General features: G+C 70.8%; 56 protein-coding genes and 2 pseudogenes. 36 read left to right on the top strand and 22 right to left on the bottom strand.

Features of this window, described 5'->3' with window-relative positions:
• Positions 1–240, bottom strand: a 240-nt coding sequence (locus ADK54_RS46390; RefSeq protein ID WP_267887055.1) for a helix-turn-helix domain-containing protein, incomplete at its 3' end; no start/stop codon positions are given.
• A 179-nt stretch (positions 241–419) separates the two neighbouring features.
• The gene (locus ADK54_RS31545) at positions 420–1,664 is read right to left on the bottom strand and encodes a pentapeptide repeat-containing protein (protein ID WP_053729177.1); all 1,245 of its coding nucleotides are present in this window, start codon (positions 1,662–1,664) and stop codon (positions 420–422) included.
• A gap of 1,317 nt (positions 1,665–2,981) precedes the next feature.
• Between ADK54_RS31545 and ADK54_RS48935 the strand changes: the two are divergent.
• From ADK54_RS48935 to ADK54_RS31505, 9 genes and pseudogenes are all read left to right on the top strand, one after another.
• Positions 2,982–4,801 (top strand): annotated as a pseudogene (locus tag ADK54_RS48935) (IS481 family transposase).
• 47 nt (positions 4,802–4,848) lie between these two features.
• A complete protein-coding gene (locus tag ADK54_RS31535) occupies positions 4,849–5,058 on the top strand; it encodes a hypothetical protein (RefSeq protein WP_053729176.1) in 210 nt (69 codons plus the stop codon).
• A gap of 150 nt (positions 5,059–5,208) precedes the next feature.
• On the top strand, positions 5,209–5,733 hold the full coding sequence (locus ADK54_RS31530; protein ID WP_053729175.1) for a hypothetical protein: 525 nt from the start codon (positions 5,209–5,211) through the stop codon (positions 5,731–5,733).
• A gap of 32 nt (positions 5,734–5,765) precedes the next feature.
• Positions 5,766–5,954 carry a hypothetical protein gene (locus tag ADK54_RS46385; RefSeq protein ID WP_159047957.1) on the top strand — a complete coding sequence of 63 codons (189 nt, stop codon included), beginning with the start codon at positions 5,766–5,768 and terminating at the stop codon, positions 5,952–5,954.
• Between the two features lie 180 nt (positions 5,955–6,134).
• Positions 6,135–7,592: a ParB N-terminal domain-containing protein gene (locus ADK54_RS31525; protein ID WP_053729174.1), complete on the top strand. Its 1,458-nt coding sequence runs from the start codon at positions 6,135–6,137 to the stop codon at positions 7,590–7,592.
• 196 nt (positions 7,593–7,788) lie between these two features.
• A complete protein-coding gene (locus tag ADK54_RS31520; protein ID WP_053729173.1) occupies positions 7,789–8,088 on the top strand; it encodes a hypothetical protein in 300 nt (99 codons plus the stop codon).
• A 144-nt stretch (positions 8,089–8,232) separates the two neighbouring features.
• Positions 8,233–8,604 (top strand): hypothetical protein, encoded by a 372-nt coding sequence (locus ADK54_RS31515; protein WP_053729172.1) that lies wholly within the window; start codon positions 8,233–8,235, stop codon positions 8,602–8,604.
• Between the two features lie 215 nt (positions 8,605–8,819).
• Positions 8,820–9,368, top strand: a complete 549-nt coding sequence (locus ADK54_RS31510) for a single-stranded DNA-binding protein (protein WP_053729171.1) — start codon at positions 8,820–8,822, stop codon at positions 9,366–9,368.
• A 326-nt stretch (positions 9,369–9,694) separates the two neighbouring features.
• Positions 9,695–10,168, top strand: coding sequence for a hypothetical protein (locus ADK54_RS31505; protein ID WP_053729170.1), 474 nt, complete (start codon positions 9,695–9,697; stop codon positions 10,166–10,168).
• 8 nt (positions 10,169–10,176) lie between these two features.
• Here ADK54_RS31505 and ADK54_RS31500 read toward each other — a convergent pair whose 3' ends face one another.
• Positions 10,177–12,366, bottom strand: coding sequence for a ricin-type beta-trefoil lectin domain protein (locus tag ADK54_RS31500; protein WP_078966781.1), 2,190 nt, complete (start codon positions 12,364–12,366; stop codon positions 10,177–10,179).
• 308 nt (positions 12,367–12,674) lie between these two features.
• The gene (locus ADK54_RS47830) at positions 12,675–13,100 is read right to left on the bottom strand and encodes a hypothetical protein (RefSeq protein ID WP_234392280.1); all 426 of its coding nucleotides are present in this window, start codon (positions 13,098–13,100) and stop codon (positions 12,675–12,677) included.
• Positions 13,101–13,105: 5 nt separating this feature from the next.
• Between ADK54_RS47830 and ADK54_RS31490 the strand changes: the two genes are divergently transcribed.
• The 3 genes from ADK54_RS31490 to ADK54_RS31480 all read left to right on the top strand — a co-directional run bounded on the left by ADK54_RS31490 (position 13,106) and on the right by ADK54_RS31480 (position 15,865).
• Positions 13,106–13,465 carry a hypothetical protein gene (locus ADK54_RS31490; RefSeq protein ID WP_053729167.1) on the top strand — a complete coding sequence of 120 codons (360 nt, stop codon included), beginning with the start codon at positions 13,106–13,108 and terminating at the stop codon, positions 13,463–13,465.
• Positions 13,466–13,563: 98 nt separating this feature from the next.
• Positions 13,564–14,481, top strand: a complete 918-nt coding sequence (locus ADK54_RS31485) for a helix-turn-helix transcriptional regulator (RefSeq protein ID WP_053729184.1) — start codon at positions 13,564–13,566, stop codon at positions 14,479–14,481.
• Positions 14,482–14,965: 484 nt separating this feature from the next.
• The gene (locus ADK54_RS31480; RefSeq protein WP_053729166.1) at positions 14,966–15,865 is read left to right on the top strand and encodes a replication-relaxation family protein; all 900 of its coding nucleotides are present in this window, start codon (positions 14,966–14,968) and stop codon (positions 15,863–15,865) included.
• A gap of 483 nt (positions 15,866–16,348) precedes the next feature.
• Here the strand turns inward: ADK54_RS31480 and ADK54_RS31475 are convergent, their stop codons facing one another.
• The 4 genes from ADK54_RS31475 to ADK54_RS31460 all read right to left on the bottom strand — a co-directional run bounded on the left by ADK54_RS31475 (position 16,349) and on the right by ADK54_RS31460 (position 19,349).
• A complete protein-coding gene (locus ADK54_RS31475) occupies positions 16,349–16,669 on the bottom strand; it encodes a hypothetical protein (protein ID WP_159047956.1) in 321 nt (106 codons plus the stop codon).
• Between the two features lie 650 nt (positions 16,670–17,319).
• Entirely contained in the window at positions 17,320–18,327 is a 1,008-nt protein-coding gene (locus ADK54_RS31470; RefSeq protein ID WP_053729164.1) for an NAD(P)H-dependent glycerol-3-phosphate dehydrogenase, read from the bottom strand.
• Positions 18,328–18,366: 39 nt separating this feature from the next.
• Positions 18,367–18,855: a hypothetical protein gene (locus ADK54_RS31465; RefSeq protein WP_053729163.1), complete on the bottom strand. Its 489-nt coding sequence runs from the start codon at positions 18,853–18,855 to the stop codon at positions 18,367–18,369.
• Entirely contained in the window at positions 18,852–19,349 is a 498-nt protein-coding gene (locus ADK54_RS31460) for a hypothetical protein (RefSeq protein ID WP_053729162.1), read from the bottom strand. Before ADK54_RS31460 ends, ADK54_RS31465 begins: the two co-directional genes overlap by 4 nt.
• Before the next feature lie 137 nt (positions 19,350–19,486).
• Here ADK54_RS31460 and ADK54_RS31455 point away from each other — a divergent pair, with 137 nt between their 5' ends.
• Positions 19,487–20,656 (top strand): helix-turn-helix domain-containing protein, encoded by a 1,170-nt coding sequence (locus ADK54_RS31455; RefSeq protein WP_234392279.1) that lies wholly within the window; start codon positions 19,487–19,489, stop codon positions 20,654–20,656.
• A 3-nt stretch (positions 20,657–20,659) separates the two neighbouring features.
• On the top strand, positions 20,660–21,109 hold the full coding sequence (locus tag ADK54_RS31450; protein ID WP_053729161.1) for a GNAT family N-acetyltransferase: 450 nt from the start codon (positions 20,660–20,662) through the stop codon (positions 21,107–21,109).
• 94 nt (positions 21,110–21,203) lie between these two features.
• On the opposite strand, the gene ADK54_RS31445 is transcribed toward ADK54_RS31450, so the two are convergent.
• From ADK54_RS31445 to ADK54_RS31410, 8 genes are all read right to left on the bottom strand, one after another.
• Positions 21,204–22,373 (bottom strand): GNAT family N-acetyltransferase, encoded by a 1,170-nt coding sequence (locus tag ADK54_RS31445; RefSeq protein WP_053729160.1) that lies wholly within the window; start codon positions 22,371–22,373, stop codon positions 21,204–21,206.
• 9 nt (positions 22,374–22,382) lie between these two features.
• Complete coding sequence (locus ADK54_RS31440; protein ID WP_053729159.1) at positions 22,383–22,913, bottom strand: MaoC family dehydratase; 531 nt, start codon at positions 22,911–22,913, stop codon at positions 22,383–22,385.
• Positions 22,910–23,755, bottom strand: a complete 846-nt coding sequence (locus ADK54_RS31435; RefSeq protein WP_053729182.1) for an HpcH/HpaI aldolase/citrate lyase family protein — start codon at positions 23,753–23,755, stop codon at positions 22,910–22,912. The genes ADK54_RS31440 and ADK54_RS31435 overlap by 4 nt, the downstream gene beginning before the upstream one ends.
• Positions 23,756–23,763: 8 nt before the next feature.
• On the bottom strand, positions 23,764–23,994 hold the full coding sequence (locus ADK54_RS31430; protein ID WP_053729158.1) for an acyl carrier protein: 231 nt from the start codon (positions 23,992–23,994) through the stop codon (positions 23,764–23,766).
• Positions 23,991–25,010, bottom strand: coding sequence for a beta-ketoacyl-ACP synthase 3 (locus tag ADK54_RS31425; RefSeq protein WP_053729157.1), 1,020 nt, complete (start codon positions 25,008–25,010; stop codon positions 23,991–23,993). The genes ADK54_RS31430 and ADK54_RS31425 overlap by 4 nt, the downstream gene beginning before the upstream one ends.
• The gene (dmpG, locus tag ADK54_RS31420; protein ID WP_053729156.1) at positions 25,007–26,032 is read right to left on the bottom strand and encodes a 4-hydroxy-2-oxovalerate aldolase; all 1,026 of its coding nucleotides are present in this window, start codon (positions 26,030–26,032) and stop codon (positions 25,007–25,009) included. Before dmpG ends, ADK54_RS31425 begins: the two co-directional genes overlap by 4 nt.
• A gap of 13 nt (positions 26,033–26,045) precedes the next feature.
• A complete protein-coding gene (locus tag ADK54_RS31415) occupies positions 26,046–26,918 on the bottom strand; it encodes an acetylating acetaldehyde dehydrogenase (protein WP_053729155.1) in 873 nt (290 codons plus the stop codon).
• A gap of 67 nt (positions 26,919–26,985) precedes the next feature.
• The gene (locus ADK54_RS31410; protein ID WP_053729154.1) at positions 26,986–27,777 is read right to left on the bottom strand and encodes a 2-keto-4-pentenoate hydratase; all 792 of its coding nucleotides are present in this window, start codon (positions 27,775–27,777) and stop codon (positions 26,986–26,988) included.
• Between the two features lie 214 nt (positions 27,778–27,991).
• Here ADK54_RS31410 and ADK54_RS31405 point away from each other — a divergent pair, with 214 nt between their 5' ends.
• On the top strand, positions 27,992–29,368 hold the full coding sequence (locus tag ADK54_RS31405; protein ID WP_053729153.1) for a hypothetical protein: 1,377 nt from the start codon (positions 27,992–27,994) through the stop codon (positions 29,366–29,368).
• A 13-nt stretch (positions 29,369–29,381) separates the two neighbouring features.
• On the opposite strand, the gene ADK54_RS31400 is transcribed toward ADK54_RS31405, so the two are convergent.
• The 6 genes from ADK54_RS31400 to ADK54_RS31380 are packed head-to-tail and all read right to left on the bottom strand — an operon-like array spanning position 29,382 to position 32,945.
• Positions 29,382–30,125, bottom strand: coding sequence for an NUDIX domain-containing protein (locus ADK54_RS31400; RefSeq protein WP_234392278.1), 744 nt, complete (start codon positions 30,123–30,125; stop codon positions 29,382–29,384).
• A 55-nt stretch (positions 30,126–30,180) separates the two neighbouring features.
• Positions 30,181–31,185 carry a hypothetical protein gene (locus ADK54_RS31395; protein ID WP_053729152.1) on the bottom strand — a complete coding sequence of 335 codons (1,005 nt, stop codon included), beginning with the start codon at positions 31,183–31,185 and terminating at the stop codon, positions 30,181–30,183.
• A complete protein-coding gene (locus ADK54_RS46380) occupies positions 31,182–31,481 on the bottom strand; it encodes a hypothetical protein (RefSeq protein ID WP_159047955.1) in 300 nt (99 codons plus the stop codon). The genes ADK54_RS31395 and ADK54_RS46380 overlap by 4 nt, the downstream gene beginning before the upstream one ends.
• A 50-nt stretch (positions 31,482–31,531) precedes the next feature.
• The gene (locus ADK54_RS31390; RefSeq protein ID WP_053729151.1) at positions 31,532–32,080 is read right to left on the bottom strand and encodes a hypothetical protein; all 549 of its coding nucleotides are present in this window, start codon (positions 32,078–32,080) and stop codon (positions 31,532–31,534) included.
• Positions 32,077–32,502 (bottom strand): hypothetical protein, encoded by a 426-nt coding sequence (locus tag ADK54_RS31385; RefSeq protein ID WP_053729150.1) that lies wholly within the window; start codon positions 32,500–32,502, stop codon positions 32,077–32,079. The genes ADK54_RS31390 and ADK54_RS31385 overlap by 4 nt, the downstream gene beginning before the upstream one ends.
• A 2-nt stretch (positions 32,503–32,504) precedes the next feature.
• Positions 32,505–32,945, bottom strand: coding sequence for a hypothetical protein (locus ADK54_RS31380; protein WP_053729149.1), 441 nt, complete (start codon positions 32,943–32,945; stop codon positions 32,505–32,507).
• Positions 32,946–33,574: 629 nt separating this feature from the next.
• Between ADK54_RS31380 and ADK54_RS31375 the strand changes: the two genes are divergently transcribed.
• The 21 genes and pseudogenes from ADK54_RS31375 to ADK54_RS31275 all read left to right on the top strand — a co-directional run.
• On the top strand, positions 33,575–34,636 hold the full coding sequence (locus tag ADK54_RS31375; protein ID WP_053729148.1) for a conjugal transfer protein: 1,062 nt from the start codon (positions 33,575–33,577) through the stop codon (positions 34,634–34,636).
• Positions 34,633–34,974 (top strand): hypothetical protein, encoded by a 342-nt coding sequence (locus ADK54_RS31370; protein WP_053729147.1) that lies wholly within the window; start codon positions 34,633–34,635, stop codon positions 34,972–34,974. The genes ADK54_RS31375 and ADK54_RS31370 overlap by 4 nt, the downstream gene beginning before the upstream one ends.
• Positions 34,971–35,510, top strand: coding sequence for a hypothetical protein (locus tag ADK54_RS31365; RefSeq protein ID WP_053729146.1), 540 nt, complete (start codon positions 34,971–34,973; stop codon positions 35,508–35,510). The genes ADK54_RS31370 and ADK54_RS31365 overlap by 4 nt, the downstream gene beginning before the upstream one ends.
• Positions 35,507–38,134 (top strand): ATP-binding protein, encoded by a 2,628-nt coding sequence (locus ADK54_RS31360; protein WP_053729145.1) that lies wholly within the window; start codon positions 35,507–35,509, stop codon positions 38,132–38,134. Before ADK54_RS31365 ends, ADK54_RS31360 begins: the two co-directional genes overlap by 4 nt.
• A complete protein-coding gene (locus ADK54_RS31355; RefSeq protein WP_053729144.1) occupies positions 38,134–38,322 on the top strand; it encodes a hypothetical protein in 189 nt (62 codons plus the stop codon). The genes ADK54_RS31360 and ADK54_RS31355 overlap by 1 nt, the downstream gene beginning before the upstream one ends.
• A complete protein-coding gene (locus ADK54_RS31350) occupies positions 38,319–40,595 on the top strand; it encodes a hypothetical protein (RefSeq protein WP_053729143.1) in 2,277 nt (758 codons plus the stop codon). The genes ADK54_RS31355 and ADK54_RS31350 overlap by 4 nt, the downstream gene beginning before the upstream one ends.
• Positions 40,592–41,704: an NlpC/P60 family protein gene (locus ADK54_RS31345; RefSeq protein WP_053729142.1), complete on the top strand. Its 1,113-nt coding sequence runs from the start codon at positions 40,592–40,594 to the stop codon at positions 41,702–41,704. Before ADK54_RS31350 ends, ADK54_RS31345 begins: the two co-directional genes overlap by 4 nt.
• Positions 41,701–42,360 (top strand): hypothetical protein, encoded by a 660-nt coding sequence (locus ADK54_RS43990; protein WP_053729141.1) that lies wholly within the window; start codon positions 41,701–41,703, stop codon positions 42,358–42,360. The genes ADK54_RS31345 and ADK54_RS43990 overlap by 4 nt, the downstream gene beginning before the upstream one ends.
• Complete coding sequence (locus ADK54_RS31335; protein WP_053729140.1) at positions 42,357–44,984, top strand: hypothetical protein; 2,628 nt, start codon at positions 42,357–42,359, stop codon at positions 44,982–44,984. Before ADK54_RS43990 ends, ADK54_RS31335 begins: the two co-directional genes overlap by 4 nt.
• Before the next feature lie 328 nt (positions 44,985–45,312).
• Positions 45,313–45,930, top strand: a complete 618-nt coding sequence (locus tag ADK54_RS47825) for a hypothetical protein (RefSeq protein ID WP_234392277.1) — start codon at positions 45,313–45,315, stop codon at positions 45,928–45,930.
• Positions 45,885–46,781 (top strand): ATP/GTP-binding protein, encoded by an 897-nt coding sequence (locus ADK54_RS31325; RefSeq protein ID WP_234392276.1) that lies wholly within the window; start codon positions 45,885–45,887, stop codon positions 46,779–46,781. Before ADK54_RS47825 ends, ADK54_RS31325 begins: the two co-directional genes overlap by 46 nt.
• A 33-nt stretch (positions 46,782–46,814) precedes the next feature.
• Positions 46,815–47,516, top strand: a complete 702-nt coding sequence (locus ADK54_RS31320) for an SAF domain-containing protein (protein WP_053729139.1) — start codon at positions 46,815–46,817, stop codon at positions 47,514–47,516.
• A 2-nt stretch (positions 47,517–47,518) separates the two neighbouring features.
• Positions 47,519–48,415, top strand: a complete 897-nt coding sequence (locus ADK54_RS31315) for a MinD/ParA family ATP-binding protein (RefSeq protein ID WP_053729138.1) — start codon at positions 47,519–47,521, stop codon at positions 48,413–48,415.
• The gene (locus tag ADK54_RS31310) at positions 48,408–50,006 is read left to right on the top strand and encodes a CpaF family protein (RefSeq protein ID WP_107090664.1); all 1,599 of its coding nucleotides are present in this window, start codon (positions 48,408–48,410) and stop codon (positions 50,004–50,006) included. The genes ADK54_RS31315 and ADK54_RS31310 overlap by 8 nt, the downstream gene beginning before the upstream one ends.
• Complete coding sequence (locus ADK54_RS31305) at positions 50,003–50,905, top strand: type II secretion system F family protein (RefSeq protein ID WP_053729136.1); 903 nt, start codon at positions 50,003–50,005, stop codon at positions 50,903–50,905. Before ADK54_RS31310 ends, ADK54_RS31305 begins: the two co-directional genes overlap by 4 nt.
• Positions 50,902–51,798: a type II secretion system F family protein gene (locus ADK54_RS31300; RefSeq protein WP_053729135.1), complete on the top strand. Its 897-nt coding sequence runs from the start codon at positions 50,902–50,904 to the stop codon at positions 51,796–51,798. Before ADK54_RS31305 ends, ADK54_RS31300 begins: the two co-directional genes overlap by 4 nt.
• Positions 51,799–51,843: 45 nt before the next feature.
• Positions 51,844–52,047 (top strand): hypothetical protein, encoded by a 204-nt coding sequence (locus tag ADK54_RS46375; RefSeq protein WP_053729134.1) that lies wholly within the window; start codon positions 51,844–51,846, stop codon positions 52,045–52,047.
• Between the two features lie 2 nt (positions 52,048–52,049).
• On the top strand, positions 52,050–52,466 hold the full coding sequence (locus ADK54_RS31290) for a TadE/TadG family type IV pilus assembly protein (protein ID WP_063802089.1): 417 nt from the start codon (positions 52,050–52,052) through the stop codon (positions 52,464–52,466).
• Positions 52,463–52,915, top strand: coding sequence for a TadE/TadG family type IV pilus assembly protein (locus ADK54_RS31285; protein WP_053729132.1), 453 nt, complete (start codon positions 52,463–52,465; stop codon positions 52,913–52,915). The genes ADK54_RS31290 and ADK54_RS31285 overlap by 4 nt, the downstream gene beginning before the upstream one ends.
• Positions 52,912–53,358 carry a pilus assembly protein TadG-related protein gene (locus ADK54_RS31280; RefSeq protein WP_063802088.1) on the top strand — a complete coding sequence of 149 codons (447 nt, stop codon included), beginning with the start codon at positions 52,912–52,914 and terminating at the stop codon, positions 53,356–53,358. The genes ADK54_RS31285 and ADK54_RS31280 overlap by 4 nt, the downstream gene beginning before the upstream one ends.
• Positions 53,359–53,364: 6 nt before the next feature.
• A pseudogene (locus ADK54_RS31275) lies at positions 53,365–54,407 on the top strand (LysM peptidoglycan-binding domain-containing protein); the annotation flags it as partial.

Below are 54,407 nucleotides of genomic sequence, written 5' to 3'. Positions count from 1 at the left end.
GGCGAACTCCTGAGGGCTCACCTTCGGACTCTTGGCAGGCCCCGAACTACGCAAACCGGCCCTGCCGTGAGCCCTCCAGTCCCGCCTCCAGCGTTCGACCGAACGGATACTCACCCGCAGATCCTTCGCGATGACCGTGTTCTTCCCGCCCCGCTCAAAGCCCTCGGCCGCCAGCATCCGTACCCGTTCACGGGCGGCCTGTTCATAGGCCCTGAGCCCACCCCCTTGCGCGTATCGCATAGCCCAGGCATAGCGCGGACCACCGCCGACGTCACGCCGACAACCCATCGGAAAGGTCAGTAGGACGCCTTCGACGTACTTTCCCCCGCAGGGGCGGGCACGGCAGAGGCACGCCTTCACAGCGCCCAGGGATCGGCCCGGGGAGGGGCTAACGACCGATTCCGCCCCGCCTCGGGGTGCTACGGAAAGGGGCACCAAGCGGGAGGAAGGAAGACCGTTGCAGGAACGGGGGTACCGACGGCAGCGAGGAGTCCGATCGGAGCCGGGCCCGTGGAGTTGTGGAAGACCAGAGTGCCGCCGGAGAAGGTCAAAGGGCCGAAGAACACGCAGCTGCCGGAGAACGTCGCGCAGAAACTTACGCAGCCGCCGGAGAACGTCAAGCCGCCGGAGAAGTACACGGTGCCGCCGGAGAACACCGCGTAGTCGTAGGTCACGCTGCTGCCGGAGAACACCGCGCAGTCGAAGCTAACGGTGCCGCCGGAGAACACCGTATGGCCGAAGTACACGGTGCCGTCGGAGAACACCGCGCTGTCGAAGTCCACGAAGCCGCCGGAGAACACCGCGTGGTTGAAGCTAACGCTGCTGCCGGAGAACACCGCGCGGCGGAAGTCAACGCGGCCGCCGGAGAACACCGCGCTGTCGAATTTCACGAAGCCGCCGGAGAACGTCGCGTCGGCGAAGTTCACGAAGCCGCCGGAGAACACCGCGCCGGTAAAGTCCATAGCACCGTCGATGTCGACCCCAGTGAGATCAAGGTTGCAGCCTTGCCATGAGCGGTGAGCGCCTTCGAGGATGCGGTAGTGGTCTCCTGTCAGGCTCAAGATCGTCCGCCGGACTTCACGAAGTGCGCGGTGGCGGTCTTTCTTGTCCTGGTGTGCATCGCGCTGTTCTTTGGTGGGTGAGGTGCCGTCGGGCAAGGGGTCGGGAAGGTCGCCCGGGTCGGGAGGGAAGGGCAGGCGGAGGTAGGCGCACAGGACGTCGATGCAGGTCTGGCGCAGGTCGTGGGTGGGGGCGTCGTCGGCGAGGCCGGCCAGTGCGTGGACGCCGCCGAGCCGGACTGCGGGTGAGTCGGAGCCGAGTTTGTCGACGGCCTGGGAGAAGCGCTCGGTGTGCAGCCGGGTGGCCTCGCGGTAAGCGCCGGCCTCGTCGACGCGCTGGCGGCGGTAGGCGACGACCAGGGCGACGAGCGCACCGGCTCCTGCGACCACCCCGAAGGAGAGTTTCACCAGGTCGAAGAGCGTCGTGGCGTCGAGCTTGGCGTTGGTGTCGATCTCCTTGAAGTCGAGCAGCACCACCAGCCAGTAGAAGATGCCGCCCGCGACCAGGACCGCAGCGGCGAAGGAGAGGCCCAGCGCCCAGCCGACCCTCCACAGCCGTAACTCCCCATCGTTCAGGGCGGATCGCGGCCTTCGCTTGGCTGCCATGACAGTGAAGACAAGCCGCGGAGACCAACGGTTGCAGCCAGTCCACCTCGCCGCGCGGGCAGCCCCGTGACCGCGCACCCCCAACTCCCCACGGCGCCCGTCCCCGCCGCACCCGCTCACCCAAGACCCCACCCTCTCTTTCTTGATCAATGGGCGCAGGGGGACGGGCAGAAGGGGATGCCTGACCTCCCACCACGCCCCACCATGAGGGCTGACCTGGAGTTTTCCGTCGCGTGCCGGAACCGGGATGCAGCAGATAGTGCAGGAGATCCCGCAGGAGATCGTGCAGCAGATAGCGCAACAGATACGGCAGTCCAGTAGGCAAGCCTGCGATTCCACGGCTGACGCCCCCTTGTCCTCCATCGGAGTGACGGGCGGTCAAGGGGGCTGCGCCTACGATCCGTCGCGGCGGGTCACCGGCTCGACGCCCCACCCAACCCCCGCCAGCGCAGCGCCCGCCCACCGACACGCACCGCCCCGCCCCCACCACTACCCCCACCAACCCAAGGCATCAGGGCCAGGCAGAGCGTACGGAGGGAAGTCGGGGTTCCGACGACGGCGTACCAAGGGGTCTGACCTGCGTGAATGATGGGGCGTCACGGGGAGTGATGCAGCCTCTAGTACAGCCCGTTGTACAGCCTCTACCGCAGCCCCTACCGCAGTCGGCGCGGTAAGCGCGCGAGACGCCCCTCCAGTCGCCGAACAACTGCTTCCCCAGCCAGGGGGCCCCAGAGCCGCCCACGGACGGCTCTGGGGCGCCCGCAGAGCCCCGTCCAGGCCCGGCCCACGCAGTCCTCGCCGCGGGGCCGGCCGAACTCCACGCCCACCACCGCGCGGCCACCGCGCCGCCCCTCCATGAACCCCAACCTCCTGTACGGCTACCGCGTACAAGAAGGTGTCGGCGCCGGATCCGTCCTTGCCCGCAGGAGCTGACCAGCGCGAACGGCCAAGATCGCAAAAGGGCCGGTCCCACCCTCGGCAGTGGTCTCGGTCCACGCCCGGATCAACGATCGAGCCACCGGTACAGCCAACTCTCGGATCAACTTGCCCGCACCCAAGTCTCGCCAGCTCGGACCACGCGCCGGCCCCGTCCACGTCGCCGCGATCCACGCCAGGAAGAGAAGGAGCCCTCCTCCCTATAGGGAGGAGGTGTCAGCACACTTGCGCCGCTTACCCACGGTGGCTCTGTAACGGCTCAGGACTTCCTTGACCGCTTGTTCTCGGTAGATGCTTGACGTCTTTCAACTGTTGATCTGCTTTGGACTCAGCACATCCTTGACGGCCTCCTTCTCGTTGACGTGGTGAGGGAGGGGCTGCATGGATCCGGAGGCGATGGCGCAGTACAGGTACCGCGCGGTGTGCGAAGTTCTGGGCGGTTCACCGATCGGGGAGGTCGCAGAGCGGTACGGCACGACCCGCCAGTCGCTGCACACCTGGCGGAAGCGGTTCGAGCAGGAAGGGCTCCCCGGGCTGACGGACCGTTCGCGGCGTCCGCGGACCAGCCCGGCCCGGCTGCCGTCGTCCGTCGAGGCCGCGATCTGCGAGTTGCGGCGGCAGCACCCCCGTTGGGGCGCCCGCCGCATCCGCCACGAGCTCGGTCAACGCGAGGTGACGCCGACGCCCTCCCGGGCGACTGTGCACCGGGTGCTCACCCGCAACGGACTGGTCCAGGCCCAGGTCCAGCAGCACAAGCGCAAGTACCGCAGGTGGCAGCGCGAAGCGCCGATGCATTTGTGGCAGATGGACCTGGTCGGCGGCGTCATGCTGGCGGACGGCCGCGAGTGCAAGATGGTCACCGGCATCGACGACCACTCCCGCTTCGTGGTCATTGCCACTGTGGTCGCAGTGCCAAGCGGCCGGGCCGTCTGCGAGGCGTTCGCCGCGGCGATGCGCCGCTACGGCGTGCCCTCGGAGGTCCTGACCGACAACGGCAAGCAGTTCACCGGGCGGCACAACAGACCGGAGCCGGTGGAAGTGCTGTTCGAGCGGGTCTGCCGGGAGAACGGGATCACCGCGCGGCGGACCAAGCCACGCTCACCAACGACGACCGGCAAGATTGAGCGGTTTCATAAGACCCTGCGGGAGGAGTTCCTCGACCAGGTCGCGCCGTTCGCGTCCCAGGAAGCGGCCCAGCAGTCGATCGACGAATGGGTTGCCGCCTACAACCACCAGCGGCCCCACCAGTCACTGGACATGGCGGTGCCCGCCACCTTGTTCCGGCCCAACGGCCCGGCCCGGCCCGGCCCGATCCCACACCGCCCATAGAGGCCGATGTGGGCATAGAGGCGGAGCCGTTCGCTGTTCGCGTCATCGAGGCGCCGCCACCACCTCCAGTGGGTTCCGGCGCCGTCGAGTTCGAGGCCCGGGTCCCGCCCAGCGGGCACCTCACCCTGGTGCCCAACTCCCAGAAGACCGCTGTCACGCCCGCCATGGCCGGCCGCACCCTCACCATCTGGGCCGACCAGCGCAGCATCCACCTCACCCTGGACGGACACCTCGTCAAGACCGTCCCCTCACGGCTGACCGAGGAGAACCTGCGCTGGCTGACCATGCGCGGAGCCCGGCCCGCTGGACCGCCGCCGGCCGCCCCGGCGCTGCCACGGAGCAACGGCAAGACCGGAAGACCGACCGTGCCAGCTGGTCAAGCCGTTGAGGTCGACCGGCTCGTCCACCGCGACGGCCTGATCAGCCTCAAGGGCGAGGAATACCAGGTCAGCAACAGCTTCGCGGGACGCCGAATCACCCTGCGACTCGATGGACACCTCATGCACGCCATCGCCGACGAGACACTCATCGGCACCTGGCCCTGCCCCGTGAGCCGCGGCCAACTGTCCTCCTTGCGCGGAGCCAGGACCGCCAGCGGGCGCCTTCCCGCACCGGCCTTGTTGGCCGGGGCCATGCGGGTGCAGCGACGGGTGAGCGACAGCGGCCGGATCATGGTCACCAGCCAGCGTCTGAAACTCGGCAAGAAGAACGCCGGCAAGCTGGTCACGGTCATCATCGCGGACACCCACTTCCGCATCCTCCACGAAGGCGAAGAGATCGCCGTCAAGGAGCGGAGGAATCCCGGCCCCATCAGCAAGATCCGAGTCGTATCCAAACGCGAGGACAGCCAGAGGGCGTCAAGCATCTCCTGAGACACACATCAGTACGTCAAGCAACCACTGATGACGAACCGTCAAACATGTCCCGATACCTCACAGAGCCATGGTACGCCGTCCTGCGCGCCAACCCCAAGACCCTCACCGTTCCGCACATGTTCAACGGCACCGGCCGGACCGTCGTCCACGCCGACCAGAACCACTATTCCGGAACGTCGACGCTGCCCTACGACAAGGTCACCGGCCGGATGAGCGCCGAAGAGATGCGGCAGAAGCAGAACCCCGCCGACTGAGGTCCCGACCGTGCCGGTAACCCGGCCTGCCATCGCCCGGCTCGCAGTACCTCCGGCAGTCCCACTGCATGTACACGACCGGTCCGGCACGACCCGCCGGCCGGTCCGCCGCCCCTCCCACTTCCCGCCTTGTCCAACAGGGAGTTCGTCATGCCCAGCCCCACCCCGTACACCAGTCTCGGCGCCTGGATGGACGCCGTACGGATACAGCGCGCGGCTGCCCAGGACGTGGCCCGGCTCCTCGCCGACACCCTGCGCCAGCAGTTCCCCGGTGCCGCCTACCTCACCCTGCATCTGGACCCGGAACGGGACGCACTCACCCGCCTGTCTCCCGGCACGGTCCGCGACGCCACTGGCCGTGTTCTGCACGACTTCGAGCTCAACCACCGCTGGCTGCCGCCCGTCGAGGCCGGCAGCCAGCTGGAGGCCGCATGGAGCCACTTCCGCCCCTTCGACGCGTTCGACCTGCGGCAGGTGCTCCGCCTCCTCGACAACGGGGGAAGCCGCTTCGACAACTACCCCGAGGACCTGCGCACCGAGGACGACACCCCCGAAGGCGTCTGGCTGCCGTGCCTGCTGCTGTCCACCTCAGCCCGACCGGACAGCTGGCCGGACGCCGACGACCTCGGCAACATGCTGCTCCGCCCGTACCACGCCCCACAGCACCAGCAGTAACAACCCCGCGCCGCACCCCTGAAGGAGAAGGCATGAGACACCGCACCAGACGTCACCTCTCCACACGCGCCATGCCCGACACCCGCACCGTGACCCCCGACCGGCGGTGTGTGGACTGCGGAGCGCCCGGCACCCAAGTCGTTGCCGTCCTGCCCCGGCCCGACGGCAACGCACGCCGGGTCCTGGCCTGCCCCGTCCACGCCGCCGCACGAGGCCGCTGACCCGCCAGGCCCCGACAGAAGCACCGCGCTCCCTTCCGCCTGACCGCGCCGGGCCCTGGGGTGGGGCAACTGAAAAAGAGGTTGCCCCACCCCAGAATCTAGGTATTATTGAACATGTCGACGGGGTGGCACCCTCCGACACCGCCGAAAGACCGTCACCTCACCTCCAGGGAGCCACACATGGCCACCGCGATTGCCCCTCCGCTCGCAGAACTCACCGAGTCCGACGACCTCCCCCCGGTGGTCTACCTCGACGCGGCGGACATCGTCCGCGACACCTGCAACGCCCGCGAGACCGACACCGCCCCGGACGAGACCCTCATCAGCTCCGTCACATCGCTCGGCATCCAGGACCCGATCAGCGTCCGGCCACTCCCGGACGGCACGTACGGAGCTTTCAAGGGCTGGCGCCGGGCCCAGGCCCAGCAGGCCGCCAACACCACCGCCGCCGCCGAGCAGCGCGAGGTACGCAAGGTCCCCGCGTACGTCCACGCGGATCTCGTGGGGCGTGACGGATGGACCCGGCTGCTCAGCCTGATCGAGAACGACCACCGTAAGGGCATGGCCGAGCGGGACAAGGTCCGCTCCGTCGAGCTCGCGCTGGTCGGGATGAGCGAGGTGGAACAGACCCGGGCCGTCAAGGCCCTCAGGGTGCGGCGGGGAGCGGTCAAGCACGCCCGCACCGCACAGCGGCTGAACGACGCGGCGCTGCGGCGTGCGTCGGCGGAGGGTATGGACTTGGAGCAGACCGCGCAGCTCGCCGAGGTCGCCGATGTCCCGGGTGCCGAGCGGCGGCTTCAGAGCGCGCTGCGCCGGGACCGGGAGAAGGGTGAGGGCGGGCGCGGGCACTGGGATCAGGAGATGGCTCTGATCAAGGCCGAATTGGCCGACATCCAGGCTCATGCGGTGGCGATCGGGGCTCTGAAGGAGGCGGGGATCCGGCTTCTGCCGTCCCGCAACCATGTGCCCTTCGGTGAGAAGGACACCTCACGGCCGCTGTCGGAGCTGACCACCCCGCTGGGCAACCCGCTCACCGAGGCCAACCACGCCGGATGCCCCGACCACAGCGCCCGCCTGGACGAAGCCCACCAGCCGGTGTGGCACTGCGCCGACCCCGCCGCCCACGGACACAAGATTCGCCCCGAGGCACGGAAGGCGAAGAACCCGCTCTCCCCCGAGGAAGCGGCCAAGCGCAGCAACTCCATTGCCAGCACCCGGGCATGGAAGGCCGCACGCGCGCTCCGGCACGCCTTCCTCACCAAACTCTGCCGCGCCAAGACCCTGCCCGAAACCGCCCGCACCTTCGTCCTCCAGCACTTCGTGACCCGCTGCGCCGACAAGCGCGACCCCGAGGTCCTCGGCGCGATCCTCGGAGCCAAGCCCGACAGCAGCCCGGCGCCGCTGAACGCGCCCAAGTCCCGGGACACCGCGCTCCTGTTCGCCAACGTCGCCGCCGCCTTCGAGTACGACCTGCGCGAGGACAAGGCCTGGACCGACCCCGGCCCCAACGCCGCCGCATGGCTGCTGCTCCTGGAATCCCTCGGCCAGGACACCAACGACTACGCCCTCTCCGAGGTCGAAGACCAGGCCGTCACCCGATACCGGCCCACCAGCAACACCCCCGACCGGACCGCCTGACCCGCACCCGGCACGGGGCGGCGCGCACCGCCGGGCCGCCCCGGCCACCCCCGAAGAGACCGCCGAGTTCGAACCTCTACGGCCCGCCCCCGAGAACTGGGCCTGACCGCCCCTCACCAGACCTGCGCTGGGCCCGGCCAGCGCGCTCCTGTCCTGGCAGCACCTCCGGCACATCCCGCCACGGAAGGCCGACCACATGAACGTCGCAACCGTCTACATCCCCGCCGCACTTGGCCTGTGCGCGCTCACCGGCGCACTCACCGGCCATCTCGCCGCGCGCCACTTCTACGCCCTGCTCACGCTGGCTCTGCTCATCCGGGGCATCGCCGACTTTCTCCAGGGCAACCCCCTGCACACCGCCACCGACGCGGCACTCACCGCGTACTACGTCTGGCGCTGGTGGAAGAACGGCGGCGGAGACGACACCAAGCGCCGACTGCGCCGCCTCGCCCGCCGCTTCACCCCGACCCCCCGCACCCCCCCCACCACGGCCTGAACAGCACCCGCCCCCGCAGCCGGGGCCGTCACCGCCCATGGACGGCCCCGGTCACCCAGGCCCGCAGCAGCCGCCGCATAGCCCCGCCTGCCCGGTCCGGCCCTGGCCTTGCCCGGCCGTCCTTCACACACCAAGGAGATCACCATGTCCGACACCACGCTCACCGACGTCTGCGCCTACATCCGCAAGCTGCCCGGCCGTGCCGACATCGCGGCCGTCCAGGAAGCCTGTGCCCAGCAGCTCCTCACCCTGGACCGCGAAGCCCGGCCCGTCATCGCCTCCGGCCGCCGCGCCAGGATCGCCGGCATCCGGCCCGCCTTCCTCGCCGGACTGACCGGCACCGTCCAGGAACCCAACCGGGGCGCCACCCGCTGGCAGTTCCTCCTCGACGAGGACTCCACCAACGCCCTGCGCCGCGACCCCCGCACCACCTTCACCGTCCCCGACGACACCGCACGCTTCCGCATCCCTGGCAAGGGCATCCCCGCCGGATGCATCGAACTCCTCGACGCCTAAGCCCGGCCCGCGACCCGCACCGCGCGGGAACAGCCCGACACCCCGCTGTTCCCGCGCCCCACACCAGGGCCCGTCCACTGCCCGACCCCGCACCTCCCGGCCGACCGGCCGCCAGCACCGGCCCGCCCGATACACACCGTTCCCGACCCTGCGGTGCTGCCCGCAACACCACCCGCACGAAGGCCTGCGCCCCTCGCATCCATGGAGGTCCCCGGATGTCCACCGCTCCCCTGGTGCCCGTCAGCGGCACCGTGACCGGCGACGTCGAATGCCGCATCACCGAGACGGGCACCGTCATCGCCCGCTTCCGGCTCACCGCCCGCCCGCGCGAATGGGATGCCCGGGCCAGGGCCTGGCGCGACGGGAAGACCGTCGCCTACATCTGCACCGTGTGGCGGGACCTGGCACGCAACGCAGCCGAATCGCTGACCGACGGCGTCGCCGTCCTCGTGCACGGCCGCGTCACCGAAGTCCGTGACAGCACGGTGTGGTTCAGCGTCGACGAGCTCGGCATCAGTCTGCGCCAGCGCATCGCCTACACCGAGCAGAGCCTGCCCAGCCCCCAGGCCGCCGCCCCCATCAGCACACCGCAACCCGCCGCCATCCCAGCCGCGCGCCCCGCACCGCAGCCCGCCGCCGCGCCCGCCCGCAGTGCGCGGACGGACACCCGGCCCCGCTGGTGGGAAACCGAACGCTCCCAGGGCTGGCCCGGATTCGCGCCCGCCAGCGCCGATGCAGCGGTCCGCGCCCCTGGGGGCCGGTAACCCTACCCCCCGGGAGGGCGTGCCCTGCCGCCCGGCCCTCCTCTTCTCGCCCTCCACGAGGATATTCGCCAAGCCCGGCGCCACGCCTTCCTCTCAACAGTCCTCGTTTGGCCCGCTGTTGTCCGATGTCGATGTCGTGGTCAATTGGGGTCTGTGCGTCGACCCTTTGATCGACTCGCCCGCACCCGCAACCGCACCCCGCCCACCTGGGGCACGCCGATCGTTCCGGGTGAACATCGATGACCTTCGGTTATGAACACCGTCTGTATCGTCAAGTGGCTGTCACAAGCGGGTGCGATAGCCCGCGGCCGGGCGAAGGGGTAGCAATGCGAGTGTTCCGGGTAGAGGCCGTGGTGTGTGCCGAGAGTCACGAGGTGCTGGTGGGGGACGCGGCGCAGCAGGGGGACACGGAGCTCCTGGCGGCCGAGTCCGCTCGGGAGCGGGAGCCCGAGGCCGAGGCGTTTCGGTGGCCGGGAGGGGATCAGATACTGATCTTCACGCGTGGCGAGCTGGTGACGCTCGCGATCGAGGGGTGGGATGCGGCGCCGCCGAGCGATGCGGAGCGGGAGTCGGGATGGGGGTGGGAGTCGTGCGGCCGATGGGGTGTCATGGACGAACTGTTCGCCGGGGACATGGGCCCTGGGGGCCCGGCGTTCACCTCGGCCGGATTTCCGATGATGCCTCCGGGGCCGTACGTGGTGCGGGCTAGAGCTGCGGGGCGCTCCGCCCCGGACTTTGCCGACCTCGACGAGGAGGGGCCCGGGGCGGAGCGGTACCTGGTGCAGTACTGGCCGGAGTGACCGAGCTATCAGTCGTCCTCGGCGAACTCCCAGCGTTGCTGCGGGACTCCGCTGCACGACCACATCTGGGGGACGTCACCCTGGTTCTGTTGCAGCGCGTCGATGCACTGTGCCTGGTCCGAGGCGGGCCGCAGGGTGAAGTCCTGACGCGTCTGTGGCACCCTCGCGAACACGAATTGCTGTGCGGAGGTGTTGTTGCACGTGGCGACGCGCAGCGGGCTCGCGTTCACGGTGCTCCCTGCGTCGTCGAGGCAGAGCGAGGTGTCGTGCGCCGGGTGCAGGATCGTCGTTCCGCCCGGCCCGTCCTCGAACCACCACCACTGCTCGTCGCCGTCGAGGTCGGACCACTCCACTGTCCGAGTGCCGGAGCCGCCGGCCTGTGCGACCGCCAGCACGTACTCGTTGGCATGGGTGAACAGCTTGACCGGGCCGTGCCAGGCATCGGTCGGGTCGGCCAGTGCCCTGGCATTCGGGGGGCTGCTTGCCTCAGCCCTCGCGGTGGCCGGTCCGTTCGCGGAGACCGGAGACCCGGTAGAGCGCCCAGCATCGACGTCGTTCACCACGTCGATGCTGAACTCGTCACCGTCCAGGATGCGATCGAGCGCGTACCAGTCGGCGAGCTCGTTGCCCCCCAGACGGTTTTGCGAGCCGTCGATAGCGCGCGCGGAGTATCGGTTCAACAGGTTTCCTGCGCTGTCGCGCGCGGCCGCGCCCTCCTTCGTCGACGCGAACGGGAACTCGTCGCACTCGCGGCTGCGCTGCCCGGTGACCGGGTCGACGACATAGTCGGCCGGCGCCGACACGGCGATGCAGGTCTTCCTCGCGTAGTAGCGGTTCTGACGGACCGCCTTTGCGTTTCCCGTCATGCGGTGGAGGAACTCGCCGGGCGTTCCCGGGACGAAGTCCTTGCCCGGCCACTTGCCCGGGATCGTCTTGCCCGGCCACTTCGGGTCGGTGTTCGCGGGCTGGGTGAACGCGTCGAGGATGTGCTGGGCCGCCTGCGGCATACCGTAGGACGGGCTCGTGTGATACCGGAGGAACGGCATCACGCGTGGGAAGACCGTGCCCTGGTTGAACACCAGGCCTTGCTCTTGGATCCGAGGCGTCCACAGGTAGCGTGCGGAGTCGAAACGCACCAGATCCGGTGCAGTGCAGGCGACTTCCTCGTGCCCCGAGACGCACGCCTGGATGCGGCTCGTCGTCGGCGGGTTCTCCGGGGTGTACGGCTGGAAGATCCCGGCGAACACGGCGGTCGCCAGCTTCTCGCGGGTCTTCTGGTCGCCGGCCGACGGGTCGGAGCCGAAGGAGTACGAGTACGTGGTACGCCCGGCCCGGCTCAGTGCGGTCCAGGCGGCGACAGGCGCGGCCTGATAGCTGCCGCTGCGTTGGGCACAGGATGTGGCGGGTTTCGGATCCCCGAGGCATTCCATCCCGACTTCCAGTTGGGAGCCGAGCACGATGCCCAGGTTGAACTCCGGAATCTTGCCCTTGCCCGCGTCGCCATCCATGTAAGGAGTCGAGAAGTTATCGACGGCCAGCCGGAGCCCGACGAGGCGCCCAGTGGCCGGGTCATTGCTGCGCGAGCCCCAGCCGACCAGCGTGGACCGGAACTTGACGCTGCCGAAGTAGACGGCCTTGGAGGCGTCGTAGACGCTGTAGGTGATGGTGCGCCACTGGCAGTACGAGTAGTGGTCCCGCACCCAGCCGTGGTACTTGCCGCTGCCGTCACCGCGGGTCTTCTGGTCGCGGCAGTCGTCCAGGCTGATGTGCGGCGGGAGTCCGGCAGCGAGTGGCTGCAGCCTGCCGGCGTCAGCCCCCTCGCCCTGGCCGGAACGCGCCGCCGCCCGCTGCTGGGCATCCGGGCCGGCTCCCGAGGTGAGCGCCGCCCGTACGTCGTCGGCCGCAGCGTCGGACGGGGATCCTGCGGGGGTATCGGCGCGGATCACGACGTGGGTGCGGCGCGCTGCCTGCGCGGCCTCGGCGGCGGTGTCGCCGGCGAGAAGGCGGACGGGCGCAGGAGCGACGCGGACCGTTGGGATGTCTGCGTGTGGGGTGGGATGCGTGGCGCGGGCGCCCGTGGCTCCAGTGGTGGCGCTGCCCGCACCGGCGCTTCCGAGGACGAGCAGTGCCGCAGTGCCGACGGCTAACGAGAGGCGTAAGGCCCCCGGGGCTCGCAGAGAGCGAGAAGAGGCAGTCATGGGTCTCCTGGTTCAACTCGGGTCGAGCCAACACATTCGACGGAGCCAGGAAGTTAGCATGTTCATGACGGGCGCACCTTTCTCGCCCCGACACTTCCACAAGTGGACGCCGCCCTACCCGAGCGGGGCACACGGAGCCGCGGCGTAGCGCTCCGCAGGCGGGCGAGGGCAGTGCCGGTCATCGTGCTGGCGGGAAAGCCGGTCGTCGGGAACGACGCTGTTCACCTCTGAGGGTGCGCACGGCAAGACGGACGGCTCCTGGGAATAAGGACCCTTGCCCTGAACCAGCCGCCCGGAAGGTAGAGGCATCAAGCATTCGGGGAGCAGCAGTCCGGAAAAGCTACGCGTGCAGTCCGTGCTCCTTCGCCGGCCCGCGTGGTCTGCTGCTCGCCGCCCTGTACGCCGAGGTCGAGACCGTCCGCGACAACCGCCTCCGCGCCGGCTTGGGGCATCACCGGCCTCATCCGCCACGCCGCCACCTGCAGCACACCCGAACCGGCATCATCTGCCCCGACGCCGGAGAAGACTTCACCGCCCTCGAAACCCAAGTCCGAACCCAACTCACCCAACCACCCCGCAAGCCTGTCGACCTCGCCGCACACCAGACCGGACGAACACTCTGCGACGACCGCCAAGCCCACGCCTGAATGCCCCGTCCAGCCCTCCTCACTGCACGACACAATGACAAAGACATCCAGCCCGTCATCGACACTCCCTGCTGACACGAAGGACACCGACCATGGACGCGATGGGCACCCCCACCGAACTGCTCCTGGAACTCGCCGCTTCCAGTCGCCACCTCCAGGACCCCGCCGAACTCACCGCAGCGCTCCAAACCGGGCACCGCATCTGGTGCACGGGCCTCGCGGACGTCCAGCGAGCCACCCACGCCGATTGCCGCGGCCTGAGCGATGACGCGCTGTCCATACGCTGCCAGGAAGCCGGCGCCCCGTGGGAGGACGGCGCATCGCGCAGCGAGGCGATCTCCAACCTCGTCTTCGCCCTGTGGGATGCATCGCCCGCCGCCATGGCCTACACCGCGTTGGAGCGGCGCGCCGGCGCCGTAGGGGTGTGCCTGCTTCCCGAAGAAGACGTGTAACCCGGCGGAGGCCTCGACACCCGCTCACCCGTTTGGCATTATGGAACCTGTCGCACCCGGCGGGGTGCGGACCCGTCCGAATGCCTTGGGAGAACGTGATGCCGAAGCCCGCGAGCGAGCGCCTCGTGGACACCGCGCAGATCTGCGCGGAGTTCGGCACGCACAAATCCCGCATCAGCACCTGGTACAACGACCGCGAGAACAGCGGCTTTCCCGACGCCCGCCCGGGCGAGGGCCGCAAACGCCTGTGGGCGTACGACGACGTCGCCGCTTTCTTCGCCGGCCGCGAGGCATCCCGGCCGGCCCACAAGCTGCCCGCCGACTTCTACTCGGCCGACCAGGGCGAGCTGCTCACCACCACCGAGGTGTCCCGCCTTCTGGGCCTGAGTCCCTCGACCATCTACTGGTGGCTCAAGAACCTGCCCGGCTACTTCCCCGCCGCCGACGAGAGCATCTCCGGTATGAAGTGGCGGCGCTCCACCATCGCCGCCTGGGTGGCCAGCCGCCCCGGTAAGGGCCGGCGCACCGGCTCCGCCAGCAAAGCAGCCCCCTTGCCGGCCGTGGCCGCCGACGGCCCCGACGACGAACTCCTCGGCACCAAGGAAGCCGCCGCCCTGCTCGGCTACAAGAGCCTGGCCAGCTTCTCCAGCGCCCTCTACCAGGGCAACCTCCCCGAACTCAAAGAGACCGACGCCGACCGCCCGGGCCCGCGGGGCACCGACGTGAAGCTGTGGACCCGCGCCCGTATCCGGCGCCAGGCCCAGGCACGCGGAACGAGCACCGCCCCGGCAGCCCCTAGCGGCAGCCCGGACGAACTCCTTGGGGCAGAGGAAGCCGCCCGTATCCTCGGATACAGCAGCGCAGCCAGCCTCACCGGCGCCCTGAAGCGCGGCCGGCTCCCCGAACTCGAGGAACCCGACGCCCTCATCGCCCAGCCGGGCGGCCGCGGACGCCCCCAGCGCACCTGGAAACGCGCCCGCCTCGAGCACCTCGCCAACCAGCGAGCATCCACCTAAATAACGGCACATACCGGGTCGTGGCCCGGGATACAGTGACTGTGGCATTCGGCTGTGGGCTCGACGAGACGCCCCGGCGGGCCGGATGACCACCTGATGGCCGGTATAGAAGGGGAACGCCAACCCCTTCTTCCGCGGCGGGTCCAGTACCCGCCGCGGGCCGGCCATCAGCTCTCTCACCACGGCTCGAAGTCCCGCTCCATCTGCGGTCCAGGGCGTTCATGGCCACTCGGGGCGATGGCCGAACGGGCGCCTCCCCGAACTGTGTTCATCGCTGTCATGACGCCTGGTGCAGGCGCCTTCCACGGCCGCTTACCACGGCGCTGGACTGCGTGGTAAGCGGTCGTGGCCGCATTGAGACCGCTACAGGGTGCCGGTGGTAAGTGAGCCGGTATGCGGCACGGCGATCTTGAGGGACGGGGGTACGGCCGGCGACGGCCGCCCCCGCCAAGGTCACGTGTCCAACGCACCGCCCGGAGTTCTCATGCCGACCACGCTCGTGGACCGCCCCGTCCGACCGCCCGCCCGGGAACAGCTTCTGCAGTACCTCTTCCAGCACCGTGCGGCCACCACCGCGCAGTTGCAGGCCATGGTGTCGCCCTCTCCGCATCCCGAGACACTCCGCCAGAGCCTGCGCAGGCTTCGCGCGGAGCAGCTCGCCCAGTCCGTCGTGCGTGCGCACCATCAGAGCGTCTGGTCTCTGACCGCGCGCGGGCAGCAAGCGGTGCTTTCCTGGCCGCAGTTCCGGGGTCGGCGCCCGTACCGGACGGGGCCGCTGGGGCTGCGCAGCGTCCATACCCTGACGGTGACCCGTACCGCGGTCGCTTTCCTCGAGGATGCCCGGGCGAGGGCGGACGAGTGCTCGCCCCTGGACTGGGAGCCGGAGGTTGCGCACCCGGTCCGGGATGGAGCCGCAGACGGCGAGCGGATGCTGATCGCCGATGCGCTGCTGCGCTATACCCGTACCGGCCCCGACCGGGCGCTGCTGCGCGCGTTTGTGGAAGTCGACCGGGCTACTGAGTCCGCCGAGCGCTTGGCGGCGAAGCTGATCACCTATGCGCGCTTCCACGCCGCTCCGGCCTCAACTCCGGTCGGGCGGCGTCAGGGTGGAGGTGCGGGCGGGTTGATGGTGCCGTGGCAGCGCAGCTATCCCGTTTTTCCGCGGGTGCTGTTCGTGCTGACGGGGGCCGGGCCGCGGGCGCTGGCGCAGCGGATCGCCGATCTTCAGGCGATGGTGCGTCAGCACCCGCTCGTGAGCCGGTTCGCCGCGGCGGTCCCGCTCGGCGCTGCGGTCCTTGAAGAGATCGAAGAGCAGGCGGCTTCCGCCGATGTATGGCTGCCGTTGACGAACGGCTCCAGCCGGTGCAGCTGGATGTCCCTGTGAGCGGCCGATCGCCCGGCGGGCGCCGGAAGCAGCCTTGAGCTGACCTCGCCCGGAAGCACCTGCTCGCAGACGTTCCCCCTGCACGGAGTCACGATGCCGCCTGCCTGCATCTCCTTGCCCGTCCAGCCAGTGGCCGGCTGTCCCGGCCCGGCCACGTACGCCACGGCCGCCCCAGAAAGCTGTGTGCCCGGGCGTGACGTCAACAAGGCGGGGCGGGGCGGGAGGGGGCCGCGCCGTTTTCGCGCTGACCGGCAGCGCATCCTGCGCCGGATGCTCTGCCGTGGCCTGCTCTTCGACGGTCTGCGCCTTGCCGCAGACGGAGGCGAGTGGCACCAGGCGCACCTCGTACATCCGGCTCTTGACGGTCTGCGGGCCGACTGGCGTCAGGTAGTGGGGCACATTGTGCGCGCCATGACGGCACTGGCCCACCAGGACGCCTGCGTGGTGCGCGCCAGTCGCGAGGCGCTCGCCGCGAAAGCGACCTCACTGGCGGGCCGCGAGGTGTCGGTCCATCAGATCAAGCGGGCCGTACGACTGCTGCGGCACAGCCAGCTGCTGACCACGCTGGAGGAGGGCCGGGCTCCCGGCGCGGACCATCCGCGAGGGAGTGTTCCGCTGTACGCGCTGACCGTTCCCGTTGTCGCCGAGGCTGCGCTGCCGTGCCGCGTGCCGGACGGCCGCGGCCGCGGTCAGCACGAGCGAACGGTGGAGCGGGCCCGGCGGGTCCATCGTGCCCTGGGCATCCCAGAGATCGCCGAGGAAGACGCTGGGGAAGGATCTGCACCCCAAAACCGTGGTTTTCACCACGGGGGTACTACCCCCCTACCCCCCACGAGGGCCGGACGCGAGCGGCACCGCGATCCGCTTCGGGCTCCCCGGTCCCGGCGCGGCCGGGTCAGTCCTGCGGCGCGTGCACGGTACGCGGCACGGCTCCTGGCTCGAGAGGTACCTGCGGGCAGTGCGTTCGACCGGATCCGGCCGGGGCAACAGGCCAAGCTCGTCGCACCGTTCGCTGCTGCGGGCTGGTCCGGCGCTGACGTCGGCTGGGCACTGGCCCACTCCCCCGACTCCGTCGAGCACACCTGGTCCGCACGCGTACGCCGCCCGCTCGGCTGGGCACTGGTCCGCCTCCGCCTCTGGCTGGACCCCGACGGCCGCCCCCTGCCCAGCCGGTGGGAGCAGCTCGGCGGTGCCCCCTGGCAGGCGCGCGGCCGCCACGGTGCTCTGCCCGGCGTCCGTGCTCAGCTTCCCACCGCGCAGGACACGGCTCCCGCTCCCAGACTGCTCACCTCGCACAGCGCATGGGATGAGAGCTGGGACACCGAACGTGCCGGGAGCGGCCCGGCCGGCGCCCCTCCCAACTCCGCCTACCTGTCCGCCCGCCGAACCCTGGCCGATAGCCTGACCCGCCGAGGAGGCTTCCCTTGCTGACGTCGGGCCTGCCGACCGGCAGCTCAGGAGCCGTAGCGTTCCGGCTTGGGTGCCCGGGCCAGCAGGCGGTCGGCTGCCTGCATGACGTTGATACGCCCCTTGATGACGTCGACCACGACCTCGGTGATGGGCATCTCCACCCCGTAGCGGTGTGCGAGGGCCAACAACGCCGCGGACGACTTCACGCCCTCCGCCGTCTGCTTCGTGGCCACGGTCGCCTCGTCCACCGTCATGCCCTGACCGAGGCGTTCACCGAACGTACGGTTGCGGGACAGTGGCGAGGAGCAGGTGGTGATGAGGTCGCCGACGCCGGCGAGGCCGGAGAAGGTGAGGGGGTCGGCCCCGAGAATGACGCCGAGGCGTGCGGTTTCGGCGAGGCCGCGGGTCATGAGGAGGGCGGTGGCGTTGTCGCCCAGTCCCATGCCGCCCGCCAGGCCGACGGCGAGCGCGATGACATTCTTGACCGCGCCGCCGAGTTCGCAGCCGACAACGTCCGTGTTGGTATAGGGCCGGAAGTAGGTGGTCAGGCAGGCCTGTTGCAGGGTCTTGGCCACGGTTTCATCGGTGCTGGCGATGACGGAGGCGGCGGGCTGTTTCTCTGCGATCTCGCGGGCCAGGTTCGGTCCGGACACGACCGCCACCCGGTCCGCGGGCACCCGGGTCACCTCGGTGATGAGCTCGGACATGCGCAGGCCACTGTGGGTCTCGATGCCTTTCATCAGGCTCACCACCACGGTTTGCGGCTCGATCAGCGGCGCCCACTGGGTGAGGTTGGCGCGCAGCGACTGGGCCGGGATGGACACCACCATGAAGTCGGCCCCGACCAGGGCCTCGGCGGGGTCGGTGGTGGCGCACAGCGTCGTCGGCAGCGCGATCCCCGGCAGGTAAGCGGGGTTCTCATGACGGTTGTTGATCGCGTCGGCAATCTCGTCGCGGCGGGCATGCAGCAGGACGTCGTTGCCGGCGGCGTCGGCGAGGACCGCCGCGAAGGCCGTCCCCCACGACCCGGCCGACAGAATGGCGATCTTCATCGAGGTCCTTGTGGTGCGTCGGGGATTGAGTGAGGGAGCTTATGGGGTGCTGCGGGCCCAGGTCGTGCCGAGTAACAGCCGGCCGGCGGACCAGCTGTTGACGCAGTAGTCACGGACCACGGCTCGGGATGCCTTGGCGGGCAGGGCCTCCAGGCCTACGGCGACAGTGACCGGGCCGCCAGCGGAAACGCAGCGCGCCCAGGAGTCGTCGACCGGGCTAAGCAACTGGTGGGGGCATCCGTCGAGGCTCAGGGTCACGTCGGCGGCGTTGTGCAGGTGCAGGCGGTCGCCGATGTCGTGCAAGGAGTGGTCTGACGCGGTCAGTTGGAGAGCTGCGGCCAGGCCGCGCATGCGGGCCTCGATCGTCTCGTTGTCGCAGCGGAGGATTCCGGCCGGGTGAGTCAGCAGCAGATACGCGTGGTAGTGGGGAGGTCGCGTGGCGATCCAGGTATGGGTGCCCTCTGACGCGAGCAACCGGAGCAGCTGTGGGGTGGGCTCGATGGTGAGGTATCCCTGTGATGCGGTCATGCCTCGGACCGGCTGTCGAGTGTGGCGCTGCCTGTCTCGATCATTGTGCTGAGCCGGATCGGGTCGCACAGGGCGCCCGGGCCGGTAGGGGGTACGGCCCAGTAGCTCGCGCGGGTTCCATCCGGCTCGTTGTCCCCGATCCTGGGCACGCCGATGTAGTGGCCGAGACCGAGGTACGTCGCGTACCGGCCGAGGCTGGGGCCGGGCGGGGAGCTCGGCACGAGGGCGTAGAAGCGGCGCCCGCGCGGGTCGTGGATGACGGGCCCGCGCAGCGACTGCAAGACCGTGCTGGCGGTCGCCGGTTCCGCGCCGGCCGCCATGGCGTACACCAGCTCATCGGCCAGGCGGACAGCGGAGAAACGTCGGCCGAGTGCGAGGACGGCGAGGCGGCCGTCCGTCCACTGCCGGCGCGCGTCGCCCGGACGGTTGAGGCTGTCGGCCAGCCACGCCGCGGCGGCGGCCTCTCGCTCGGCGTCGGTGCTGATGGCGCGCATGGTGGCCTCTCTCAAGTCCCCGTATTGGATGGCGTGTTGGGAGTAGCGTTTCTGATACGCACTGTGATGGACAGGGAATGGGCGTCCGCTGGTGTCCGCTGCCTGGCGGACACGGCGGACAGCACGGGAAGATCCTTATGGACGAGTCGTTCGGCGAGGCCCTCAGGCGCCTGCGCGGCACGCGGTCGCTACGTGACGTGGCTCACCTCGCGAACTGCGGCAAGAGCTACGTCAGCGATCTCGAACAGGACAGGAAGGCACCGTCTCCCGCCATGGCCGCGGCTCTCGACGAGGCCCTCGGCGCCGACGGGGAACTGCGCACACTGGCCGCCGTACCACCGAGGGCGTCGCTGTCCGCGCAGGCCGCCGCCCTCCAGGCCGGACTTCTCGACGCTCTCGCTGCGGGCCCCCTGACGGCGATGTCGATAGAGGAGGTGGAGTACGCCGTGGCCCGCCATGGCAGAGCCACCCGCATTCGGCCCGAGCGCGAGCAACTGCCCGAACTCATTGCCGACTTCGCCGATCTCAACCGGCTCCTGGCACACCGGCACCCCGCACCGGTGCGACGGCGCCTGACGGTGGCCGCAGCGCAGATGTCCGGTCTCATGGCCCTCACGCTGCTGAAGCTCGGCGACCCCGCGGCCTGCAAGTGGTGGCGCACCGGACGAGCAGCCGCCGCGGCGGCCGAGGACCGGACGGCCCTGTCGTGGATGTACGCGCAGGAGGCCTACCAGCTCTACTACGGAGGCGACCTGTACGGCGCGGTCGAGCTGGCCGTCCGGGCCCGGCATCTGGCCGGCGGGTTGCCGTGCGTCGGGCCGGCTCTGGCTGCTCCGCTGGAGGCCCGGGCGCACGCCCGTCTCGGCCGGAGGGAAGAGACGGATATCGCGCTGCGGGCCGGCGAGGCGGCGCTGGAACGGCTCGACAGCGAGCTGCGCACTGGGTCGGCGTTCGGGTACTCCGAGTCGCAGCTGCGCTTCCACGCCGGGAACGCCTGGACGCATCTGCACCAGACGGGGCGGGCCCGTGCCGAGCAGGAGCGGGCGCTGGAGTTGTACCCGCTGGGCGACCACACCGACCGGGCGTTCATCGGCCTCGATCAGGCCATGTGCTACGCGATCGACGGCGACCTCGCCACAGCCGCGGCCCACGCCACGGCCACCATCGTGGCCCTCCCGCAGGAGCACCGGAGCCCGCTGATCATCTACCGGGCGCGGGAACTGGCGGATAGAGTCCCCGGCGCGCGGACCCTGCCCGAAGGCACAGTGCTACGGGAGGTGCTGGCGCTACCCGCGGGAGAGGGATAGCTGATGACGGTAGCGATTGACCGGGCCACCGAAGCAGACGCCGATGTGATCTCGGAGATCCTCGGAGAGATCGAGGCCTACTACGGAGGCGCCGAGACTCCCGGCAACGTCAACCAGATCCGGACCGCCCTGTTCTCGCAACAGCCAGCAGCAACCGTCCTCCTCGCTCGCGACGACAACCAGGTCCTGGGCCTGGCCTCCTACTCTCTGCTGTGGCCGGCAGCCGGGGCCGACACCTCGCTCTACCTCAAGGAGCTGTACGTACGGGAGCCTGCCCGACGACGCGGCATCGCCCAGCTACTCATGGCCCGACTGAAGGAAGAGGCAGCCGCGGCAGGCTGCTCACGAATCGAGTGGACCGGCGACGCCGACAACCCGCCAGCGCTCGACTTCTACGAGGCTTACGGCGTGGCTCCGAAGGGCGACAAAGTGTTCTACCGCATGGAGCTGTAGCCGGGGCTCAGACCACCGTCGATCGCGACGTCGGTGCCTTTTCTGAAGCAAGCACTGGCTGGCTGGCGGGTGTCATCGCCAGCATTCATGGCTGCTAGAAGTGGTCGGGCAGCCAGGGTTCGAACTCTGCCGTGCTCTGGACGAGAGTCGCGAGGGCCTTCTGCGATGTGGCGTGGACCCCGGCCATGCGGGCGGAGGTCGCGGATCGGTAGCCACCGGCGTACCAGACGGCAAGCTGGCGCCGCGAGAAGGAAACTTGTCCTTCCACATGGGTGGGGGCGATCTCGGCCGCTCCGTCCTTCACCTGAAGCATCCACCGGTCCCACTCGTCGCCGGCCGCGTTCTCGATCTCGATGGGTACGGCGGTGGTGAGGTCGGTGGGCCAGCCGCGGAGCCTGATGGCGTCGGGGATGTCGAGGATGCGCAGCATCCAGGGGTGCCAGGATTCAGCGAGGAGCCGGAAGCGGTGGAGGTTGTGCAGCAGGGTGGGGTAGGGCGGCAGGGCTCCGCGGCGGAATTCGATGGTTTCGGCGCGGGTGTTGTGGCGGCCGAGGAAGGCGAGCATCGCTGCTGCGGCGGGCTGGTTGGCGGCCCAGAAGTCGTGGACGATGAGGCTCACGCCGTGGCGCTCGCGCCGTTTGGTGGCCAGTGACAGGACTCCGGCTGTGGGGTGACCAGGCCGGGTGAAACGGTAGGTGGTCAGGGTGCTTTTGTTCTCCTTCCAGGTGGACCACCAGGCGGGCCGCAGGACGGGGCCGTTCCACTGCTGGGCGAGATCTCGCTGAAGCGCCTGGGCGTCTTCGGTCAGGCCGTGTTCGATCTCGAAGTCCTCGCCGGTGTATGACCTCTTGAGTTCGTCGGTGGCGACGGTCCAGGCGAATACCTGCACGGGGGCTTCCCAGCCGAGCCGGCGGGCGTAGCCGTTCGAGGAGGTGGAGTGCACGGAGATCACCGCGCCCCGCTCGCGAAGGGGGCGCAGTCGCTCGGCGGTCATGCGGGCGCCCAGCTGCTGGCCGCGTTCCTCGGGGGCGACGCATCCGGCGCCGAGGCAGGCGCTGGGGACGGGGGCGCCGCCGAAGAACTGGTCGACGACGAAGCCGAGGCCGCCGGCGACTACCTTGCCGTCGCGGATTGCGATCTGGAGGTCGGCGTGCTCGCGGAGGTCGGTGATGTCGCCGACCCGGTGGCCGTAGCTGCGGGTGGCGAGCTCGTCGTACTGCTGCCATCGGCGGTCGTCGGCCGGGGCGAAGGTCAGTTCGCTCATGGTCGCTTCCTAGTAGTTGGTGGCGTCGCGCACTGTGTCGGGGTCGGTGGGGACGAAGAAGGTCCGGGTGAAGGTCAGCACTCGCTTGCCGGTCTGGTTGTGGCCGGAACTTCGGCAGACGACGATCCCTGTACTGGGGCGGCTGCTGGAGAGCCTGCGGGAGAGGACTTCGGACTGGGCGTAGAGGGTGTCGCCGACGAAGACGGGTGCTTCGAAGCGGACTTCGTCGAGGGCGAGGTTGGCGACGGTCATGCCGCTGGTGCTGCGGACAGTCATGCCGGCGACCAGGTTCAGCGTGACACCTCCGCACACGAGGATGCGGCCCCACTGGGTCTGGCTGCTGTAGTGGGCGTCGGTGTGGATGGGTGCCGGGTTGCTGCTCAGCGCGGCGCCCAGCAGGTTGTCGAGTTCGGCGACGGTCCGGCCTGGCCGGTGCTCGATGACCAGGCCGAGGGTGAGTTCGTCGTAGCCGAGGCCGATGTTCTCCCGGATCCGGCTGTGGGCGATGCGGCGGTAGCCGCGCGGGAGTGTGTCGTTCACCGGGTGCCGTCCACTTCTGCAACCAGAGCGCGCGCGGCGGTGAAGAACGGGGTGCCGACCATCTGCCCGTTCACGGAGGTCACGCCGTTGCCGCTCTTCTCGCCGGCGGCGACAACCGCCCGCGCGTGGGCGATCTCGTCTTCGGTGGGCAGGAAAACCTCGTTGATGACGGCCGCCTGGCGGGGGTGGACTGCCCCCTTGCCGTGGAAGCCGAGTTGCTTGGCTTTTTCTGCTTCGCGGCGCAGCGCGTCGGGGGTGTCCAGTGCGTAGACCGGTGCGTCGATCGCGGGGATGCCGGCTGCGGTGGCGGCGTTGACCAGGGCAGAGCGGACGTAGGCCAGGGTGTCCCATGCCAGGTCGCAGCGGACGGTGGCGGCGTAGTCGGCGGATCCGAAGACCACGCCGCCGAGGCGGGGTGCTTTCAGGATGGCCGGGAGCTTGTCGAAGGCGCGGGGGGTTTCGATCAGGGCCCAGATGTCGGGTGTGTAACCGTCGGTGTCCAGGACGCTGGCGACGAGTTCGATGTCGCGGGCGGATTCGGTCTTGGGGACGAGGATGAGGTCGGGCTTGGCGGTGTAGGCGGCCATGGCCACGAGGTCCTTGGTGCCCTCCAGGGTGAGGGGCGAGTTCATCCGGATGCCGAGCGTGCATGGGGCGCCGGGGCGCTCGAAGAACTGCTGTGCCGTGGTCCGGGCGAGCTGCTTTTCGGGCATGGCGACGGAGTCCTCGATGTCGACGAGGGCGACCCCGGCGCCGGAGTTCTGTGCGGTGTTGAAGCGTTCGGGTGTCAGGGCCGGGGTGACGATCCAGGCCCGTCCGCGGCTGCTGCTGGTGGGGTGCATGGCGGTGCTCACCTTTCGTCGCGCTTGCGCTCGATGAGGAGACCGAGTTGGTAGAGAGTGGCGGCGTTCTTGATCTCGGCGTCGGTGATGTCGATGCCGTAGCGGTCGCCGAGCAGGACGGACAGCTCGACCATGGCGAGCGAGTCGAATCCCGCTTCGTCGAGGCTTGCGCCCGGGGTCAGTGCGTCGGCGGGCAGGTTGAGGTCGTCGCGCAGGATGGCCGTGAGTTCGCCGGTCATGCGGGGAGTCCCTTCGTGTGGATGGGCCGGGGAGACAGGTTGGGCCAGGTGAGGGTGGTGGCGCCCCAGGTCAGTCCGGCGCCGAACGCGGTAAGGAGGAGGCGCTGGCCGGGCGTGATGCGACCGTCGGTGGCGGCTTGCGCCAGGAGGAGGGGGATGGAGGCGGCGCCGGTGTTTCCCACGTGCTCAATGTTGTGGAGCTGGCGGTCTTCGGGGATGCCGAGCTGGCGGGCGGTGAAGCCCGTGATCCGGGCGTTGGCCTGGTGCGGCACGAGGTGGTCGACGTCGGCCAGAGCCCAGTCGGCCGCTGTGGCGGCCTGGCGGGAGGCGGTGGCCATGCGGTCGACGGCGTGGCGGAAGACTTCGGCGCCTTCCATCCGCAGGGCGCCGGGGCTTTGGGCGCGGATCAGGTCGGCGTGGGTGCCGTCGCTGCCCAGCACCACCGGCCCGAGCGCTCCGGCATCTGCTCCGGTGCCGCGTCGCAGCACGACAGCGCCTGCTCCGTCGCCGAACAAGGGGACCGTCGTTCGGTCGTTGGAGGCGGGGAGGCTGGCGAGGCGGTCGACGCCGATGACGAGGACGGACTGCGCTGTGGCGGCCGCGATGAGTGCAGCCGCGGTGGCCAGGGCGTAGAGGAAGCCGGTGCAGCCTGCTGCGAGATCGAAGGCCGGGATGTTGCCGAGGCCGAGCCGGGCCGCCACAGCGGGCGCGGTGGCCGGGCAGCACCGGTCCGGGGTGGTTGTGGCCAGCACCAGTGCCTGTACGGGCGGGGATGAGGAGTGGATCAGGGCGTTCGTTGCGGCGTGGACGGCCAAATCCTCCGTGGTGAGGTCGGATCCTGCGATACGCCGCTGGGAGATGCCGGTACGGGAGCGGATCCACTGGTCCGTGGTGTCCAGCCGTGCGGTGAGGTCGGCGTTGGTGACGACCGTGTCCGGCAGCGCGGCCCCGACCCCGCACAGGATGGCGGCCCGCTCGCCCGACCCGGCCAGCCGGGGTGTGCGGTGGGTACTCATCGGGACGCCTTCAACTGCCGGGCGACGTCGACGATTCGGTCCTCCTGGCCCGCGACCACCTGCCGCTCGCCGAGCGCGAGGAACAGATCGACCGGGTCGACGCCCTCACGGCGGGCGGTGGCCAGCACCGGCTTGCGGAAGCCGGAGAACACCCCCGCCAGGCCGCTGGCCAGGCTGACTGAGTCGATGACCGGCTGCGCCTTCATCAGCCGCGCTTCGGCGACGTCCGCCGCATGCAGTACTTCGCGCAGCCCGATGCCGGTGTCGAAGCCCCGGCGTTCGAGTACAGCCACGAGGACTTCGAGCTGGGTGTTCCCGGCGCCTGCGCCGAAGCCGCGTGCGGTGGCGTCGATGATGCAGGCTCCGGCCTCGATCGCGGCGATGGAGTTCGCGACGGCCAGGGAGAGGTTGTTGTGCCCGTGGAAGATCACGGGGAGGTTGACCGCCGCGGCGATGGCGTGGACCCGTTCGGTCACGTCGGACGGCAGGTAGTGGCCGGCGGAGTCCATGATGCCGACGGCCTGCGCCCCGAACAGGGCGAGCCGGGCGCACTGTTCGGCAAGCTGGCCGGGGCTGGCCATGTGGCTCATGAGCAGGACGCCCTGGGCCTCGGCCCCGAGGTCGCGCACGACGCCGAGGTGGCGTTCAGTGACGTCGGCCTCGGTGCAGTGCGCGGCGATCCGCACCACGTCCGCTCCGTGCGCAACGGCAGCGCGCAGGTCCTCGGCGGTACCCCAGCCGGGGGCCATGAAGACCCCCATTTTGGAGTGGGTGAGAGCGTCGCGGACGGTGTTCAGCATGGCGGCGTCGGGGAGTTTCGCGCGTCCGATCTGGAGGCTGCTGGCGCCCAGGCCGTTGCCGTGGCCGACCTCGACCACGGGCACCCCAGCGGCGTTGGCGGCGTGGGCATACGCGTGCAGTTGGTCGGCGTCGAGCTGATGCCCTACCGCGTGGTGGCCGTCGCGCAGGGTGGGGTCGTGGATGAGCACCGTGGGCCGCTGACCGCTGGTCGATACGTCCATGAGGGGGTTCCCTTCACCGGGACGGGGCGGCGGCGTACTGCTCGGCGAGCAGCAGGGCGGCGCCGTTGATGATGTCGAGATTTCCGGCGTAGCTGGGGATGCGGCCGCCGGTGGCGGTCACCTCCACCACAACCGAGATCCGGTCGTCCTCCAGCTCGACGGAGTTCACCGTGAAGCCGGGCGCGAACGCCTGGACTTCCTCGGCAGCGGCGGTGATGGCGGCGCGGAGCGGGCCGGGGTTCAGGTCGGGTGCCAGGACGGTCATGGCCACCCGGAACGGGGGTGCCGGCCGCGCGGGGCTGAGGTTGACCATCACCTTCGCGTCGGGGGCGTGAGTGAAGGAGCGGATCGCGGCCTGGGTGGTGGCGATGTACTGATCGAGGTTGAGCCGGGTGGCCCGGCCCGCGCTCGCGCTCGCCCCGGTGGACACCACCTCGATGTAGGCCGGGGTGCAGTGCTGAGCCACGGCGTTCAGCACCGGGATGGCCGCCTGGCCGCCGCAGCTGACCAGGTTGATGTGCCGGTGGGCGGCCGCCTGGTCTCCGTTGACGGTGGGCACGATGACAGTGCCGAGCTGCGTGGGGGTGAGATCGATCAGCGTCGTGCCGATCTCGCGCAGGGCCGCCCAGTGACCGGCGTGGACGTCGGCGTTCGAGGCGTCGAAGACCACATCGAAGGGGCCGGATTCCAGCAGGGCGTCGATTCCTCCGCAGGCCGTCGGGCACCCCATGGCGGCTGCCCGCGCAAGGCCTAGGCTCTGCCTGCTGCGGCCCGCCACCAGGCGCAGTTCCAGGCTCTTCGACCCTTGGACCTTGTCGGCCAGGTCGATTCCGATCAGTCCCGCGCCGAGCACCGCGACGCTCGTGCGTCGCTCGCCCACAGGCATAGCTATCCCCATTCTTCTTCGTGGATGACGTACGTGTTGGTAGAAGGGGCCGCCCTTCGCCCCCGGGTCAGGTGACGCAGAGCGCCACGGCGGGCAGATGCGGCGAGTGGGTGCGCACGGTTGAACCGGCTTCCAGGGGGAGGCTGGCGTGCACCGCCCCGGCCAGGACGATGTCCCCCGCCTTCAGGCCGGCGCCGAAGCGGTTCAGCCGGTGTGCGAGCCAGACCAGCGCGCTCAACGGGTGGCCGAGCACTGCCCGGCCCTCCCCCGTGGCCACGGCCACGCCGTTCACACTGATCACCAGCGACTCGGCGGCCAGGTCCATGTCCGCATCGAACGGGACCATGGGGCCGGTCACGACGCGTGCGCAGGAAGCGTTGTCCGCGATGCTGTCCGCCACGGTGATCCGCCAGCCGGTGAACCGGGTGTCGATCACCTCCAGGGCGAGGAACACCTCGGCCACCGCATTTCGAGCGGCATCGACGCTGGTGTCCGGGCCGGACAGGTCGTACCCGAGCCGGAAGGCGATTTCCGCTTCGACCCGCGGCTGCATGAGCTCGCTCCGCACCAGAGTGCTGCCGCTGTGCAGCACCATGTGGTCCAGCAGGACACCGGAATCCGGCTCATCGACACCCATCTGCTCCTGCATCGCCTTCGAGGTCACCCCCGCCTTGTGTCCGACGACGCGGGCCCCGCCCGCGATCCGCCGCGCGATTGCTGCCGCCTGGATGAGGTAGGCGTCTTCCAAGGCCAGTCCGCCCCGGCGCTCGGTCAGGGAAGCCACCGGGACCCGGTCGCGCTCCGCGCCGAGCAGGGCTCTCGCCTCGTCGTTGATCCACGGAACTCGCCGCTCATCCATGGAGATCTCTCCCAACCCAACGGGGTATCCGGGTGCTTGTTGAAGAAGGGGCGCAGGAGCAGATCCGCAGCGGGGCGCCGCCCCACATCCGGGCCTCGGCTATGCCGGGCGCCGGGGCGTCCTGGCCTGATGAAGAGTCAACCCCCGGCGGGCTTGCGGCGGTACGGTGGCGAGCGGGCCAAGCGGTATACCGCGTATATACGGGCAGGTGCTCATGACCGCGCGCACACCGAACCAGCAACTTCGTGACCTCGTCGCCGAGTCCGGCCTCACCTACGAAGCCCTGGCCAAGGCGGTCCGGGCGGTCGCGGCCGAATGCGGCACGGCGTTACAGACAAACAAGAGCGCTGTGGAGCACTGGATCGCCGGAGCAACCCCGAGAGGGGACACCGGCCGCTATCTCGCCGTCGTCCTGTCCCGGCGCCTGGGCCGTCTCCTGACCCCGTGCGACCTCGGCCTCCCCACCGGCGCGGGCGAAGCGGAGAATGACACTATCGGGCTGTCCCTCAGCAACGACCCGCTGGACGCGCTCCTGCCGATGTGGAGGTACGAATTGGACCGCCGCCACTTCCTGACCGGCTCCGCGTACTCCGTGGCCGCCGCCGCCCTGCCACTCACCCACGTGCACGAGATCGCCGCCCGCACCGCCGCCGCCCGCACCGGCCACACCGTCGGCATGCCTGAGGTCGCCGCCGTCCGCGACATGATCCGCGCCTTCTCCGAAATGGACGAACGCCACGGCGGGCAGCACGGCCGCAGCGCCCTGATCACCTACCTCCGCGACGACGTCGCCCCGCTGTGCCGGGCCCGCTTCCGCACCGACGAGGTCCGTCAGCAGATGCTGTCGGCCGCCAGCCGCGGCGTGCACCTGCTCGGCTGGAAGAGCTACGACGCCGGCCAGCAAGGACTCGCCCAGCGCTACTACCTGCAGTCCTACGCGCTAGCCGCCGAATCCGGCATCCCCGGCCAGGACGGTTTCGTCATGCGCACCATGGCCATGCAGGGCCTCAAGCTCCACCGCCCCGAACACTGCCAAGGCCTCGCCGAAACGGGCCTGAACCGGGCCAAGGGGCGAGTCGACGCCGAGACCGAAGCCCTCTTCCGCGTGGTCCACGCGCACACCCTCGCCAAAATCGGCAAGCGCCGCGGCGCCCTCGCCGAGGCCGAATACGCCCGCACCCTGATGACCAACGCCCCCGGCGACAAGGTCGAGTTCTGGGCCCTGACATGGGGTCCGCCAGCAGCATCCGTCTACTCCCGCACCGCCAAGGTCCACGAGACCCTGGGCGATCACCGCGCCGCCGCCGAGCAGTACGCCCTGGCCGCCACCGCCCGCCCAGCCGGGACCTACGCCCGGATCGTCGCCCTCGATCTGGTCGCGGGCGCCGAGATGCACCTCAAGCGCGGCGGCATCGAGCAGGCCTGCGCCACCTGGCACCGGGCGATCGACCACATGGACGGCGTGCACTCCGTCCGCACCCGCAAGGCCGTCAGCCGCATGAGAGGCGACCTCGCCCGCTTCCGCGCCCGAGGCCTACGGTGCGCGGCCGAACTCGACGAACGCGCCCGCGACTTCCTCACCAACACTTAAGTCGGCCTCGTGCTCAGACGATGCCCTGCGTGTAGCGAGCAACGAGCGGCTCCAGGTAGTCCGCGTGCGGACCGCTCAAGCAGGCCAGCTCGGCCGGCGAGCGCACTAGCGCGATGTCATCGAGTTCGGGTTCACCGCCCAAGGCGAGCTCGGCTGCCGAAGCAGCCGCGAACCCTTCACGCAAGGCCGTCTCAGAAAGGGGTGGGGCAAGGTAGGTCAGGCCGATGCTGCCGTTCTCTCCCCGGGTAACGACCCACAGCCTCAACACCCCGGGAGCAGCCTCGATCCCCAACTCCTCGGCCAGCTCCCGCGCCGCCTGGCCGGCCAGCGCCACCTCATCCAACACTCCGTCGCCCGGTGGCGGCTCCACCGAACCTCCCGGCAGCTGCCAACGGCCCGGAGCAGCCGTGGAAGACGACATTCTCACCGCCAGCACACGACCGTCATCGATCGGCTGGACAACGTTCACGAACAACGACGGCAGCGCGGTCGCACCCGGAACCCGGCGCAGCGCGTAGTGCCGGTAGGTCACCCGCACCCAGGACAGCAGCAAGGTCGTCGAGCCCGTCCACTGCAGTCCTGCACACGCCACTACGGGCCCGTCGAAGAGCGTGGGGTTGGCCTGGACCGCCATGTCCCAGGCACGGTCTCTGGCCGATTCATCCTGGGGGGACAGCGGTGGCTCCTCAGCCTCCTTCAGGTAGAGCCGTTCGACACCAAAGAGGTCAATACCCACAGGGGGCAGCGTCTCGGTCACCGGCCCATCGTAGAACCGCGCGGACGGGGGTTGTGGTGAGCGCTTCACGCTCTACTTACCGTGGTCGCGGCACCTGGTGGATAGGCTCCTCTACCTCGACGGCGACGGAAAGCGGTTCTGGGAGGGCATCCAGGGCAGCGGTTTTGGCGCTGTGAAGTGCTTGGGAGAGAGCGGTGGCGACGGCTTCTGCGTGAGTGGTCAGCTCGTCAAGTTCCTGGCTGGCGAAGTCGTGTCCCGCTGTCCGTGCCAGCAGGTCGAGCGCCTCGCCGCTGGCAGTGGTCAGTCGCTGGATCTGCGCCCACTCCTGGTAGCGGGCATCGGCGTTGGCGATGTGCTCGGCGTAGGCCTCTATGGCGAGGACGCGGTGCTCGATGCCGTCGAGACTGCTCTTCAGTGTGTTGCGCCACGGCCGCAGCAGTTCGGTGAGAGCCAGGCCTTGCGGGTTTTCGGGCTCCTGTCGACGTAGGCGGGAGTAGTCCGCCAGTCCGCGGGCCACTTCCCAGACGTGCGTGGGGAGCAGATTGTTGCGTTCACGGTCGACCAGGTCCTCTGCGTGGACCCTGGAGGCGAGGACTTGGTGGTGTGCCTGGTCCGCACGGACGAGCAGGGCATAGGCGTCGTCGGTGAGTTCGTCGGCCAGGATGTAGTGCCCGTGGGCATCGTCGAGGCTTTGGAGTTTCTTGTTGTCCGACGCCTGGCGCAGAGCGGCCGCCAGGGCTGTCAGAGCTACGCCGCCCGCCCACACCATGAGAGCAACCTCCACGAAGGAGCCGGCGGTCTGCCACAAGTGCCGGACCAGAGCTCCGAGCGTCCTGGTCAGGTCTGGCCTCGACTGGGCTCGGGTCTCCAGCCCCATCAGGGCATAGCGGGCCAGTGCTCCCGCGCCGAGCACTGCGCTGCCTTTGAGCAGGACCGGCAGGGCTGCGAGTGCTGGGTGGCGCCTTCGGCGGGCGGGGACACTGTCGCTGGCGGGCGTCAGCAGGGCGCGCGGAGCGCTGAGCAGGGCGCGCCGCTGGTGTTCTGGCAGGGCCGGGTCAATGACGAGATTGGCCGGCGTCACTTGGCCGCTCCTGGCGCAGCGAGTCGGGATGCGTCGGGTCGCAGGGCCGAGTGGGCAAGGTCCTTGATCGCGGCGAGTGCGAGTGCGGCGCTGAGTAGTGCCGGTAGTCCCACGAGATAGCAGTGGGGAGAGGGCAGGAGCCAGGACGCGGCTGCGGCTCCGAAGGCAGCACCGGCGAGTACCGGGCCGAGAATCACTCCTACCAGGTCGATCATGGCAACGGTCCTGTGGCCGCCGTTGGATCGGGCGACGGCGGCCGCGACGGTCGGGGCGGGCTGGCTGCGGGGAACAGGCATGGGGATGGTCCTTGTCGGTGGGCCAGGTCACGGCGGTGGGCGTGCGGCTGCTACTCCGGGAGAGCGGAGAGCGGGATCTCGCCGGGCCAGAACGGCTGTTGGGTGACGGCTTGGTCGATGTGGTGGGCAATGACGTCGAGCACGGCGTCGCGTCCGCTGATGTCCTGGTGGGCTTGGCCGACGGGGCCGAGGGCGACAAGCCGTACGGCCGGGCCGCAGCAGACAAGGGCCAGGTCGACCGTGCCCAGGCTCAATGTCAGTGCGTCGCAGCCGTCGCCCAGGGAAAGGGCCAGGAGATCGTCGACCAGTGCGTCCCAGTCGTATGGGCACGGCGAGTCCTGGCCGAGGGCTAGTTCGTGAATGAGGGTGGAGAGCGGGACGACTTCCCCTGCCCGGCGCGCCTTTCCCGTGGTCAGCTGGTGGTGGAGCAGGCGGCCGGCGGGCTGGTGTGCGGCGGGGTGCAGGAGCGTCTCGGCGACTACGACGGTGGCGTTGATGTCCGGCGCAGGGGGGTTGCCCGGATAGGGGGTGTGGGCGAAGAGGAAGTAGAACGTGCCAGCGGTCGCGGAGGCGAGGGGCTGGGTCTGGGTGTCGGTCACGGGATGCTCCACGGGGTCGAAGTGCGGCCGGTACGGACGTGGTCGGCCGGGTAGCCCGGGCAGGGGGCAGAGGCAGAAGCCCTGTCCTGCCGTGCGGAACGGCGGTTTCGGTGCGAGGCGCTGCTGCGCCTGGCGAGGAGGGCGAGGCTTGCGAGGGCGAGGCCTAGGAGCAGTCCCGTTGCGACGTGCAGGTAGAAGGACGGCAACGCGTGTTCCAGGTCGGGGTCGTGGAGGTGCGCCGTCACCTGCCACAGGACCGGGACGCCGATGAGGAGTACGGCGCGGCCGGCCAGTGCCGGTCCGATCACGTCCGTGGCGGAGGCAGTTGTGGACGGGCGGTGGCGCAGCAGTGTTCTCGCGCCGAGGGCCGCGCCCAGGATGAGCGGGTACCAGGTGCTGAGGGCCGTCTCGAGGCTTGGCATGGTCAGGCCGCCGGACGCTGGTCGATGTCGAGGCCGGGGTCGTCCTCGGTGATGTCGGGGTGGTCGTAGCCGGGGGCGGCGCTCCACCACGGGACCTCCGGTGCGGTCCGCGGCGCAGGGGCGTCCTGGAGGTCCAGGTGCGCACGGAGTTCGTTGGTCAGCAGGTTCTCGAAGCTGCCCGTGCCGCGGGTTGCGGCGAGGTAGCCGAGCCACAGGTCCCGGATCACCCAGCGCGCCAGCAGTTGGTACTCGTCGGCGTACTGCCATTGCACCGCGCCGAGTGCGGGGAGCCGGCCGGTGTGCGCGCGGGCGGCCAGGAGTTCGGTGACGAGCGGACCCGATGTGGGGGCCCAGGCAACGGCGCCCTCGCAGGGGAACGGCTGGGGCGCCGGGAGGGCTGAGGGCCGGGGGCGTCGGGGGATCAGTCGGCGGCGCAGTGACACAGGAGGTTTCCCTTCACAGCGCTGGATGTACGGGCTTGTCGTCACTGTTCGCCGGCTCGCTCACCGCGGCGCTTACCAAATCCGGGGACGCTGGGTCTCGTTCCGCTCACGGTTCGTCCAGCGGTTCCCTGCTGTTCTTTCCACGGCTGGTCACCACGGGGGAGGCGTGTGCGGACGACTGCGCAGGGGGTGCTCCGGGGGGGCGTGGGGTGCGCAGTTGGGCGGGACTGCGCATCCCGCCCATGGCCGTTGCGCAGCTGCGTGCGCACCGTGTGTCGGCGGTGTCGCGGCGGGGGTTGCGCAGTCGCGGCGTGGCCGCCGCGGCCGGCTGCGCACCGGCCGGGTGGAGGTGCTCGGCGCGATGCGCGTGCCGCTTGGCGGGGCTCGGTGCTGGGCGCGGCGGTGTGCGCAGCGCGCGGAGTTCAGGGTGCTGTGGAGGTGGCTGCGGGGGCGGTGAGCTGCGGTGGTAAGTGCCTCTCAGGCGGACTTACCACGCTGGTCGACGCGCTTACCACGGCGCTTACCACGAGGTCAGCGCCGCTTACCACGAGAGGAGTTATGGGCCCGTGACGGATTGCGGGCCAGGTGGCAAGCGGGGCGGTAAGCGGTGGGGCGAAGGGTGAGGGCAGATGCCTTCGCCCTTCCGCTTGCTCCAGGAGCTCGACATGCGTGCCTTCTTCTCTTCGCCCAAGCGGCGTGACCCCGATGCCGGACCCCCTGCCGAAGAGAGCCCCGCGCTGCGCATGCGGGTGTCGGGACGCCGCCGGGCCGTCCTGGTGCGCACGGCGGTGTGGGCGGCGCTGGCGGCCGGACCGCTCGCTCTGGCTGTGTCGTGCGCCGTGCCTCATGGCGTGGTGCGCACCCGCCCGGCGCCCGCCGCTTCCGGCGCCGGGGACAGGGCTGCGCAGTCGGTGGTTGATCCGTCGGGCAGTGCGCAGGTGTTCCTCGCGCTGTGGCTGCGGGCCGGATCGTCCGGGGACGCGGCGGCTGTCGCGGCGTTGCGGTCGATGGCGCCGTCCGTGGCGGTGCCGGTGTGGGGTGAGCATGCCCCGGCTGTGGAGCGGGTCGTCGCGGTCCGGGCGGTGCAGGTGTCGGGGGCGGCCTGGTCGGTGACGGTCGCTGCCGAGTTCCGCGCGAGTGCACAACCGTCGCCCGGCGGTGTGGCGTCCGCGGTGCGGTACTTCGCGGTCCCGCTGGTTGTCTCCCAGGGGAAGCCGAAGACGGGGGTCGTCCCGGGGGTCACGGTGACGGCGGCGCCCGCCGAGGTCGCCGCCCCGGCCGCGGCCAAGGATGGTCCCTCGCTGGACTCGCTGTACGGGGCGGAGGTGTCTGCCGGCTCGCCGTTGGCGGTGGCGGCGGGTGAGTTCCTGGCCGCGTACGCCAGCGGGGCATCGGGCGCTGAGCGGTATCTCGCGCCGGGCGTCACGCTGCCTGCGCTGGTTCCGGCTCCCTATGCGGGGGTGTCGGTGGAGCGGATCAGTGCGGACGGCCACGGGGACGGGGCGGTCGCCGCGGACGGGAGCCGGGTGCGTCTGCGGGTCCAGGTGTCGGCTCGGGACGCAGCCGGAGGGCAGTGGCCGCTGACCTATGCGCTGGAGTTGTCGGCCCGCCAGGGGCGGTGGGAAGTGGCGGCCCTGCAGTCGGGCCTTGAGCCCGCGGGCTCCCGGGCGGTCGGCGGGGGGCAGCGATGACGTCGTCGGCGGTGCTGGCGGGACAGCTCCAGGACACCGGCAACCACCTGCTGTCCATGGGATCGAGCTGGGGGGACCAGGCCCTGAAGGTGTCCCTCGTGGTGGTCGTCGTGGTGACCATCATCCGGAAGTTCTCCCTCAAGGCCGGTATCGGGAGCCTGTTGTGCCTGGTGCTCTGTCTGGGCATCTACAACGGCCGCACGCAGCTGGCCGACGCCGTCAAGAGCGAGTTCACTTCGACAAGCCAGGGCGCGGGCTTTGTCGGCGGCCGGCATCCGGCCGGCATCGCCCTGCGACCGGACGCAGCGCACGACGCTCCTCGGGCAGGGCAGGCATGACGGCCGCGACCGCTCCCGCAGCGGCGCAGGACCGGGTCGCCCGCTCGTACACCCGGGCCCGCCGCATGCCCTGGGTGCTCGGCAAGATCGGCGATGTCACCTTGTGGCTGGGCCCCTACAACGCGGCCCAGTTGATCGTGGCGGCCGTCGGCGCCTTCGTGCTGATCAAGACGTTCAGCTGGTGGTCGTTCCTGGGGCCGCTGCCGGTCATCGGCTGGGTGGCAGCTATCTGGGTGCTGCGCGGCTCGACGATCGCCGGGCGCCAGCCGCTGTATGCGGTGCTGGGCTGGCTGATGTTCGCCGTGCAGCCCGCCACCGGGCGGCTGGCCGGACGTGCCGCCAAGGCGGCCCGCCCCCATGTGGTCGGCGTCGGCTGCCTCATCCAGGAGACCGTGCCGTCCGCTCCCGGCCCCGAGCCGGTCCCGTCTCTGGTGACGGCAGCGGCGCTACGGCCGGCCCCGCGGCCCGCCATGGCGCGCCCGGCGCCGACCGCGCTCCAGCAGCTCCTCAACGCCCGCCAGGGGGTGGGGGCATGAGGATCGGGATCCGGCACATCATCGATCACCTGGTGTGGTCGGCGGACGGAACAGCGTGGGCGGTCTTCCGGGTTGCGCCGGAGGGCTCGCGCTACATGGGAGCCCGGCAGCGCAACGACCTGATCGACCGGGTCACGACGCTGGCCCGTTCGCTGCCGCACGCGGCGCGGGTGTACTCGCTGTGCGCGCAGCTCGATCCAGGAGAGGTCGTCGCCCGCACGCTGGACGGCGTCGACACCGCGCGCCATCCGTACTGGGCCGAGGTCGCTGATGCGCGTCTGAGGCTGCTGGCCGGACCGGAGTTGGTGACGCCGCTGGAGATGCACCGCCGGACCTGGTGGCTGGCGGTGCCGGTGTCCACGGCCGGGGCCTGGGCGAAGGCCTCGGCGGCCCTGGGCACGGCCTGGTCCGAAGTCGCCGGTGTGCTCGGACTGCGGCAGGCGCCGGTCTCGGCCGGCGAGGTGGAGCAGGCCCGCCAGGCGGCGGACCAGCTGGCCGCCGATCTGGGCGGCTCGCTCGGCCTGCATCCCGCGCGCCCGGCGGAGATCGCGTGGATGTTCCAGCACGCGATCGCCCGCGGGGCGGAGGAGCCGCTGCTGAGCGAGGCGCGGGCGCAGGGCCTGTACGGCGGGCAGGTACGTGACGGCGTGGTGCGCAGCCCCAGCTATGCGGATCTGGTCCAGGCCGTCCTGCTGGAGGGCGGCCGCGAAGACGGCGCGGTGAAGCCGCCCGCGAACCGTGCCCGGCGTAAGGCGGGCGTGCCGGTGGGGCGCCGGTGGCTGCAGGTGAGCAGCGAGTTCGGGCTCGGCTATCAGGCTCAACTGGCGGTAGCACAGCTGCCGCGCGCGGTGTTGGCCCAAGACGCCGACTTCCTGGCACAGCTGGAACGCCTGCCGTTCCCGGTCGACTTCACCTGTGACCTGAAGATCCTGCCGACCGAGACGGTGCTGGCCCAGATCACGAAGGCGAAGCGGAACCTGGTCGACCAGGCGGAACAGTACAGCGCACAGCAGGCCACCGGCGTGCCTGAGCACATGCATGATCACGCCGATGATCTGGGGGACATGGATGCCCGGGCCTCGCGCGGCCAGGGCGTCGAGGTGGAAGTCCAGTCGGTCACCGTGATCACAGTGTGGGCGCCGACCTCGGAGGAGTGTGACCGGCGCGCCCGGGCCGTGACAGCTGCGCTGCGTGCCACCAGCCGCCGTCTGGCCCGCCCGGTCGGCCTGCAGGAGGACCTGTTCGCGCTCACGGTTCCGGCGAGCTCCACGCCGCCACGGACCGCGGAGTTCACCCAGCATCAGTTCAGCGAGGGCTGGGCGATGAACGGTGCGTTCACGGGCTGCGAGTTCGGCGATGAACGGGGCCAGATGATCGGTGTCAGTCTGGAGTCGGGCACCGTCCAGCCCGTCCTGCTGGACTTCGCCGACGCTCCGGTCCAGGACGCCAGTGCCTCCTTCGGCGTCGTCGGGGACCTCGGTGGCGGCAAGTCGGTGTTCTCCAAGGAGATCGCCAGCGGGATCGTGGACCGGGGCGGCCGGGTCATCGCGATCGACCGCACCCCGATGCGTGAATGGGCCGCCTTTGCCCACTCGGCGGCGCCGGGCCGCTGCCAGGTCATCGACGCCGCAAAGGCCCAGTTGTCCATCGACCCGCTGAGGATCTTCCCGCGCGGTGTCGGCGCGCACTACGCGTTGTCGTATCTGACGCTGCAGCTGGGCATCGGGCCGATGACCGCGCACGGTGCCGTCCTGAAGCGGGCCGTGGACGTGGCTGCCGCGTCCTCCTTCCCGTGCATGGCCGCCGTGATCAGCGCGCTGGAGGAGATGGCGATGGACGGCGGCGGTTCCCGCAGCCAGGGCGCCACCACGCTGTGCGACCTCCTGCAGGTCGTCGCGGACAACCCGCTGGGCGCCGCCGTGTTCGATCCGGAACTGCCGCCCGCCCAGCTGGACGGCGCCGGATCCGACTTCGTGGTCATCACCACGGCCGGACTCACACTGCCGCCCGCGGCGGCGGTGCGCAGCGCCGAACTGCTGCGCACCCAGCCCCTGGAGAGCCTGATCGGGCGTGCGGTCCTCTACCTGATTGCGGCCCTGGCCCGGCAGGTCGCCTTCACCGACCGCGACCGGTTCTGCCTGATCCATGTCGATGAGTGCTACTGGCTGACGGGCTCGGCCGAGGGGATGGCGCTGGTCCACGAGATCGTCCACGACGGCCGCAAGCACGCTGCCGGGATCGGTCTGGTGGGGCACGACCGCGACGATCTCGGCGACGAGGAGACCCGCGGTCTGCTCGCCTACCGCTTCGTGGCCCGCACCGCCGACCCGGTGCTCGCCGCCCGCGCCCTGGCCTTCCTCGGACTGCCGGCCGGGGATGAGGACCTGCTGCGGATCGTCACCACCGAGCTGTCCCCGGTCGGGGCCAAGGACCGGGCCGGTGAACTGCTCGGCAGGGACCCGCGGATGCGGATCAGCCGCTTCCAGGTCCTGGTCCCCGAACTCGCCCGCCTGCTCGACGCCATCTTCACCAGTCCCAGCTCCCCGACCGCCGGCGAGCGCCCCGGACGGGCCGCGCCCATGGATCGGGCCGCAGGTCTGGTCCGCAGCACCGGAGGCCGCTGATGCGCACCCGTACCGTCCTGTTCGCCGCCGTGATCATCGCGGGCCTCGCCCTGGTGGTGGCTGCCGTCCGTCCTGTTCCGCCGGACCCACCGTCCCCGGCCGCCGACAACCCGTGCCAGCTGATCGCCGGCCCCGCCCGCGCCTGGTGCGACAACAGCCGCTCCAGCCAGGGAGAGGGGACCCGGTGAGCGCCCGCAGGCGGTGGCTGACGGTGGCGGCGCTCGCCGCCCTGGTGTGGCTGGCCGGGACCGGCGGGGCATACGCGGCGGACGGCGCTCCGGCCGGCGGCGGGCTGTTGGGCCCCTTGAACGTGAAGACCCCCGAGAACATCCCCCTGGACCACTACGAGTTGATCGGCGGCGGCGACGGGGTCATCGACACGATCCAGCAGTTCCTCATGTCCGGCCTGTTCGCGTGCGCGCGCACGTTGGTGGGCCTGGCGTGCTGGCTGGTCGACTGGGCCTACCGGTTCCCGATCATCAATAAGCTCACCGGGCCGGCGCAGCATCTCTCCGACGCCTATCAGGCCCGCGTCGTCACCCCGCTCGGGATCGCTCCGCTCTTTTTGGGCTGGGCCTTTGTCTTCGGTCTGATTCTGGTGATGCGGGGCCGGCTGGCCCGCGGCTTCGGCGAGATCGCCCTCACCCTGCTGATCTCCGCACTCGCGGCGACCAGCCTGGTGCGCCCTGACGTGATCCTGGGTCACGACGGGCCGCTGCAGCAGACCCAGCGCGCCGCTCTGGAAGCCGCCTCGCTGACCTCCCAGCAGGGCAAGACCACCCCCACCGGCCCCAACGACCCGTGCGGCCTGATCACCGGCCCCGCCCGGGACACCTGCCTCAACACCCCGCCACCGGCTGCCGACAAGCCCCCGGCCGGCAGCCGGCCCTGCGACGCGGTGGCGGGCCCGGCCCGCGACCGCTGCCAGTCCGGCCCGGCCCTCGCGGCCGCCGACGTCTCGGCGCCGATCACCCGGACACTCACCAACACCCTCGTCGTCCAGCCCTACATGCTGCTCTCGTACGGACAGATCGTCAGCCCCGGCGACCCGCTGTACCAGGCGCACTTGCACAGCCTCGACCCGCAGGCGGACCCGGAGACCGCCAAGCGCAAGAAGGCGTGCAGTCTGCTGAAGGGACCGGCGAAGGGGTACTGCGAGAACCCGGACGCCGGGTGGGACGGTGACAAGGACAGCGCCGACAGCAAGATGCAGGCGCGGACCCAGCCGTTCGCCAAGGCAGGCGATGGCGGCAAGGCCGCCATCGCGTACATGAGCCAGGAGAGCTGGGAGCGCGTCCTGGGTGCGCTGCTGGTGCTGCTCGCCGTGGTCGTCATCTTTCTGGTGGTCCTGGCCATGGTGATGGCCTCGCTGGCCGCCCAGTTCGGATGTGTGGCGGCCGCCGCGATCGGCTGTGTCGTGTTCGCCTGGGCCCTGCTGCCCGGGCCGAACCGGTCCGCACTGTGGAAATGGCTCGGCACCTTCGCCGCCGCCTCGGTGGTGCTGTTCGCGATCTCGGTGTGCATCCCGGCGTTCGGGATCGCCGCCGATGTCCTGCTCGCCGACAGCCGGAGTCCGCTGATGGAACGGCTGTTCCTGCTGGACGGTCTGGCGGTGACCCTGCTCGCTCTGCACCGCAGGATGCTGCGTAACGCCGGGAGTATCGGGCAGCGGTTCGCGGCGCGGATGAAGTTCGCGCGGATCGGCGGAAACCTCCTGAACGAGAGCGCCGCCTCCACCGGCATGGCGCTGGCCTCCCTCGGTGTCGGCAGCCACGGCGGCGGGGGGCTGGCTCTGGGGCTCTCACCGGCCCGGGCATCGCTGCTGGGCCGCCACGCCCACCTCGCCGCGGCGGTGAGTGCGCTGGGCGACCGGGAGGGCATGCCCGGCCATCCGGCCGGCCTGCTGGCCGATGCCCGGGCGGAAGGCCGCCGCGCGCTGGCCCCGCTCGCGGTCACCGCACGGATGGCGCACGCCGCCTGGGTCGGCCCGCCCCGCGACGACGGCCCGTCACCCTCGGGGGGCGGCAGAGGATCCGGCCCGGGCAGCGGCGGCGGAAGCAGCCCGGCGGCCGGGCCTCAGCGGCAGGCTCCGATGGTCGTCGATTCCCGCACCGGACTGATCCTGTCCGACCCGACACAGGGTGTGACACCCATCGGGGCCCGTCTGGAGGAGCGGCTGCGCCGTACCCGCGGCGGCCGGGTCCTGGCCACCACCGGCAAGCTCGCGTTCAACTCCACCATCGGCGCACCCGCCACGTGGACCCGGGCCCGGCACAAGTCGACGCGTCTGACCCAGTCGATGGGACGCCAGCTCACCCACTACGACCACGTCGCGGCCCAGTGGCTGCGGGAGTCCCGCGCCGGAGCCCGCGACCTGTCCACCCCGGTGCGCCGGGCCGCCCAGGCGGTCACGCGGCCGCTGCGCGACACCGCCCGCCGCTCCCCGGGGCCGCGCCCATGAGGAAGCTGGGATGTCTTGCCGCCCTGGCGGCTCTGGTGGCGTGTGCGCTGGCGGTGATGGTGCTGTTCGCCGCCCGCAGTTCGTCGAAGGCCCCGGCCCCCGGCCAGGTCGCCGCGGTGGCCGGGATCCCGGCCCGGATGCTGGCCGCCTATCAAGCGGCAGCGGTGAGCATCGGCCGTGAGGTCCCCCGGTGTACGGGGATGACCTGGGCCGTCCTGGCCGGTATCGCGAAAATCGAATCCGATCACGCGGCCGGCCACACCGTCGCCGCCAACGGCGACATCACCCCCCGGATCCTGGGCCCGGTCCTCAACGGCTCCGGAGCCGGTGGGAACACCACCGCCGTGCCGGACTCCGACCACGGGCAGTTCGACGGCGACGCGTCGTACGACCGGGCGGTCGGGCCGTTCCAGTTCCTGCCCTCGACCTGGCAGACCAGCGGCCGCGACGGCAACGGCGACGGAAGGCGCGACCCGCACAACGCCGACGACGCGGCGCTGGGCGCGGCCGTCTACCTGTGCGGCGACGGCCGCAACCTCGCCGACCGCAACCAACTGCGCAGCGCGGTCTATCAGTACAACCACTCCCAGGCCTACGTGGACGAGGTCCTGTCCTGGGTCGACCGCTACGCCCAGCTCGGCACCGGCCGGATCACGGTGGGCGGTTCGGTCCACGGCGGGGCTCGTACCGTGCTCGACGCCGCACTCCAGAAGAGCGGCGTCCCCTATTCGTGGGGAGGCGGGGATGCGAGCGGCCCGACCCGCGGCGTCTGCTGCTCGCCGGGCGGTTCGTCGGGAGCCGGCATCACGGGCTTCGACTGCTCGGGCCTGACCACCTACGCGTTCGCCCAGGTCGGCGTCAGCCTGCCGCGCACCGCCTCGGCGCAGGCCGCGGTCGGCCGCCGGATCCCCGCCAGTGCCGGTGTCGAGGCCCTGCAGCCAGGCGACTTGGTGTTCTTCGCCTACAACCCGGCCAGCGACGCCACCATCCACCATGTCGGGATCTATATGGGGGGCGGACAGATGGTGAACGCCGCCCGTCCGGGCACGGTGGTGCGCTCCGAGCAGGTGTGGCTGTCAGGATTTGCCGGAGGGGCCCGCCTGCTATGACCTTCGGCTTCTCCCCCCGTCTGGTGTCCCCCGCGCTGTGGGCGTGCTCCGTCATCCTGGCCGGCGGCGGCCTGTGGCTGCTCACCCATCCGTCACCGGCGCACCGCCCCACCGCCCCGCTCCGGCAAGCCGTTTCGGCTCCGGTGGCTCCTGCGCGCGCTGCCCCGCCCGCCAGCCGGCCGCCGCTCGTCGCGCCGGCGGACACGGCGCCGGCTTCGGGGTCAGGATCGGTCCGCCCCGGGCCGGCGCATCCCGTCAAGCCTCCGGTGCCGGTCGCCGGGGACAGCCCGGGCGGGGACGCCGCCATTCAGCAGCTCCTGGACACCTCCCAGCCCGCCGACCTCCCGCCCGGACTGGAGCGGGAGTTGGTGGATCTGGCGGGCCGCATCTGGCGGGCCGAGACGACCGGTCAAGGCCGCAGCCAGTGGCCCGGCTACTTCACCGACCCCGCCCCGCCCCACAGCCCGTACACCGGCGTCCGTATCCAGGCCGGCTTCGCCCGCAAGAGCGCGGGCGGGCGGGTGCAGGTCCGCCTGGTGTGGGCCGGCACGAATCCGTCCGGCGAGGCGGCCGGGGGCCGTCTTGCCGAGATCGTGCTGCGCCCCTCCCCCGCCTCCGCATCGACCGCCACCACACCCTGGGAGCCTGTCCGTTGACCCCCTACGCCGCCGAGCTGATTCCCACGCTGTGGGCCACCGCCGTCGCTCTCGTACGCGCCGTGCGCACCACCCTCGGGTGGGTGGAGCATCATCTGGTGCTGCTCGTGGCCGCGTTCACCGTCGGCTATCCGGTGGCCGCCCGCGTACGGCGGCGCATCGCGGAATCCTTCGCCACTGACCGGGTCCGCTACCAATACCGAGCCCAGGCCCGGTTCGACCCGGATGCCGAGCAGATCTGGCGCCAGGCGGCGCTGCTGGCCCGCGCGGCCCGGAGCGGCCCGTGGTGGGTGCCCGGGTGGGCCAAGACGGTCCGGATCATCCTGCGGGCCGATGGCACCAGCCCCCTCGACTTCTATGTGGAGGGCTCGGGGGCCGCCGCGCAGCTCCTGACCGCAACGCCGTACAAGAAGGTGACCGTCTCCAAGGCCCAGCGGCGCCGGGACAAGCACCGCGACCACACCGTGCGCGCGGAGTTCCTCCTGGCCGGCCCGCCGGCGGCTCGCCTGCGCGAAGTACCGCTTGAGCCGGACCCTTTGCAGCCCCTGGTCGACGCGCTGGCGACCTTGCGGGCAGATCTCGGCGACCTCGCCGAGATCCACCTCGACCTGCAGTCGGTGCCTTCCTGGCGGCTCCGCCTCAAGCAGTGGCAGGTCCTGGGCGAAGCACGCGCGAAGGCGCACAGCAATGCCCGGCGGGAATCCCGGGCCGCCCACAGCGCCGCGCTGGATGCGGAGGACTCGCTGCGGGCTTACCTGTCGGACCTGGTCGGCGGGGACGAAGGCAGGGCACCCCGCCGGATGGTGGTGCCCGCCCGGCCGCGCCCGGTGGACCGCGCCAAGGCCCTCGGCAAACTCCAGGACTCCACCGGCCTGCTCCGGGTGCAGATCCTGGTGCGCTGTTCCTCCGACGAGGAAGGCCGGGCCGAGGCCCGCGTCGCCCACATCTCTGCCGCGCTGGACGTGTTCTCCACCACCAGCCGGCTGCGCCCGCGCGGAGTGAGCGTCGGCCCGCTGCGCATCCGGTCCGATCACCGCCTCTACCGGCGCTCGTTCGACCGGCGCTTCACGAGCGGCCATCTCACGGGTCCTTCCTCGTGGGTGCACGCCGAGGAGATCGCGGGTCTGCTCAAGCCGCCCACCGTGCACTGCACCCTGCCCCTGCTCGCCTCCGATCTGCCCGTCTACACCCCGGGGGCCAAGGGGCTGCTGCCCCTGGGCTGGCACACCGGCCCCGACGGCGTCGAGCGCCTGGTCGCGTCCCGCCTGTCCGACACCCGGTTCTCGCTGCGTATCGGCAAGAGCGACTACGGCAAGACAACCCAGGCCCTGGTTCAGTTCGTTGCCCTCGCGCACGCGGGCGAGGGCAGTCTCTACATCGACCCGCACGGCGACACCTTCGCCGACACCGCGCCCTACCTCGCCCACCCCGAGATCATGGAGCGGCTGTGGCACATCGATGTGTCCGACCGCGTCACCGACAACGACCAGGCCCACCTGGGCACCTGGAACACTCTCGGCCTCGAGCACGGGCAGAGTCCGGCCAAGGTCGCGCAATCGGTTGTCGACACCTTCACTGCGGTGCTCGGCTGGAGCGATCAGTCCCATCCCCGGGCGATGACGCTGTTCACGAAGTCCGTCGGGGCCCTGCTCACGGTGAACGAGAAGGCGGTCGCCGCCGGGCTGCCCGACCGCCAGGCCACCCTCTTCCAGATCGTCGACCTGCTCGGCGACCCGGTCTGGCGGGGGAGGGTGGTGGAGCATCTGCCGGCGGAGGAGGCCCGCTGGTGGCGCACCACGTTCCCGACGTATCCGGACGACGCGGCGAACCCGATCACCAACCCGCTGGACCGGCTGAAGGACAACCCGGCGTTTAGGGCGTTCCTGGGCTGCCCCACCAGCAGCTACAACGTCCGCCATGCCATGGACAGCGGGAAACTCGTCTGGCTGTCGCTGTCCACTTCGGGGCCGAGCAGCCGGCTGCTGGTGGCCACGTTGTTCAACGACCTCTACCGCGCCGGGCTCTCGCGCCGCGATACCGCCCCCGGTCACCGGGTGGAGTGCCACGTCTTCGGGGACGAGCAGATTTCCACCGATGCCGCTCTCAGCGGCCCGGTGTTCGCGTCCATCTGTGAGGAGCTCCGCAAGTTCGGCATCCGGATGCACGTGCTGGCGCAGCTGCCGCAGCGGCTGAGCAAGTCCACCCTCGACTCTCTCCTGCAGAACGCGTCGATCCTGTCCACGACGGCCGGGTCCACGGCTGCCGTGTCGGTGATCGCGCAGGAGTGGGACGGCCGGGTCGACGTGGCGGAGGTCGCCCAACTCGACCGGTTCCAGCACTACATCAGCGTCGTGCATGACGGCCGCCGGCTCGGTCCGCTCCTCATCCGCGGCCCGCAGCTGGAGGAGGTCTTCGGGGCGAAGGCCCGGCCGCGCAAAGTCGGCCAACTACAGCGTCGCGTTCTGGCCAATCTTGGCGCGCGGCCGGTGCACGAACTCCTGCGCACCGCAGCGGCCCAGAGCGGGCTGGTCGCCGCGTTCCTCGACCCGAACGCCCCGTCGCGTCAACCCGATGCACGGGCACCCCAGGACGAAGAGGGGCCCACCACCCCGGACGTCAAGTAACTGGCATATGCCAGGACGTACCGGTGCGCACCGTAACCGACTCTCGTTACCCTCCGGAGCTGCCGATGACTGCCCGCACATCGCCTGCGCCTCGCCCACCCAGTCGACCCGTGACCTGCGGGGAAATTGTGACCCGATCCGTCCTCCGTTGCGACAGTCAACTGCGGGAACAGGGTGGGATCTTCACAGTGAGTTGCGTAACGTGACGCGGGCATGTTGCTGTCTGAAGATCCACCGCAACACACGGTCATCAGCGGCCGGTGGGAGCGGACCGAACCACACAAGGGTGGCCGCAGCCACGACCCACGAAAGTCTCAGCGGAGGCGTTATGGCACCACTGACGCAAGCCACTCATCGAACGTTCCTCAGCCGCCGCGCAGTCCGCGCCACTGCCGCGGCCGCCGTGCTGTGCGCATCGATGGCCCTGTCTGCGTGCAGCAAGGACAGCACCGCCGATGCAAAGCCGACCACTACCTCTTCAGCGAGTTCGGCCGCGCCGACTGCGGCGTCCCCGAGCGCCGATCCGCAGAGCGCTGAGAAGAACGCCGTACTGGCTGCGTACACCGGGTTCTGGGCGGAGCAGGTCAAGGCGTACGCCAAGGCCGACACCAAGGGCACCGAGTTGAAGAAGTACGCCACCCTCGATGCCCTGGGGCAGATCGATATCGACGTGGCTCGCATGCAGAAAGCCGGGACCGTCGCCCAGGGACAGCCCACGCACGACTCCAAGGTCACTGCGCTCGACGCGTCGAAGAAGACTCCCGACGCCACGATCACGGACTGCCTCGACATCTCCAACTGGAAGGAGACCAAGGCCAAGACCGGCCAGGTCATTCCCTTCCCGTCCAACCAGCCCACCCGCTACCAGACATCCGCGTCGGCCGAAAAATGGGGGAACCAGTGGCTGATCACGAAGGTCACGACGCACGGCGACCAGCACTGCTGAAGCCGTTCCCCCTGGTCCTCACCCTTGGCCTTGCCCTGACCGCGCTGCCGGCCGTGGCACAGGCAGATGACGACCCGGTGGTGGGCGGCACCTGCGGGGGCATGCGGCTGTATGTCACCGCCTGCGCCCAGTCCCCTGGGCAGGGCGGGGGCGGCGAGACAGCGCAGAAAACCTCCACCGGATCCGAGGCCACGGAATCGAGCAACGCCCCGAAGTGCAGCACAGAGAAGATGGACCCTCAGCCCCCCGCCGACAATCTCGGCTGGGAAGGTCACAAGCCGGGTGACGGCGCGGTCTACCGGATCTGGTGCGACACCGGCCGCACCGGTGTCATCTGGGCCGGCGACGCTCCTGCAGCCCAGGCCGTAGACCCCGAAGTCCTGGCCCGCCAGGCCGTCGACCGGATGAAACTGACCGGCCCGGACATCAACATCAATCCGAAGCCGGGCGGCAAGGGCCTGGTCGGGATGCCGGTGTGGCTCGCGGTGAACCAGTCACCGACGACGTACGGGCCGAACTCGGCGACCGCGACGGCGGGCGGCGTGACAGTGACCGCGGCGGCCCAAGTCTCGCGAATCGACTGGGCGATGGGCGACGGGCAGCACGTGGTCTGCAACGGACCCGGCAAGCCCTACAAGAAGGAGTACGGGCTGGCGACGTCGGACTGCGGCTACGTCTACCCCCAGCCCTCCACCCGGCTGCCCGGCGGCGCCTACCCGGTCACTGCGACCGCCACCTGGAACGTCACCTGGCAGGTCACCGGCGGCGGCGCCCAAAACGGGCAGTTCACCCAGACCCGGCAGTCCAGTGTGCAGGTCACCATCGTCGAATCCCAGGCCGTCAACCAGTAAGCGCTCGTGCCCGACCAGGAAGTTGGACCTCGCATGGACACCACCACGCCGCCGGTGCCGGCCCCCCGCGTCGTGCCCCAGCCTGACCTCGCCATCAGCACGGGTACGAAGAAACGCGGCCGCAAATGGTCACCATTCGTGCTGTTCGTGCTGGTGGCGCTGGTCGGTGCGCTGATCGGCGCGGTGACCGTCACACAGGCCGGCCAGCGGGTGAACGTGCTGGCGGTGGCGCGGGATGTGCCGGCCGGTCACGCTCTGACGGATGCCGATCTGACGGTGGCTTCGTTTGCCGAGGACCCGGGGCTCTCTCCGGTGCGTGCCTCCGAGCGGTCTTCCGTCGTCGGGCGGCGGGCGACGGCCGACCTGCGCCGCGGCGGGCTGCTGACACTGGCGCAGCTGACGGCGGGCAAGTCGCTCGGCGACGACAAGCAGCTGGTCGGTGTGGAGGTGAAGCGGTCCCAGGCTCCGCGTGATGCGCTGGTGGCCGGGGACCAGGTGCTGGCCGTGATCCTGCCGTCCGACGGCGCGCAGAGTCCGAACCCGCCGAAGGGCGCATCCAGTTCGGGCAGCGGCGGCGAGGCGGCGTCGATCACGGCGACCGTGGTGTCGGTGGGCCAGCCGGATGCCTCCGGCGCCTACACCGTGAACCTGGCGGTCGACCCGGCCCAGGGCGCGGAGCTGGCGATCAAGGCGGCGGCCAAGCAGGTCGCCCTGGTCCGTAACCCCCGGAGCTGACCATGGCGTTGATCGCACTGGTGTCCGCGAAGTCCTGCGGGGTGACCACCTCGGCGGCCGCGATGGCGTTGGCCAGCCGGCGTGACGTGCTGCTGGCCGAGCTCGACATGTCCGGCGGCAGTCTGCGGCACGGCCTGCTGAGCGACGTACTGCGTCACGGGCGGCCGCTGGACGGCCACATCGGGCTGCACAAATTGCCGCAGGCGCACTGGGAGACGACGGAGAGCGGGCAGTTCACCCCGGCCGTCTCCGATCACCTGTGGCCGCTGGACGACACCGACGCCCGGGTCGCACTGCCGGGGCTGACCGATCCGCGGGATGCGGCCGCGTTGTCGGCCGCGTGGCCCGGACTGGTCACCGTGCTGCAGCTGGCCGACCAGCAACTGGGCTGGGACGTCGTGGTCGACGGCGGCCGCCTCGTGATGGAGGGCGGCCGCCCCCACCCCGTCCTCACCCCTGCCCCGGTGCTGTACGCGGCGGATCTGGTGCTGCTGGTGGTGCGGCCCGAAGAGGCCTCGCTGTCCCTGGCCATTCCCGTCGCGCAGGCGCTGCAGACGGCGCTGGCCGCGCACGGCACCGGGGGGCGGGCGCTGGGGGCACTGGTGGTCGGCCGGGACGGCTACCCGGCCCAGGAAGTGGGCCGGGAACTGGAGCTCCCGGTCCTGGGGCAGCTGCCGTGGGACGAGAGGACCGCCGCGTACCTGTCGCGCGGCGGCGGCGCGCCGCGGGGGCTGGCACGCTCGCCGCTGATGCGGGCCGCTCGCGATGTGATGGGCCCGTTGCGGGAGTTCGCCAACAAGCGGCGCCTGCACCTGCAGATGAGGCAGGCCCAGGCCACCACGCCGGCGATGGCCCGGTTGATGCAGCAGCTCGCCCAGCGTGGGGGGCAGCATGGCTGAGTCCGGCCGAAGCGGCACGAACGGCATGGGCGGTGTGAACGGCACCGGGGCGCAGACCCGGCTGGGCGGCCTGCTGAACGGGCACACCGCCGCACCGGCTGCCCCTGCTGCCCTGGCCCTGCAGGTGGCCACCGGGCCCGGGGCCTCGGCGCCCGCGGCCGGGCCGTCCGGCCTGGGCTCCCTGGCGGCACTGCCGGGGATACTGCCGGTGCCCTGGACGGAGATCACCCGGCTGCGGCAGAAAGTCGCCGACGACATCGGCCAGGTGAAGCGGGAGCAGCGGCAGGCCGGCCACGAGCTCTCGCTCCAGGACCAGGAGGAAGTGGCCCGGGCCCGCATCCTGCGGCGGGTCGCGGCGTGGGCCCCGGAATGGGCGAAGGAGCATGTCCCGCTCGGCGCCGAGGACTTGGAGCGGATCCGCAGCGAGATCTTCAATCTGCTGTTCCTGGCCGGGGCGCTGCAAAAGGTCCTGGACCAGCCCGGTGTCGAGGACGTCCTGATCGACGGGCCGTGGATGTACGTCGACTACTACGGGCAGCCGCGGCAGCGGCTGCGCTCCCCGTTCTCCAGCCGCGATCAGGCGGTGGAGTGGGTCAACCAGATGGCGGCGGAGTCCGGGCACGGTGAGCGGCAGCTGTCGTATGCGACGGGCAGCGTCGATTTCCGGCTGCCCGATGACTCCCGGGTGGCGGCCACCTTGCTCACCAGTGAGCATGTCATCGCGATCCGGCGGCACGTGCTGAAGTCGTCCACGCTGGAAGACCTGATCGCGTGGGGCACTGTGGACTGGCCGCTCGCGGCGTTCTTGTCGAAGGCGGTGAAGGCCGGCCTCTCGATGATCATCGCGGGGGACATGGCGGCCGGGAAGACGACCATGCTGCGGGCGCTCGGCCGGGAGATCCCGCAGCATGAGCGGATCGCGACGCTGGAGAGCGACCGCGAGCTGTTCCTGGACACCGACGAGACCCCGGCCCATGTGCTGGCGTTCGAGGCCCGGCAGGGCAACGGCGAGATCGACGCGGCGGGCCGGCTGAGCGGCCAGGTCACCCTGGCCGAGCTGGTCCGGATCGCGCTGCGCTACAAGGCCAACCGGGTCCTGGTCGGTGAGGTCCGCGGCGACGAGGCCATCGCCATGCTCCAGGCAATGCTGCGCGGCGGCGCCGGGTCGATGTGCACCCTGCACGCCAAGGACCCCGAGGCGGTCATCGACAGCCTGATGATTCCGCTGGTCGAGGGCGGTATGAGCGACCGGGCCGCGTACCGGCTGATTGCCGGTGCCGTCGACCTGGTCGTGTATGTGGACCGGATCGACGAGTCCTACCTGGTGGACCCGCTCACCCAGCACTACGGCCGCAACCACCGCTTCGTCACCCACGTCTGGGAGACCGCGGGCCTGGCCGAAGGCGGGGGCGTCGCCCTGGCGCAGTTGTTCGCACCGCGCGACGAGGAGGTGCGGGCCGTGCGTACCCGCACCCCGATGGACGAGCGGCGCCTGGCCAAGCTGATCCGGGCCGGATACCAGCGCCAGTGGCTGCACGACTACCCCGACGGCCAGTGGCAGCCTCTTCAGCTGATCGGAACCGCCCTATGACGTCGTCCTCGTTCTCGCTGCTGGGGATGCTCGCCGGTGTCCTGATCGCGCTCGGCATCGCCGGGGCCATCGCCGTGCTGCGCGGCTGGCAGCCGCGCCGGCGCATCGAGCCCGGCGCGCTGCGCCGCCGCGCCCGGCGGGCGCTGGAGGAGCTGCCTTTGGTGTGGCAGGCCAACTACCGCTATCTGCTGGCCGCGTCGGCGGTGCTGGGCGTGGTGATGTGGGCGTGGACCGGCTGGCCCGTGCACGGGCTGCTCGCGGCCGGAGCGCTGGCCGGGCTGCCGTTCATCCTGCATCCGGGCGGCTCGGGCCGGGTGCAGATCGCCCGCCTGGAAGCACTCGCGGAGTGGCTGCAGCAGCTGGCCAGCGTGATCAGCGGCGGCAAGCCGCTGTCCCAGGCCGTCCAGGACCTGACCACCGTCCCGGCCGCGCTGCGCCGCGAAGTCGGCCTGCTGCAGATCCGGTTGGCCTCGGGCGTCCAGCCCGCCGAGGCCTACCGGCTGTTCGCCGACGACATGGGCGAACGCGTCGGCGACGACGTCGCCATGCTGTTTTGCGACCATCTCAAGACCCACGGCCCGCGGCTCTCGCACATCCTTGCCTCCCAGGCCTCCCTGGTCGCCCACCAGGCCGCCGACCTGACCGACATCGACGCCGAACGCGCCAAGGCCCGCTCCACCGCCCGCCGGGTCTCCCTGTTCGCCCTGCTGGTCGTCGCGGTGCTGCTCGCCAACCCCGCCTACACCGCCCCGTACGGCACACCGCTCGGCCAGCTCGGCATGATCGCCTGGACGGCTGCGTTCATCGCGGCGCTCATGTGGCTGCGCAGGATGGCCCGCCCCAGGCCGGAGCCCCGGCTGCTGCTGACCGCCGCCCAGCGCGAGGAGACTTCCCGATGACCGTGTCGCTGCCCGGCATGCTCGCCGGTGCGCTGACCGCCCTCGGCCTCGCGCTCGCGGTGCGCGCGCTGCTGCCGCGGCGGGTGCCGCTGGCCAAACTGCTGGCCCGCACCCACAACCCCGCCCCGCCCCAACAGGCCGTGGCGGACACGGGATCCGCCCGGGCCCGGTGGGCCGAGCAGGTCGGCACCCGGCTGCTCCAGACCGGCACGGTCGCCGCCCGGCTGCCCGCCAAGGATCTGAGTCTGCTGGAGATGCGGCCGGCCGCACTGCTGGGCCGGTGCGCCGTGTACGGGCTGCTGGGGATGCTGCTGCCGCAGTGGATGCTGCTGCTCCTCACGCTCGGCGGGCTGCATCTGCCGTTCGCCGTGCCCGTCGCGTTCGCGCTGATCGGCGGCGTGGTGTTCGTGTTCAAGTGCTTCGACGACGTGCGCACCCAGGCCCGACAGGCCCGCGAGGAGTACCAGTTCTACGCCGCCAGCCTGCTGGAGCGGGTCGCCCTGGCGCGCGCCTCGGCCGGTGCTTCCGAGGCGCTCATGCAGGTGACCACCAGTGCGGACGGCCGGGCCGCGGTCCGGATCCGCGACACCCTGGAGCACGCCCGGCTGTCCGGGGTGAACCTGTGGGACGCCCTGGAACAGCTCGGCCAGGACATCGCAGTGCCCGAACTGTCCCGCCCGGCCGCCTCGATGGCCCTCGCCGGTGAGGAACACGCCGCGGTGACCGCCACGCTGGAGGCACAGTCGGCTGTCACCCGCCGCACCACGATGGCCGCCCGGCGGGCCGAGGCCAATGAGAAGACCGAGGCGATGACGGTGCCCGCGCTGGCCATCGTGTTCCTCATGGTCATCTTCTCGGTCGTCCCCCCACTGCTGCGGATCATGACGTTCTGACCCGCCCCTGCCCCCTGTCCCTGTCCTGCTTAAGGAGAACCGATCATGACGATGTCTTCCCGCCGTTCCCGGCTGGCAGCCGCGCTGCGCCACCGCTGGGCCTCTGCCCGCGCCCGGCTGCGCGACGACCGAGGCTCCGCCACCGAATGGGCGCTGATCACCGCCGCCGGCGGCACCCTGGTCGGGTTGGTGTTCGTCGCCATCAACACCAAGATCGGGGAGAAGATCACCACCATCCTCGGCTTCTGACGATGCCCGAACCCACGAGCAGGCAACCACGGTGGCGCCTGGGCGAGCGGTGGCGCCAGGACCGGGGAGCGATGGCGCTCGATGTGGCGCTGATCTTCCCCGTGGTGCTGCTGATGCTGTTCGCCCTGATCCAGGGCGCGTTCTACTTCCACGCCCGCCAAGTCGCCCAGCACGCCGCGCAGATCGGAGTGGACGCGGAGCGCGCCTACGACGCCGCCCCCGGATCCGGCCCGGTCGCCGCCGACGCCTTCCTGACCCGTGCGGGCGGTTCGCTCAGCCACCCCGTGGTGAGCGTGGATGCCCCGGCGGGCGGACAGGTCAGCGTGCTCGTCACCGGCGATGTGATCACCATGGTGCCGGGCTGGACCCTGCACGTCTCCAGCCGAGTCCAGGCTCCCCGCGAGGAGTTCACCCCATGATCCTGCACCGTCTGCTGCGCGATGACCGGGGCAGTACCGCGCTGACCACCGCGATCGCCGCCCCCGCCGTGCTGGCCCTGCTCGCCCTGATCATCGCTGCCGGGCGGGTCACCCTGGCCCAGGGCGGCGCGGACGCCGCCGCCCGGGCTGCGGCCCGGACCGCCTCCCTGACCCGCGACCCCACCACCGCCGACGCCCAGGCCCGCGCCGCTGCCCAGCAGGCGCTGGACAACTCCGGCCTGCACTGCACCCAGATGACCGTCGTCCTGGACACCAGCGGACTGGCCATGCCGGTCGGGCAGGCCGCCACCGTGACCGCCACCGTCACCTGCACCGCCCCTCTCAGCGATCTCGCTCTGCCGGGGATCCCCGGAGCCAAGACCCTGACCGGCACGATGACCAGCGTCGTTGACCAGTGGCGCGCCCGAGCCCCCCGGAGCGCCTCATGACCCGCTGGCTGCAGCGTCTGGTGGCCGCCTGCCGGGACCACCCGGACCGGGGCAGCCTGGAGCTGTTCTACGCGGGGGTCGCCCTCATCGGTTTCCTGGTCGTCGGGCTCGTCGTGGACCTCGGCGCCGCGCTCAACGCCACCAGCGACGCCGACTACCGCGCTCAGGAGGCCGCCCGGGCCGGCGCCCAGCAGCTCGATGCCGGCCAGGCCATCACCGGCGAGGCCCTCGTCGTCGACCCCGCAGCCGCCCAATCCGGCGCCCGCGCCTACCTGGAGGGCCGGCACCTGGACGGCGATGTCACGGTGAGCGCGGACGGGCAGCAGCTCCAGGTCACCGTCCACACCACCTACCAGCCGATCTTCGCGTCGTTGCTCGGCTACACCCGGCTGCCCGTCACCGGGCACGGCGGTGCCGTCCTGCTCCACCAAGCCAAAGGCTGACCCCTCATGCCGCACTCCCCCGCCCACCGCGCCCCCTGGCCACTCACCATCCTGCGGGCCCTGTTCGCCCTGGCGACGCTGGCAGCCCTGGTGGCCGGAGTGCCCCTGCTGCTCCTGGCCGTCGGCCACCTCCCCGGCCATCTGCCCACCTGGGACGAGACGACCGGCCTGCTGGGACGGCCGGACGACGGCAGCCTGCTGCTGCCGACGATCACGCTGGCCGCGTGGGTCGCCTGGCTGTGGCTGACCATCCCTGTCCTGCTGGAGACCGGCGCCGTGCTGATCCGGCGCTCCATCCCCCGGCTGCCCGGCATGGCCACCGGCCAGCGCCTGGCCGCCTTCCTGCTCGGCAGCATCCTGCTCGCCTCCCCCGCGGCCGTCGCCAGCGCCGCCACTCCCGCCGTGGCCGTGACCGCCACCCACACCCCGCACACCCTTGACCGCCACCCCACCGCGGCCACCGGTCCCAGCACCGCACCCGCGGCGGACCGGAGTGCCGCAGCCGACCGGGCTGCCGTACCCGCGCTCTCCAAGCCGTCGACCGGCACGGCCGCAGAACGGCCCGAGGTACATGTCGGGGCGGACGGGTCCAGCTGGTACGACCTGGCCGAGCAGTACCTCGGCAACGGCCTTGCCTACGCCCAGCTCCAGCACGAGAATCCCCATCTGCCCACCGGCGACTACCTGCCCGCCCACAGCACCGTCTACCTGCCGCACGGCACCGCCGTCCCCGCAGCCACCCCCCCCGGAAAAACAACCCCCCCGCCGGCCGGTAACCCCCAAGGCATCCAGACCCAGCTCGCCGCGGCGCCCGCCCCGGCCGACCGCGAGTACACCGTCAAGACCGACGACTCGCTGTCCCTGATCGCTCAGCACGAGCTCGGCACGGCCGACCGCTGGCACGAGATCTACGAACAGAACAAGGGCGAACCCCAGGCGAACGGCCACCCCTTCGACGACCCCGACCTGATCTTCCCCGGGCAGAAACTCGACCTGCCGCCCCACGCCGCCCCCGCCCCACCGCCCTCCGGCACCGACCAACCCAAGCC

This window comes from Streptomyces sp. WM6378 (genome assembly GCF_001279695.1).
Classification (GTDB): Bacteria; Actinomycetota; Actinomycetes; order Streptomycetales; family Streptomycetaceae; genus Streptomyces.
The sequence above is the reverse complement of the archived record's forward strand: the minus strand, read 5'-3'. Positions and strand labels throughout refer to the sequence as shown.

What these genes read in the sequence shown, in the direction of transcription:
- ADK54_RS31545 (WP_053729177.1), bottom strand. Translation starts at nt 1,664, where the DNA reads ATGGCAGCCAAGCGAAGGCCGCGATCCGCCCTGAACGATGGGGAGTTA.
- ADK54_RS31535 (WP_053729176.1), top strand. Translation starts at nt 4,849, where the DNA reads ATGTCCCGATACCTCACAGAGCCATGGTACGCCGTCCTGCGCGCCAAC.
- ADK54_RS31530 (WP_053729175.1), top strand. Translation starts at nt 5,209, where the DNA reads ATGCCCAGCCCCACCCCGTACACCAGTCTCGGCGCCTGGATGGACGCC.
- ADK54_RS46385 (WP_159047957.1), top strand. Translation starts at nt 5,766, where the DNA reads ATGAGACACCGCACCAGACGTCACCTCTCCACACGCGCCATGCCCGAC.
- ADK54_RS31525 (WP_053729174.1), top strand. Translation starts at nt 6,135, where the DNA reads ATGGCCACCGCGATTGCCCCTCCGCTCGCAGAACTCACCGAGTCCGAC.
- ADK54_RS31520 (WP_053729173.1), top strand. Translation starts at nt 7,789, where the DNA reads ATGAACGTCGCAACCGTCTACATCCCCGCCGCACTTGGCCTGTGCGCG.
- ADK54_RS31515 (WP_053729172.1), top strand. Translation starts at nt 8,233, where the DNA reads ATGTCCGACACCACGCTCACCGACGTCTGCGCCTACATCCGCAAGCTG.
- ADK54_RS31510 (WP_053729171.1), top strand. Translation starts at nt 8,820, where the DNA reads ATGTCCACCGCTCCCCTGGTGCCCGTCAGCGGCACCGTGACCGGCGAC.
- ADK54_RS31505 (WP_053729170.1), top strand. Translation starts at nt 9,695, where the DNA reads ATGCGAGTGTTCCGGGTAGAGGCCGTGGTGTGTGCCGAGAGTCACGAG.
- ADK54_RS31500 (WP_078966781.1), bottom strand. Translation starts at nt 12,366, where the DNA reads ATGACTGCCTCTTCTCGCTCTCTGCGAGCCCCGGGGGCCTTACGCCTC.
- ADK54_RS31490 (WP_053729167.1), top strand. Translation starts at nt 13,106, where the DNA reads ATGGACGCGATGGGCACCCCCACCGAACTGCTCCTGGAACTCGCCGCT.
- ADK54_RS31485 (WP_053729184.1), top strand. Translation starts at nt 13,564, where the DNA reads ATGCCGAAGCCCGCGAGCGAGCGCCTCGTGGACACCGCGCAGATCTGC.
- ADK54_RS31480 (WP_053729166.1), top strand. Translation starts at nt 14,966, where the DNA reads ATGCCGACCACGCTCGTGGACCGCCCCGTCCGACCGCCCGCCCGGGAA.
- ADK54_RS31470 (WP_053729164.1), bottom strand. Translation starts at nt 18,327, where the DNA reads ATGAAGATCGCCATTCTGTCGGCCGGGTCGTGGGGGACGGCCTTCGCG.
- ADK54_RS31465 (WP_053729163.1), bottom strand. Translation starts at nt 18,855, where the DNA reads ATGACCGCATCACAGGGATACCTCACCATCGAGCCCACCCCACAGCTG.
- ADK54_RS31460 (WP_053729162.1), bottom strand. Translation starts at nt 19,349, where the DNA reads ATGCGCGCCATCAGCACCGACGCCGAGCGAGAGGCCGCCGCCGCGGCG.
- ADK54_RS31455 (WP_234392279.1), top strand. Translation starts at nt 19,487, where the DNA reads ATGGACGAGTCGTTCGGCGAGGCCCTCAGGCGCCTGCGCGGCACGCGG.
- ADK54_RS31450 (WP_053729161.1), top strand. Translation starts at nt 20,660, where the DNA reads ATGACGGTAGCGATTGACCGGGCCACCGAAGCAGACGCCGATGTGATC.
- ADK54_RS31445 (WP_053729160.1), bottom strand. Translation starts at nt 22,373, where the DNA reads ATGAGCGAACTGACCTTCGCCCCGGCCGACGACCGCCGATGGCAGCAG.
- ADK54_RS31435 (WP_053729182.1), bottom strand. Translation starts at nt 23,755, where the DNA reads ATGCACCCCACCAGCAGCAGCCGCGGACGGGCCTGGATCGTCACCCCG.
- ADK54_RS31430 (WP_053729158.1), bottom strand. Translation starts at nt 23,994, where the DNA reads ATGACCGGCGAACTCACGGCCATCCTGCGCGACGACCTCAACCTGCCC.
- ADK54_RS31425 (WP_053729157.1), bottom strand. Translation starts at nt 25,010, where the DNA reads ATGAGTACCCACCGCACACCCCGGCTGGCCGGGTCGGGCGAGCGGGCC.
- dmpG (WP_053729156.1), bottom strand. Translation starts at nt 26,032, where the DNA reads ATGGACGTATCGACCAGCGGTCAGCGGCCCACGGTGCTCATCCACGAC.
- ADK54_RS31415 (WP_053729155.1), bottom strand. Translation starts at nt 26,918, where the DNA reads ATGCCTGTGGGCGAGCGACGCACGAGCGTCGCGGTGCTCGGCGCGGGA.
- ADK54_RS31410 (WP_053729154.1), bottom strand. Translation starts at nt 27,777, where the DNA reads ATGGATGAGCGGCGAGTTCCGTGGATCAACGACGAGGCGAGAGCCCTG.
- ADK54_RS31405 (WP_053729153.1), top strand. Translation starts at nt 27,992, where the DNA reads ATGACCGCGCGCACACCGAACCAGCAACTTCGTGACCTCGTCGCCGAG.
- ADK54_RS46380 (WP_159047955.1), bottom strand. Translation starts at nt 31,481, where the DNA reads ATGCCTGTTCCCCGCAGCCAGCCCGCCCCGACCGTCGCGGCCGCCGTC.
- ADK54_RS31385 (WP_053729150.1), bottom strand. Translation starts at nt 32,502, where the DNA reads ATGCCAAGCCTCGAGACGGCCCTCAGCACCTGGTACCCGCTCATCCTG.
- ADK54_RS31375 (WP_053729148.1), top strand. Translation starts at nt 33,575, where the DNA reads ATGCCTTCGCCCTTCCGCTTGCTCCAGGAGCTCGACATGCGTGCCTTC.
- ADK54_RS31370 (WP_053729147.1), top strand. Translation starts at nt 34,633, where the DNA reads ATGACGTCGTCGGCGGTGCTGGCGGGACAGCTCCAGGACACCGGCAAC.
- ADK54_RS31365 (WP_053729146.1), top strand. Translation starts at nt 34,971, where the DNA reads ATGACGGCCGCGACCGCTCCCGCAGCGGCGCAGGACCGGGTCGCCCGC.
- ADK54_RS31360 (WP_053729145.1), top strand. Translation starts at nt 35,507, where the DNA reads ATGAGGATCGGGATCCGGCACATCATCGATCACCTGGTGTGGTCGGCG.
- ADK54_RS31355 (WP_053729144.1), top strand. Translation starts at nt 38,134, where the DNA reads ATGCGCACCCGTACCGTCCTGTTCGCCGCCGTGATCATCGCGGGCCTC.
- ADK54_RS31345 (WP_053729142.1), top strand. Translation starts at nt 40,592, where the DNA reads ATGAGGAAGCTGGGATGTCTTGCCGCCCTGGCGGCTCTGGTGGCGTGT.
- ADK54_RS43990 (WP_053729141.1), top strand. Translation starts at nt 41,701, where the DNA reads ATGACCTTCGGCTTCTCCCCCCGTCTGGTGTCCCCCGCGCTGTGGGCG.
- ADK54_RS47825 (WP_234392277.1), top strand. Translation starts at nt 45,313, where the DNA reads ATGGCACCACTGACGCAAGCCACTCATCGAACGTTCCTCAGCCGCCGC.
- ADK54_RS31320 (WP_053729139.1), top strand. Translation starts at nt 46,815, where the DNA reads ATGGACACCACCACGCCGCCGGTGCCGGCCCCCCGCGTCGTGCCCCAG.
- ADK54_RS31315 (WP_053729138.1), top strand. Translation starts at nt 47,519, where the DNA reads ATGGCGTTGATCGCACTGGTGTCCGCGAAGTCCTGCGGGGTGACCACC.
- ADK54_RS31310 (WP_107090664.1), top strand. Translation starts at nt 48,408, where the DNA reads ATGGCTGAGTCCGGCCGAAGCGGCACGAACGGCATGGGCGGTGTGAAC.
- ADK54_RS31305 (WP_053729136.1), top strand. Translation starts at nt 50,003, where the DNA reads ATGACGTCGTCCTCGTTCTCGCTGCTGGGGATGCTCGCCGGTGTCCTG.
- ADK54_RS31300 (WP_053729135.1), top strand. Translation starts at nt 50,902, where the DNA reads ATGACCGTGTCGCTGCCCGGCATGCTCGCCGGTGCGCTGACCGCCCTC.
- ADK54_RS46375 (WP_053729134.1), top strand. Translation starts at nt 51,844, where the DNA reads ATGACGATGTCTTCCCGCCGTTCCCGGCTGGCAGCCGCGCTGCGCCAC.
- ADK54_RS31290 (WP_063802089.1), top strand. Translation starts at nt 52,050, where the DNA reads ATGCCCGAACCCACGAGCAGGCAACCACGGTGGCGCCTGGGCGAGCGG.
- ADK54_RS31285 (WP_053729132.1), top strand. Translation starts at nt 52,463, where the DNA reads ATGATCCTGCACCGTCTGCTGCGCGATGACCGGGGCAGTACCGCGCTG.
- ADK54_RS31280 (WP_063802088.1), top strand. Translation starts at nt 52,912, where the DNA reads ATGACCCGCTGGCTGCAGCGTCTGGTGGCCGCCTGCCGGGACCACCCG.